Genomic DNA, 56,019 nt, shown 5'->3' with positions numbered 1-56,019 from the left:
CAGCACCGCTGGATCAATGCCAAAACCCTCGGATCCTTGCAGGGCTTCACCACTCAACTTCAGAAGAACACGTCTGTATGCAGGCTTGGGATTGGTACTCATGTCACTGATTCCTGGTCATATAAAGACCGCGACATAAGTCGCGGTCTGGGGAAACGGAAAAACCGGTTCGATTAGGCCTTCTGAGCGGCCGCGATCTGGGCTGCAACTTCAGCCGCGAAATCGGTCTCTTGCTTCTCGATGCCTTCGCCCACTTCGAAACGGGTGAAGGAGACAACGTCAGCACCTTCTTTCTTCAGCAGCTCGGCCACGGTGATGGACGGGTCCTTCACGAAGGGTTGACCAGTCAGGGAAACCTCACCGGTGAACTTCTTCATGCGGCCTTCAACCATCTTCTCGGCGATCTCTTTCGGCTTGCCGGAGTTGATGGCGATGTCGATCTGGATTTCGCGCTCTTTGGCAACGACTTCAGCAGACACATCTTCAGGCTTGACGAACTGCGGGCTGTTGGCAGCGACGTGCATGGCCAGATCTTTGGCCAGGTCGGCAGTACCACCGGTCAGCTTGGTGATAACACCGATACGGGAACCGTGTACGTAGGTACCCAGGTTGTCACCTTCAACCAGCATCACGCGACGCAGGTTCATGTTCTCACCGATCTTGGCGATCAGGTTGGTGATGGTCAGCTCAACGGACTCACCGTTACCGAAATCGGCGGCCTTCAGGGCGTCGATGTCGGCAATTTTCTGGGTCGCGGCGATGTCGGCGATCTTCTGGCCCATGGCCATGAAGCTGGCGTCTTTGGCGACGAAGTCGGTTTCGCTGTTCAGCTCGATCATGACGGCAACGTTGCCTTCGGTGCGAGCGAAGATCACGCCTTCAGCGGCGATACGGCCCGCTTTCTTGGCGGCCTTGGCCTGACCGGATTTGCGCATGTTCTCAATTGCCAGCTCGATGTCGCCAGCGGCTTCTTCCAGTGCTTTTTTGCAATCCATCATGCCAGCGGCGGTGCGCTCGCGCAGTTCTTTTACCAGGGCGGCAGTAACGTTAGCCATGTCCAGTATCCTCGGTCTTGAATTGACAAGAAACAGGGGCCACAAGGGCCCCTGCTAACCAATTACATCAGCTTGGTTAATAAGGGCTTTACAGTCCTTATCAATTACTCAGCTTCAACGAAGCCATCTTGTTCGGCTTGAACAACGATGTCCTGAGCGCGAGCTTCCAGTACGGTGTCAGCAGCAGCATTCAGGTACAGCTGTACGGCACGGATAGCGTCGTCGTTACCCGGGATGACATAGTCAACGCCGTCCGGGTTGGAGTTGGTATCAACGATGGAAACTACCGGGATACCCAGGTTATTGGCTTCTTTGATAGCGATGTGCTCGTGGTCGGCATCGACAACGAACAGAACGTCAGGCAGGCCGCCCATGTTCTTGATACCACCCAGGCTCTTCTCCAGCTTGTCCATTTCGCGAGTACGCATCAGCGCCTCTTTCTTGGTCAGCTTGTCGAAGGTACCGTCTTGGCTCTGGGTTTCCAGATCTTTCAGGCGCTTGATGGACTGACGAACGGTTTTCCAGTTGGTCAGCATGCCGCCCAGCCAGCGGTGGTTAACATAGAACTGGTCGCAACGCTCAGCGGCTTCTTTTACGGCTTCAGACGCGGCACGCTTGGTACCTACAAACAGGACCTTGCCCTTCTTGGCAGCTACGGAGCTGATGAAGTTCATGGCATCGTCAAACATCGGAACGGTTTTTTCCAGGTTGATGATGTGAACCTTGCTGCGGGCGCCGAAGATGTAGGACTTCATTTTCGGGTTCCAGTAACGAGTCTGGTGACCGAAGTGAACGCCGGCTTGCAGCATGTCGCGCATAGAAACTTTAGCCATTTTATACCTCTGTATTGGGGTTAGGCCTCCACACATCCCATGTAACCGACCCCAAAGGGGCACCCCGGTACAGGTGTCGATGTGTGTGTGTTATTGAGTAAGGGTGATGGAAGGGGGCACAAGTTCCCCATTCCGGCGCGCTTTATACCATAACTTTGGTCAGGACACCACCAGCTGGGCCGCTAAAAATGGATCCCGGCGAGGGCTGCGACCGCTGGATGACGTTGCGATGACGATCACACTGGAAGTAAACGGGGGTTGGGGATAAAATTTTGCCCTGATTGCAAACGCATCTATTTTTCATTACCTGATTGTTGGGCATCGGCAGGATGCGCAGTCAGGCCCCAAGAGAGATCCCATGTCCATTAAAATCAAGACACCGGAAGAGATTGAAAAGATGCGCATTGCCGGCCAGCTGGCCGCCGATGTGCTGGTCATGATCGCCCCCCATGTCAAGGCTGGCGTCACCACTGACGAGCTGAACACCCTGTGCCACAACCATATCATCGAGGTACAGCAGGCCATCCCCGCGCCGCTCAACTATCACGGCTTCCCCAAATCCATCTGCACCTCGGTCAATGATGTGATCTGCCACGGCATCCCCAATCACAAGAAGCTGCGGGAAGGGGACATCATCAACCTGGACATCACCGTCATCAAGGATGGCTACCACGGCGACACCTCCGCCATGTTCATCGTAGGCCAGACCACCCCCCTGCGTCGCCAGCTGTGCAAGGTGGCGCAAGAGAGCCTGTACGCCGCCATCAAGCGGGTGCGTCCCGGCATGTGCATCACCGAGATCGGCGCCGTGATCCAGCCCATCGTCGAGCAGGCCGGCTTCTCCGTGGTACGTGACTACTGCGGCCACGGCATCGGCAGCGAGTTCCACGAGGAGCCGCAGATCCTCCACTACCGCAATGGCGGCAAGCTGGAGCTCAAACCGGGCATGTGCTTCACCATAGAGCCCATGGTCAACAGCAAGAAGTACCACTGCCGCATCAACCCCAAGGATGGCTGGACTGTCACCACCAAGGATGGCGGCGACTCCGCCCAGTGGGAACACACCCTGCTGGTCACCGAGGATGGCTGCGAGGTGCTCACCCTGCGCCCCGACGACACTATCGACCGCGTCATCAAACACAGCTAACATCGAACCCCGGCCCTGACCTCAAAAGCGCCGGGGTTTTTACTGCCCGTTCCAGCCGTTTGCCTGCCACTTGTGTGTGAGATGCCATGGATGCCAGTCTGCTTTCCCCCCACCTGTTACCCGACGACCAGCTCACCCGTGACAACTGCAAGGAGTATCTGAGCCGCTTCCTTGTCTGGCTGCACGAGCGCTTCGATGCCGGTGACAACATCATCGAACTGGTGGCCACCCGCTCCGAGTACATGGACGCGCTGCTGACCAGGCTCTGGCACAAGTTCGGCTTCGACAAGACCAGCCTGACCCTGATCGCGGTGGGGGGCTATGGCCGGGGCGAACTGCACCCCCACTCCGACATCGACCTGCTCATCCTCTATGAAGGGGACGAGCTGGACGAGGTGCTGGGGCTGCGCATCGGCGAGTTCATCACCCTGCTGTGGGATCTCAAGCTGGAGGTCGGGCAATCGGTGCGCAACGTGAGCGAGTGCATCGAGCAGGGCCGCAGCGACATCACTGTCGCCACCAACCTCATCGAGGCGCGCTACATCACCGGACGCCAGGCGGGGTTCGAACAGTTGCAGGCCGCCACCCAGCCCCAGCACTTCTGGCCGAGCGAGGCCTTCTTTCGCGCCAAGCGCGAGGAGCAGAGCCTGCGCCACCAACAGTTTCTCGGCACCGCCTACAAGCTGGAGCCGGATCTCAAGAACAATCCCGGGGGCCTTCGCGACATCCAGACCCTGGCCTGGGTCGCCCGCCGCCACTTCGGCGCCACTACCCTGTTCGAGATGACCAGCCACGGTTTCCTCAACCGGGCCGAGTACCGCGAGCTGCTCGACTGCCAGAACTTCCTGTGGAAGGTGCGCTTCGCCCTGCACATGGCCATCAACAAGGGGGACAACCGCCTCTTGTTCGACCGCCAGCGCACCGTGGCCCAGATGCTGGGGTTCGAGGGGGAAGGCAACGGCCCGGTCGAGCAGATGATGAAACGCTTCTATCAGACGGTCAGACGGGTGGCCGAGCTCAACGAGATGCTGTTGCAGCTGTTTGACGAGGCCATCCTCGGCAACACCGCCATGGATGTGCGCCGCATCAGCGACGAGTTCCAGCTCCGTGGCCGCCTCATCGATGCGGTGGATTCCGAGCTGTTTGGTCGCGACCCCGCCGCCATACTGCGGCTCTTCTACCAGATAGCCCAGCACCCGGACATCGCCGGCATCCACTCCGCCACCCTGCGCCAGCTGCGGGAGGCCAGACGCACCCTCAGCTGCTGGCTGCAGGACCTGCCCGAATGCCGTCGCCTCTTCATGGCGTTGCTGCGCCACCCCAACGGCATCGGCCAGCCCCTCACTCTTATGCATAAGTACGGGATCCTCGCGGCCTATCTGCCCCAGTGGAACCTCATCGTCGGCCAGATGCAGTTCGACATGTTCCACGCCTACACGGTGGATGAGCATACCCATCGCCTGCTCCAGAACATCCATCGCTTCCCGAACCCGGCCAGCCGCCAGACCCACCCGCTCTGCCACGAGGTGTTCGCCCAGCTGCGCAAGCCGGAGTTGCTCAGCATCGCCGCCCTGTTCCACGACATCGCCAAGGGACGGCGGGGAGATCACTCCGAACTCGGCGCCGTCGATGCGCTGGAGTTCTGCCAGTTGCACGGGCTGGATCTCTACGAGAGCCGCCTGGTGGCCTGGCTGGTGCGCCACCATCTGCTGATGTCGGTCACCGCCCAGCGCCGCGACATCTACGATCCCGAAGTGGTCACCGACTTCGCCCACAAGGTGCGCGACGAACTGCACCTGGATCTGCTCTATTGCCTGACCGTGGCCGATATCTGCGCCACCAACGACACCCTGTGGAACGACTGGAAGGGCACCCTGCTGCGCGAACTCTACTTCGCCACCCAGAAGGCATTGCGCCAGGGGCTGGAAAACCCGCCGGACATGCGGCTCAAGATCCGCGAGAACCAGCGTCAGGCCAGGCAGATCCTGGCCCAGCGCGAGGTGCCGGAGGAGGCCGTCAGCGCCCTCTGGAACGACTTCAAGGCCGACTACTTCCTGCGCCACAGCCCGGAGCAGATCGCCTGGCATTGCCGCAAGATCATCGCGCACGGCGACAATCCGGCCCCCCTGGTGCTCATCGGCAAGCACCCCATCCGGGGCGGCAGCGAGGTGTTCATCTATTGCCGCGACACCCCGAATCTGTTCGCCACCGTGGCCTCGGCGCTGGATCAGAAGAACCTCAACATCCACGACGCCCAGATCATGAATTCGCGCAACGACTACGTGCTGGACACCTTCATCGTGCTCGAACCCAATGGCGAACCCATCAGCCCCAACCGCACCGCCACCATCAAGAAGGCGCTGGAGAAGGCGTTGCAGGAGCCGGGCAAGCTGGTGCTGCGCAACAAGCCCCTGTCCAGGCGCCACCGCCAGTTCAGCGTGCCGACCCGGGTGGTCTTCTTGCCCCGCTCTTCACCCACGAAGGGGGAGAGCCGCCACACCCTGCTGGAGCTGACCGCCCTGGATACCCCGGGCCTGCTGGCCCGCATCGGTGCCGTCTTCCAGCAGTGCGGCATCGAATTGCATGCCGCCAAGATCACCACCATTGGCGAGCGGGTGGAAGACTTCTTCAGCCTCACCACCCTGGCCGGCGAGCCGCTGAACCAGGCCGAACAGCAGGCGCTGGAGGAGCGGCTGGTCAATCAGCTCAACCCGCAGGAGCAGGGAGACGAAGAGGGGCGATAAGGCCCGGGCAAGGCTTCACAAGACACCGTTTATCGTTCTGATTTATCAATCAGAACAAGTGGTTGGGCCACTCAAGTACAATAAATCGCCTTTCTTTTGAAGAAATCGGCCAGAGCCCTTAAAAACGATTGGAAAAGTGTGATACAACAAACAGAATTTTTTAAAGGAAACCTGTCATGACCCAGTTGCAACAGACCATCGAAGCGGCCTTCGAGCGCCGTGATTCCATCACCCCCGGCTCCGTCGATGCCGCCACCAAGGCCGCCATCCTGGAGGCCATCGATCTGCTGGACTCCGGCAAGGCCCGGGTCGCCGAGAAGATTGCCGGTGAGTGGGTCGTCCACCAGTGGCTGAAAAAGGCCGTGCTGCTCTACTTCCGCATCAATGACAACGGCATCATCAAGGGCGACGACGCCCAGTACTACGACAAGGTTCCCCTCAAGTTCTCCGACTACACCGCCGAGCAGTTCAAGGCGGCGGGCGTGCGCGTGGTGCCGCCGGCCACCGCTCGCAAGGGCTCCTTCATCGCCCCCAATACCGTGCTGATGCCCTCCTATGTCAACATCGGCGCCTTCGTCGATGAAGGCACCATGGTCGATACCTGGGCCACCGTGGGCTCCTGCGCCCAGATCGGCAAGAACGTGCATCTCTCTGGCGGCGTCGGCATCGGCGGCGTACTGGAGCCGCTGCAGGCCAACCCGACCATCATCGAGGACAACTGCTTCATCGGTGCCCGCTCCGAAGTGGTTGAAGGGGTGATCGTCGAGGAGGGCTCCGTCATCTCCATGGGCGTCTTCATCGGCCAGTCCACCCGCATCTATGACCGCGAAACCGGCGAGATCCACTATGGTCGCGTGCCGGCCGGTTCGGTGGTGGTCTCCGGCTCCCTGCCCTCCAAGTGCGGCAAGTACAGCCTGTATGCCGCCGTCATCGTCAAGAAGGTGGATGCCAAGACCCGTGCCAAGGTCGGTATCAACGCCCTGCTGCGTTCCATCGACGAGTAATCCGCGTTGCCGTGCATAAAAGGGCGCCTGATGGCGCCCTTTTTGATGGTGGTGAGCCAGCCACACTATTTTGGGTGGCCCTCATGCACGACCGAGCAGCGAAAAAAGGGATCTTTTGGGGCCCTGGTGATTTTGGCGCTCCTGTCACAGGCAAGCCACCGTGACTCGGTTAAGATAGATGGGTCAGGATCGTTTCAAACCGAGGAAGCCCGATGTACGAGAATCTGAAGAGCCTGGGGATCCAGGAGCCCACCTCAGTGGACAGCTATACCCTGCGCCAGGAGGCCAACCACGACATCCTCAAGATCTATTTCAAGAAGCAGAAGGGGGAGTTTTTCGCCAAGAGCGTCAAGTTCAAGTATCCCCGTCAGCGCAAGACCATGCTGATAGACTCGGGCACCCATGAGTACAAGGATGTCACCGAGATCAACGCCAACCTCAAGTACGTGGTGGATGAGCTGGATAACCTGACCCAGGGCGTACAGGTCGAGATCGATCAGGACATCAAGCAGAAAATCCTGCGCGACCTGCGCCACCTGGAAAAAGTGGTGCAGAACAAGATAAGCGAGATAGAGCGGGATCTGGAAAAGCTCTAGGCAGTCCCATCCTGCACAAGGCGCCATCAGGCGCCTTTTTTAATGCCGATCCACAGGGAAGCTGCCAACCCCCTCCCTCGGATCTGCTCAGCCCCGTCCAGCGGGCTGACAAGCGCCCAGCAAAAAGGGAGGCTTTCGCCTCCCTTTTCGGAACTCTCGATGTCAGGCAACCATTAGTTGCTCTTCATCCAGATGTCCATCTCGGTTTTCAGGTTGTCGGACTTGGTACCGAAGATAGCCTGTACGCCGGAGCCAGCAACCACCACACCGGCGGCGCCCAGCTTCTTCAGACCAGCCTGGTCAACCTTGGCCACATCCTTCACGCCGACACGCAGACGGGTGATGCAGGCATCCAGGGAGGCGATGTTCTCTTTACCACCGAAGGCAGACACCAGGGCAGCAGACATCTCGTCTTTGCTTTGACCAACGGTCTCTTCGGCAGCTTCGTCTTCGCGACCCGGGGTTTTCAGGTTCATGGCACGGATCACCACGGTGAAGACCACGTAGTAGATGACGGCGTAGACCAGACCCAGACCGACCAGCAGCAGCATGTTGTCGGCTCGGGGCGATTGCACCACGAAGTCGATGAAGCCGTTGGAGAAGGTGTGACCGTGTACGACACCCAGGGAGTTGGTCAGCACATAGGCCAGACCAGCCAGCAGGGCGTGAATCGCATACAGCACAGGCGCGACGAACAGGAAGGAGAACTCGATAGGCTCGGTGATACCGGTCAGGAAGGAGGTCAGGGCAGCGGAGGCCATGATACCAACAATCTTGGCACGGTTTTCCGGCTTGGCAGCGTGAGCGATGGCAAACGCAGCAGCAGGCAGACCGAACATCTTGAACAGGTAACCACCGGCCAGTTGACCGAAGCCGTTACCGGCAGCACGGGAAGCGTCATCAGCAGTCAGGAAGCAGGTCATGATGCCGTGTACGGTTTCGCCAGCGGCGTTGACACAGGTACCCGCCTGATAGAAGAAGGGAACGTTCCAGATGTGGTGCAGACCGAACGGGATCAGGGAGCGCTCAACCACGCCGTAGATACCGAAGGCCAGTACCGGGTTCTGGTTGGCAGCCCAGTCGGAGAAGGCACCGATGGCACCACCGATCGGCGGCCAGATGAAGGAGAGCACAACACCCAGGCCGATGGAGACGAAGCCGGTGATGATGGGCACGGCACGCTTACCGGCGAAGAAGCCAAGGTACTCGGGCAACTGGATCTTGTAGAAACGGTTGAACGCCCAGGCAGCGACACCACCGGCGAGGATACCCCCCAGCACACCGGTATCTATGCTCTCGACGCCCATCACAGGTGCCATGACCTTCAGGGTCGCGACCATGATGCCGTAGCCGACGATGGCGGACAGACCGGATACACCGTCGTTATTGGTAAAGCCAAGTGCCACGCCGACGGCGAACAGCAGGGCCATCTGACCAAACACTGAACCACCGGCCTGCTCCATCAGCTGGGAGACAATTTCCGGCAACCAGCTGAAGTGAGCAGCGCCCACCCCCAGCAGAATACCTGCAACGGGCAAGACCGATACGGGCAGCATCAGCGCCTTACCGACCTTTTGCAGATTAGAGAAAGCATTTTTTAACATGTGTGCGCTCCTGAATGGATTTTTTTCCGTCAACGACTCAGTGCAGCTATAGATGACGACCTTCTTCATCTGACGTTGTACTGGATGCGTTTCCCGGGTTGCTTATTTTGACCAACAGAATATAACCCAGCAGCTTTTAAAATGCCTGCGCCGCACCCAAGGGAATAATAAATTTGGAGGAGAGATCACAAGATAATCAAATAAGGGGAAGGGAGGGAATCTTGAATATTATTTCGTATTGTTATAGTCGCGCGGCAAAAAGAAATGAATCACTTCAAAATAAATCACCGAGAAACGATATAATACCCAAGGAAACTCATTGTAACTTAACGTAACGCATTGATGTTTTATATTATCCAGTCTACCGATTAAAAAGGCCTCCAACAAGGGAGGCCTGAAATAAATATAAGTCTACATAAATTCAGTCATTCAGTTTTTTTGTGAACGTTTCACCGCATCAATAAAGACGGATTTCGCCTTGGTTGAACCGGCCCGCTCGGCTTCACTCACCAGCTGCATCGCCTTGTCGATATCCCCGGCCTTGACCGCCTTCTCGATCTGGCTGTTGTAGAAGGTCTCGGTCTCGCTCAGCATGGCGGGAGCCGGTGTGCTGGGAGTTGCGGCAACAACGGCAGTGGTCGCCGCCGTCGCAGCCACGGCCGTCGTGGCGGGCTTGGCCTGACTCATCGCAACCTTGTCTGAATACTCGGGCTTGAACACGGCTTCCAGGCCCTGCCCTTTGGCCATGTCGACGACCTCGAGTTGCAGCAGACCCCAGGGGGAATGGGGGATGACGGGATCCTTGATATCCGGCTCGACTGTGCCATTGGCACGGGCGAACGCCTTGGCAGGATGCAATATGGTGGTGCTGCCGGCCAGCTCGTCGGCCGGGGCGTAGATCACCATGTAGGTTTCGGTCGCGGGGTTGCCCGGCATGCTGCGGTCCACGAACACCTTGCCTTCGATCCTGTCATTGTCGAGCAGGTGGGCTGGCTGATACGTGAAGACAGACTCACCCAGCACGCGGGTCACCTTGAACTGGGCATCCAGCATGATCACCTTGGGCACGAGTACCGTCTTGCTCACCTGGGAGGCCAGGGTGATGGCCAGGTTGCCGGTATTGGCCGGCAGACGATAGGCGGCAAAGTAGCTCATCCCCTCGTCAAACTGATAACTGGGTTGCTTGCCATCCAGGGTCAACAGCGTGTCCCCCTCCGGCAGAGCCACATAATTGAATTCGTTGAATGCCTTGCAGCAGCTCGTCGTCTGAGCGAGTGCCTGCTTGGCCTGATCGGCATTACTCAGGATGGAGGCGTGCTCCTGTACGGGCACCACCATGCTACCGGAACAACCGGCCAACAGCGCGGTAACCACGGCCGCGATAGACATCTTTACCAGTTTCATTCTTCTTATCTCCATAACCCGGTTGCCAAATCCTGCTAAACAAAACTGCCCCCATCAGGGGGCAGTGACTAACTTAACCGAAGATATTGCTTACCACCAGGCTTCTGCCTGGACGCCAACTTGCCAGGTGTCATCAGAGGTGCCACTTTCGAAGCTGTTCTTGCTACCGGAGCCATCGGCTTCGGTATCAGCCAGATAGGAAGCGAACACACGGATTTCCGGACGGGCCCAGAAGCTGGAGCCGGCAGACCAGGCCTGCGCCAGGGTCAGCTTGTAACCGCCATCCTTGTCGCTGCCACCACTGGTGTAGCTGGTCTTGTCCTTGAAGATACCGCCTTCGAAGATGGTCTTGTTGAAGTCATCCCACTTGTACATCGGACGGACAACGGCGGAGAAGGTTTGAGTCTCGTCGTGACCACTCCACATCTCGTTGCCTACACCGTAGACCAGCTGGTGACCCATCTCCCAGGAGTTGCCCATCGGGATGACGCCCCAGTTGATGATACGGTAGCCGTCGGCACCGCCCTTGGCTTCGGCACCGTACCAGGAGCCGTCACCGTAGTAGGCCATGGTCTTGGAGTAACCTTCGGTGCCGTACTGCAGCACTGTCTTGTTGAAGCCGCCAAAGATGCCCTGGGTCAGTTCGGCGGTCAGCATGACGCCGTCTTTCATGTTGTCGTTTTTCAGATCTTTCTGGGCTTCGGTCTCGTTGACGATGGCATAGTCAACGCCCAGTTCCAGAGAGCCGTCTTGCCACAGCGGGATACCGGCATAACGCAGGTCCAGAGTGTTGACGTTCAGATCTTCGTTCTTCTGATAAGTCGGATCACCGTTGGCATCTACACCGGTCTGGGTGTACTGACCGAACACATCGGCCGCGCTGCGGTCGTTGCGAACCCAGGCGAAGGAGACCTTGCCAGGACCAGCCTGGATGCCTTCGATACCGGCGCCGGCACCGGAGATGTTCCAGTAGTAGAAGTCGGAGATGTGGATGTCGTGACGTTGGTAGTAACGCTTACCGGCCCAGAGGGTGGCTTCAGGTGCAAAGCCCAGCAGGCCCTTGGCTTGTACGTTGAACTGACGCAGTGCGAAATCGGAGTCGCCGTTGCACTGTTTGGCGTCGAAGTTACAGACGGTACCGGTGCCTTCCCAGTCATTGGAACCGTTGGATGCCATGGCAAACATGGAATCTACATAGAAAGTCTTGCCATCTTTGTTGAAGACTTCCTGACCCAGTTGCACTTCGCCGTAGGTATCATTTTCGTTACCCAGACGGCCAACCTTGTTGACGTTGTATTTAACCATGTCCCCGTCACCGGAAACACCGACACCTGAACGGAAGTAGCCGTGGAAATCAACGGCGAAGGCGGCTTGGGAAGCCAGGGCAGCGGTTACTGCTGCTGCAATCGGGAGCCACTTTGCTTTCATTTTCATTTTCCTTATTCCCGCTGGGAGTGTGATCCTGATATTCAAGTTCTTATCACTGAAAAACGTTTCAGCGATAACCGGGGTCGATTATATGTAGCCAATTTCGCGACAAACATGAGCTGATTCACAAAACGGTGACAAATCGCGCGCCCCCACCCCGGAGGACGTATATCAAGGTAAAAAAGGCAAAAACCAGCAATAATAGACCAACAAAAAACCCAGAAAAGCAAAAACACACCAAAGAAAGCGCTTTCAAGTATTAATTTGCGATGAAGATTAAGTGATTAACCCGTCGCGCCGTGACGAAAACATGATTGAAATCGCTTTCAGTGCGGAACTTTTAATTTTCTGATGTGTCGCCGTTCTGATGAATATGGGTCTGAGGAATCCGATCTGGCGGGGGAAAATAACCCGATAAAGTGCGGGATATATTCCAAGGAAGATTAGGTGAATCCCAAAATAACACGCCCCCGTGAGCATGCTCACGGGGGCGAAATTTAAAATACGAAGGCAATCCGGCTACAGCCTATTTTCCCAGCTTTTCAACCAGGCCAGCGCCGCAACCTCAGGCTCATCTTCCAGTGTCGCGTCTATCTCCAGACGCGGCACCAGGGCGTCGGCAGCCAGCTCCTGCAGCAGCTCATCGAGCCTGCGTCCGGCACCGCAGAAATGCTCATAGCTGCTGTCCCCCATGGCGATGAGGGCATAACGCCATCCCTTCATATAAGGAGCGCGATCGGCCAGGGCCGTGGCGAAGGGTTGCAGATTGGGAGGAATATCCCCCTGCCCCGTGGTGGCGCTGACGATCAGCAAGAAGCGGGACGCGTCTATGTCAGTCAGCTCGGCTTCGTCGAAGAGCTGGCAGACATGCCCCTGGGCCTGCAGGTGATCCCGCAGTGTCTCGGCCACCAGCATGGCCGAGCCGTAGACGGTGCCGACCAGGATATCGATCTCGGCCATCAGCGGCTCCTCGAGCGAAGGAGAGGGCCCGACTCTGGCACTGCGCCCGGAGTCTTGGCCCCGGACAGGGTCTGGGTGCGCGGGGTTGCTAGCGGGGTATCTCGTTGAGCCATAAGTGGTTCCTCTGACAGACGTGGCCTACAGCATGCCACAGCCCGGTCAGAGGCCACAAATGATGACGGGCATCAGGCGCCGTAGTCGCTCTCGCTGGCGGGCCACCCCAGCCTGGCGAACAGGCCCAGCACTTCAGGGCCGAGTGGCGCCTGGATCCGCATCGGCACCTTGAGCACAGGATGCTCGAAGCTCAAGCGGTGGGCGACCAGCAGCAGCCGCTCGCAACCATAGTGCTCGCGAAAGAAGCGATTATGGCGGCCATCACCATGGGTGGTGTCACCGACTATGGGGTGGAACAGGTGATCCAGATGACGACGCAGCTGATGCTTGCGACCCGTCTTGGGGAAGAGCCGAACCAGGCTGTAGCGACTGGTGGGATGCTTCTTGGAGACGGCGTGGGGCAGCTCGACCCGATGCAGACGACGAAACGCCGTCACCGCCTCCTGGGCGGGGCGATCGGGGTCGCTCATGGCATCGGCTATCTTGTCCAGCTGCTCCTTGAGGGGGTAGTCGATCAGCCCCTGCTCCGGGGCCCAGCCCCGCACCAGCGCCAGGTACTCCTTGTGCACCCGACGGGCGGCAAACGCCTCGGTCAGAGTCCGGGCCACCGCCGGATCCAGCGCAAACAGCAACACCCCGGAGGTGGGCCTGTCCAGCCGGTGCACGGGGTAGACGTGACGCCCCCCGATGAGATCCCGGGTCATCTGCATGGCGAAACGGGTCTCGGCCTTGTCGAGCCAGCTGCGATGCACCAACAGGCCCGACGGCTTGTTGACCGCCACCAGCCAGTCATCCTGATAGAGCAGGGTCAGTTTCATGCCGCCACCCGGGTATCGCCAATGCAGCGCGCCGCGGCCAGGGCCCGTGGCTGGGCAGGCAGGGTATTGATCATTGATCCACCACTTTTCCGGCCAGCAGCAGATCGAAACGGCCGATGAGGCGCAGCAGGCCGGCCACCTCGGCCAGCTCGTCCTTGTAGGCTTCGCTCGCCATGGGATAGAGGGATACGCTGGTGGGCAGCGGCGCCTGCAGCAGCACCAGCTGCTCCATGCGCGGTATCAGCACGAACTGCAACCATTGATCGAAGCTCAGGGTATCGACGCAAAACGGCAGCTCGCTCGCCAGCGCCTCGGCCCCCGGATGCTCGGCTTGCCAGCGTTCGAGGCGTTGCAACTCGGCGGTGAGTTCACCCAGCAGACCGGCGACCAGCAAATATTGATTCATCTCGTCCTCTTCCTCGTCTCGACGTCCATCCCGTTGCCAGAGGGCAGGGATCCCGTCTTCTTCAAACACGCGTGCCAAAAAGGGGCGTTACTATACACCGCCCCCGGGGTGGCTGCCATGCTGCCATCACTTTCATGGCGCGCACCTGCGCCACTGGCTATCTGATGCAGCCTCCTTATAATCGCCCGCATCACATTTAGCCGGATGCCCTCATGTCTGCCATCAATACCCTGACCGAATTTCTGACCCAGGCCGAGACCCAGTTCCAGCTGTTCGACATGGGCCGCCAGGTGCGCCCGCTGGCGAGCGATCTCTTCGTTCGCATCGAACAGCAGCAGGAGCCCTACCCCTGGCCACTGCAACAGCATGCCTGGCTCGGTGTGCACTTCTTCCAGCCAGCCGAATCCAGGCACTATCTCTGGTTCCTCAAGTTTGCCCTCGACGAGCATGGCCTGCTCATCGCCAGCGGCCCCAAGCACTTCATGGATCAGGTGGTCGAGACCCTGGGCTACAAGCTCACCGGCGATCTGGACGAGGAGAAGGCGCAGCGGCTGGCCGACAACCCCTACACCTTCCGGCCGGCCGAGGCCAAGATGGCCAGCCTGCATGCCAAGCTGGCCCGTCAGCTGGAGCAGGCGCCTTCCGCCTACTACGAGGCCCTCTGCCACTACCTGGCGGCGCCAGGGGAAGAGGGGTGGCAAGCCCTGGGGCTGCAAGGCTTCGCCGATCTGGCGGAGCGGTTGCAGGATGAACGCAATCTGGCCCTGGTGTGCAAGGCGCTGCCCAGGCTGCCTCTGGAACCGCTCTACGCCCTGTGCCAGAGCCTGGAAAACGCCCCCCTGCCGCCGGCACTGCAGGGTGCCCTGCTCGAGCGCATCGGCAAGGAGCAGGAGTGCGCCGATCCCAATGCCGAGACCCTGGCCTACCTGTGCCGGGCGCTGGCCTCCTGCTCCGGCAATGCCTTGCGCAGCAACAAGCTGCTGACCCTGCTGCACACCCGGCCAAGCCCGGCCCTGCTGCTCGCCATCGCAGGCCGTCTCTGGTCCGATCTGAAAAACCCCGAGCTGCTCGGACTGTTTCTGGAGCAACTCGCCCTGCAGCCCACCCAGTTCTTCAATCAGGTCTTTGCCGAGCTGGTGACACTGCCCGCCCTGCGCAATGATATGCTGGCAAGACTGCGTGACCCCGAGCGCAGCGAGGCCCTCGGCCAGGCCATAGGCCGACTGTTCGCCTCGGTATAACCACTCTCGGTGTGGCCGTGCTTTCCCCGTGAAGCACGGCCCAGGCCATACATCACAGAAGGAACCCGCTGATGGGAGAAATGCTTGGAATCTTGCTGCTTGGCGCCGTCGGCTGGGCCTTCTGGCAACAACGCCGCCAGGCGGAGCTGGCCTGGCAATATATGCGGCGCTACTGCCAGCACCACGATCTGCAACTGCTGTCGCTGGCCCGCACCCATCGCGCCCTTGGGCACAAGCCCCTGCGCCTGCTGACCTATTACCAGTTCGAGTTCTCCAGCGACGGGGAGAGCCATTACCAGGGCCAGCTCTGCATGCAGGGCCTGCATGTCGCCGGGGTCGAGCTGCCGCCCCATCGCCTCCCCTCCTAGCCCATGGGGCAAGGCCGTGGCGGCTGGCTATAATTCTCGACAATCGCCCTTCAAGGAGACTCGAGATGGAATTGCTGACCCATGACATGCCTGCCCTCTTCGCCCAGCTGGGCCTGGCCAATGACGAGATAAGCCTGCACCGCTTCATCCGCGAGCACCATCTGGACAACCAGACCCTGCTGCCGGAGGCCAGCTTCTGGAGCCCCTCCCAGGCCGTGTTCCTGCGTGACGCGCTCTGGAACGACTCCGACTGGTCCGAAGCCATCGATCAACTGGACGTGATGCTGCGCCAGGCAAACTGAGCCGGCCCGCGTCCCCCGCTTTCCCGAGGGCCGGGGTTTGAGCGCTGTGCCACCCATCACATCTCAATTCCCCTGGCTTCTCCACCTCAACAATCTGGGCCTCCCCCCTTGGCGCCGCTTTCCTGATGGGCAGGCTTTGATTAAGCTCTGTGCCACCATCCGCAAGCAGCAAGAGCGCCGCGCAGGAGCCAAGATGTCAGCCCAAGAGATCATCCAGATAGCCAACGAACTGAGTGCCAGGGGGATCACCCCCTCCACCGCCATGGTCAAGGCCCGCCTCAGTCACCCCGTGCCCATGGCCGAGCTGCTCAAGGTGTTGAGCCAGGTGGAAGCAACAGCCCCAGTCGGCAGACCCTTGCCCCGGCCAGCTCCCCGCCGTTGCCGCCCCCGCTCCAGGCCGTCGATTTGCAACAGCTGGGCGAGCAGCTCAATCGCCTCGAGCAGAAGGTCGATCGCCTGACCGCCCTGCTGCTCAAACAGCAGCAGGATTGATGGCTCCCCATGTACATCCTCGAACTCAATTTTGAATGCTACCGTGACACCTCCCTCGGCGAGGCCGAGCCGGCCATCGTCAACTACCTCGACATGCTGCGCTACCAGGGGCAGATCCTGGGGCGGGAGTTTCCCACCAGCATGCAGGATGGTTGCTTCGTCAGCCGGGTGGTCTGCCCGGAGCGGGACAGCCTGCACCCGGACAACCAGAGCGAGCAGGTCGCGCTGGCCGAACAGGGCCTGCACCAGGCGGGGCTGCTGGCCCCCAAGCCCCAGCTGCTCGGCATGGATCTGCTCTCCGACAGCACGGATCCTTGCGGCGAGCAGGGTGAGCGGCCGAGCTGGATGCTGCTCTACACCAGCTTTGTGCACACTTGCTCCCCCCTGCGCTGCGGCGATCATTTCGCCCCCATTCCGCTCTACCGCCTGCCTGCCATCGCCAACGGCGACCACAAGCAGATCATCAAGTGGCAGGAGGATTGGGAGGCCTGCGATCAGTTGCAGATGAATGGCTCCATCGCCGAGCACGCCGTGCTGCACGAAATCGGCGAGGTGGGCAGCCGCCTGCAGCGCCGGGGCAGCGATCTGGCCAGACGGCTGGAGGGGCTCTGCGGGATCCCGACCTACTACTACCTCTACAGGGTCGGTGGCCTGAGCAAGGCGGCGGAGTTGGCACGCCCCTGCCCGGGCTGTGGCAACGACTGGGCACTGGCAGCGCCATTGCACGAGATCTTCGACTTCAAGTGCGATCCCTGCCGGCTGGTCTCCAACCTCTCCTGGGACTTCAAGGACTAGCTCCGCCTGCGCCGTTTCCCCCATGAAAGAAGGGCCTTGCCAGATGGCAAGGCCCTTCTCTGTAATACTGGGCGAGTGAAAACGGGTCGCTTACTGCGGCAAGGTTTCCAACCGTGCGAGGAAGGCCGGCAGGGAGGGAGCCAGCACCAGACGGCGACCGGAATCCAGCCACTCCAGCCACACCTGGCCACTCTCGTTGTCGAGCGACACCAGCGTCATCTCGTTGCGGGTGGTGGCGATGAAGAGCGACGGCGTGCGTTTGAGTTTGCGCAGCATCAGCAGGTGGCCGATGAGGTTCTCCTTGAGCAGATCCAGATCGGCCTCGTTCCATGGCAGTATGAGTTCGATGCGCAGCCCCTTGTAGGAGCAGGGAAGCGGGCGGCTGAACCAGTGGCCAAACAGGGCAAGGGCGCTCGGGTGCAGGGTCAGCTCGAGGGCATCTGCCATGGCCGCAAAGTCGGCGGGCACAGGGCGCCGGTGCGGACGCCAGGCCACCCGCCCCTCTCTGGGCTCATCCAGCTCGCAAGGGGAGCGCCAGTCGGCCTCCCACTCGCACAGAGGCAGCCCCCGCCTCGCCTCGCCATCGCGCTGCCAGCGTAAAAAGAACTGCTCCAGGGCAGACAGGACTTGATCCGACATCGATATTCCCCACAATAGCGGCCTCTGATCGCCGCAAGAACCTGACCGAAAAATCCGGGCATTGCACCATCAAACCCTTTATCAGACAAGCGTGAGCAAACAAGCATGAGCAAACAAGAGAGATACGCAGGCGCCAGCGCGTTGCAGGGCCTGAGCCTGGGGCAGCAGTCTGCCTACATCAGCCAGTACACCCCGTCCCTGCTGCAACCCGTGCCACGCAGTCTGAATCGCGACGATCTCGGCCTTGGCGAGACGCTGCCCTTCCAGGGTTGCGACGTCTGGACCCTGTACGAACTCTCCTGGCTCAATGCCAAGGGCAAGCCCGTGGTTGCGCTCGGCGAAGTGGCCGTGCCCGCCACCAGCCCTAACCTCATCGAATCCAAGTCGTTCAAGCTCTACCTCAACTCCTTCAACCAGACCCGCTGCGACTCTCTGGCGGCGGTGCAGGCACTGCTGGCCAAAGACCTGAGCGCCTGTGCCGGGGCAGAGGTGAGCGTCACCCTGTTCCCCCTCGATCAGGCCCCTCACCAGATAGTGCAGTTGCCGGGTGAGTGCATCGACGAGCAGGACATCGAGATCGATAGCTACGAGTTTGACCAGACCCTGCTGCAAGGGGCCGCAGAGGCGGACATAGTGGAAGAGACACTGCACAGCCATCTGCTCAAGTCCAACTGCCTGGTCACCAGCCAGCCGGACTGGGGATCCCTGGTGATCCACTATCGCGGCCCACGCCTCAATCGGGAGAAGCTGCTGCGCTATCTTATCTCCTTCCGCCAGCACAACGAGTTCCACGAGCAGTGCATAGAGCGCATCTTCATCGATCTCAAGCACTTCTGCGCCCCGCAGCAGCTGACCGTCTATGCCCGCTATACCCGCCGCGGGGGCCTGGACATCAACCCCTTCCGCAGTGACTGGGAGCCGGTGCCCGCCAACCTGCGCCTCATCCGCCAGTAAACCCGGCGCCACAAGCCGGGGGATCAGGCCCATCACCCATGTCAGCAATGAACTCTGGACGGGCGGGGGTGGGCTTGGATAACATGCCTGCACCTCCGTGCCGTTCTTAATCCAATGAATCAACTGTTTTTTCTGGCAATGATGATGTCCTCCCTGTCGGCTCCGGATCTGGATCTGGCCAAGGAGCAGTTGTCTATCGATCTGCAGCAGGCACAGACCCTGGTGCTGACCGATCCCGCCAGATGTGTCCAGATTGCCACCTCCTTCCTCGAACGCACGGCCAAGAACCCCAAGCAAATCATCAGCAATCGCCAGGAATACGGCTATCGTGAGCCGATCCTGAGCTATGGCACTGCGACCCAGACCACGGGAGCCTACCTGCTCCAGGGCGAGTGCCTGCAACAGCTGGGACAGAGCCAGCCGGCCCAGGACGCCTTCGACAAGGGCATCGCCATGGCCGAGAAGGAGCAGCAGTTCGAGCTGCAGGCCCATGGCCTCTATCTCAAGATCCGCAGCCGGGAGATGCAGGAGCATGCCCCTGGCGCCAGCACGATGGCGCTCGAACAGCTGGACAAGCTGCTGACCAACCCCGGCCTCAAAGAGAGTCAGCTGCAGGTCTACAGCCGCCTGCTGCACGTCAATGCCAGCATGGCGGGGCGGCAGTTCGATCTGGCCAAACGCCAGCTGACCGAGGCGCGTCAATGGGCAGAGCAGGCCAAGAACCCCCTGGCCAGGGCCTGGGTCAGCGCCGTGGGAGGGGATCTCTATCAGGCGCTCGGGCAGCCCCAGCTCGCCCTCGGGGAGTATATCGACGCCCAGCAGCAGGCCAGGAATCTGCAGGATCCCCTCTTCCTCGGCCTGCTGTCGAACCAGATGATCAGCCTCTATCAGGCGGAGCAGGAGCCGCAAAAAGCGCTGCAGTATGCCAACGAGGCGGCCAACTACTTCCATGCCCTCGGCAACCCCTCCCTGCTCAGCGACGCCCTGATAGTGCTCGCCCGGCTCAACCGGGATCAGGGAGAGATGAACATGGCGCTGGTCTACTTCTTCAACGCCCTGGATCTGCTGGACGAGAGCAAGAACCGCACCCGCATCGCCCACCTCAAGTTCGAGATAGGCAAGACCTACCTGCAGACCGGCAACCTGACCCTGGCCCGCAACTACCTCAATGCGGCGCGCCAGTCCCACGAGCTGGGGGACGACAAGGAGTCGCTGATCGATACCCTGTTGCTGCTGGGGGAGCTGCACCTCAAGCAGCAGGAGGCGGGCATTGCCATCCTGCAGCTGGAGAATGCCCTGACCCTGGCCAACCGGATTGGCGACATCCGCCGCCAGTTTGAAATCTTCCGGCTGCTCGCCATCGCCTACGAGCAGAAGGGCTACCTCCAGCAGGCCCTCGAGAGCTACAAGAACTATCACCAGCGCAGCGAGCTGGTCCGCCAGCAGCAGCTCGATCTGGAGCAGGAGGCGGTCCGCGACAACTACGCCCAGGTGGAGCGCGCCCAGCAGGTCAAGGAGCTGGAGCAGCGCCTCGACCAGAGCCAGCATCAGCAGGAGCGCTATCTCTGGACCAGCGTCAGCACGGGCCTGCTGCTGGTCCTGTTCATCTACCTCTTCTTCACCCTCTGGCTCAAGCTGCGGGTCGCCCGCCTCAATGCCAGACAACTGGGGGAGGCCCTGCTCATCGAGCCGCGCAGCGGCCTGGCCAACTGGCAGCGACTGATGAGCCGCTGGCCGCGCGAGATGGCCAAGCGCCAGCAAAAATCCGATCGCTGGTACCTGAGCGAGCGCCCCACCAGCGAGTTTGACGACAAGCTCCACTACCTGCTGTTCCGGGTGCCCTTCCTGGTCAACAGCCTGGAGCAGCATGGATATCAGGTCAGCCGCGAGATTGAGCAGGCCTTCGGCCACTACATCAATCAGCTGACCCCCCAGGATGGCCGCATCTACGATCTGCGCGAGGGACACCTGCTCTATGTGGTGCCCCAACGCCACGTGGCCCATCTGCACCAGCTGGCACAGGAGCTGCTGGACACCCTGGCCGCCTTCCCCTGCGAATACCCGCTGGACAGGCACATCAGCCTCGGCATCGTCAGCCATCCCTTCCTGCCCAAGGCGGCCATGGCCCTCGATCATCACGGCCTGTTCGACCTCTGTTATCTGGCGCTCTCGGGGGCCATGCAACTCAGTGAAAAATACCAGCAGAGCGTCTGGCTGGAGCTGGCAGCCATCGATTGCCAACAGGCCGCATTTTTTAATGGCGATGTGTGGCAATGCTGCTTGATGGCAATTGACAAGGGACTGGTAAAAGTAAATTCTTCTCATGAAAAGCAATGGGTTAATTGGCTTTTGCTTTCACGGACGAAAGTGCCGGATAACCCATAACAAAAAGGTACTCAACGGGGTCTTTCATTGGCTTACTGTTGCTGGACGACACAAAAACGATAATGACAACAGGGCGACCTGAACAATGAATGATATCGCTGCCGTAACAGGACAACTGGCAAGACTCAGGGAATCCCTTCAGCAAAAACAGCAGGAGCTCGATGGCATGGCCACGTTCTCCGATGCCGAACGCACCCGCAGCATCCAGTTCATCGGCAAGCTGATGCAGGCCTGCCGTGGTCACGATCGTGAACTGGACAGCCGGCTCGCCAAGCTCAAGCAGAAGCTCGATGGCAACCCTCCCCTCTCCTCGCTCGACGCCGATCTCGCCGTCATCGAGAGGCTGTTGCAGCAACATGGCCACGCCATGGAGGAGTCCATCAGTCTGACCCGGGCCGCCATCGATCTCGGCAGCAAGCAGCTCAAGTCCTTGAAGGGCTTTCCGGAAGATACCCGTCGCTCCCTCAAGGAGTTTCTCGCGAGCCCCGAGGGCTATGGCATAGGCGATCACCAGAGGAAGGTGATCCGCTTGCTGGAGTTCTACCAGCAGGCCATCAAGATCCAGCTGCTGCCACGCCAGCCCCTGCTTGCCCCCGAGATGGCCACCGAGCTCTCCAACCCGGTGCCCACCGACTCCTTCGATATCAAGGCCCACGCCCAGATCTCCGATGAGCTGCAGCGGCTCATCACAGAGCTCGACTTTGCCGGCGCCGTGGGGGAAAGCCTGGCGGACATCCGTCGCCAGCTGCTGGGGGGGATCACCCCGCCCCTGCTGGCGGAGATCTGCCTGCAGATCATCGAGCTCATCATAGAGGGGACCCGGGAGGAGCGTAAATCTTCCCAGGCCTTCCTCAGCTCCCTCAACGAGAGCCTCTCGGCGGTGCACTTCAACTTCACCGAGTCCCTGGACGAGGGGCGGGCTCTGCAAAATGCCGCCCACCTCAGCGGCCAGGCGCTGGAGCGGGAGCTCGCCGCCATCGATCGCACCATGGCGACCCACAACTCCCCGCTGTCCCTCAAGGGAGCCATCTCCAGCCATCTGGACACCATACGCCGCCTGCAGCAGGAGCGGGAGGCCATGGCCAGCCGCGAGCGTCACCTGCTCACCCACCTCTCCAACATGGAAGCCAAGCTGCGACTGATGAAGGAGGAGACGGCCGAGTACAAGAAGCGGCTCACCATCCAGAAGCACAAGCTGTTCCTCGACAGCCTGACCCAGGTGCACAACCGGGCGGCCCTCGACGAGCGGCTCGAGCTCGAGTACAAGCGTTGGCTGCGGTACGGCACCCCGCTGTGTCTGGCCATCATCGACATAGACCACTTCAAGAACATCAACGACAACTACGGCCACATGGCCGGGGACAAGGCGCTGAAGGTGGTCGCCAAGGCCCTGCAGAACGCCTTGCGCGACACCGACTTCATCGCCCGCTTCGGTGGGGAGGAGTTCGTGGTATTGCTGCCGAACATCAATCCGGACAAGTACCAGAAACCCCTGGAGAACCTGCGCCAGACGGTCAAGAGCATTCCGTTCAGGTTCAGAGACGCCAGGGTCGAGATCACCATCTCCATCGGCGCCACCCTGTTTCGCGAAGGGGACCACACTACGGACGCATTCGAGCGCGCCGACAAGGCACTCTACAGCTCCAAGAATCTGGGCCGGGATCAGGTCAATCTGGCCTGATCCCGGGTTGAACTGCGGCTAAAAAACAGGCAAACGCACCGACCCCCTATTCCCCTGCCCCACCCCTTGCCTCTACTATCGAACTCGAGGGATGCCATGGCATCCCGTTTTCTCCCCAGGGAAAGCACAACGATAACAAGCGAGTGAAAGGGGAAATTATGATTACACACATCAATCCCGTGGGCAGCATGGACCTGCTGTCCCAACTTGAGGTGGACCGCCTCAAGCAGACCGCCTCCAGCGATATCTATCAACTGTTTCGCAACTGCTCGCTGGCGGTGCTCAACTCCGGCAGCCACACCGACAGCTCCAAAGAGATACTGGAGCGCTTCAAGTCCTTCGACATTCATGTGATCCGGCGCGAGCGCGGGGTCAAACTCGAACTGTTCAATGCTCCCGAGCACGCCTTCGTCGATGGCGAGATCATCCGCGGCATCCAGGAGCACCTGTTCTCCGTGCTGCGCGACATCCTCTATGTCTCGACCCAGCTGGAGTCCAATCGCCTGGTCAACCTGACCAACTCCACCCACATCTCCAACGTGGTGTTCGCCATACTGCGCAACGCCAAGGCGATCCTGCCGGGGGCGGATCCCAACCTGGTGGTCTGCTGGGGGGGTCACTCCATCAACGAGGTGGAGTACCAGTACACCCGCGCCGTGGGCAGCGAGCTGGGCCTGCGGGAGCTCAACATCTGCACCGGCTGCGGCCCGGGTGCCATGGAAGGCCCCATGAAGGGGGCCGCCGTCGGCCACGCCAAGCAGCGGGTGCGCAACGGCCGCTATATCGGCCTCACCGAGCCCTCCATCATCGCCGCCGAGCCGCCGAACCCCATCGTCAACGAGCTGGTGATACTGCCGGACATCGAGAAGCGACTGGAGGCCTTCGTGCGTCTGGGCCACGGCATCATCATCTTCCCGGGCGGGGTCGGTACCGCCGAGGAGCTGCTCTATCTGCTCGGCATCATGATGCACCCGGCCAACGAGCGGCAGCCCATGCCCATCATACTGACCGGTCCCAAGGAGAGCGCCGACTACTTCCGCGCCATCGACGACTTCGTCAAGGCCACCCTGGGTGAGCCGGCCACCAGCCTCTACCGCATCATCGTCGGGGATGCCCCGGAAGTGGCGCGGGTGATGAAGGAGGCGATGCCGAAGATCCGCGAGTACCGCAAATCCGTGGGGGATGCCTACTCCTTCAACTGGTCCCTGCGCATAGAGCCGGAGTTCCAGCTGCCGTTCGAGCCGGATCACGCCAGCATGGCGAGCCTGGATCTGCACCGCAACCAGCCGCCCCAGCTGCTGGCGGCGAACCTGAGGCGCGCCTTCTCCGGCATCGTCGCCGGCAACGTCAAGGAAGGGGGCATTCGCGCCATCGAGAAGAAGGGCCCCTTCAAGCTGCACGGCGACAAGGAGCTGATGCACCTGATGGACAGGCTGCTGGAGAGCTTCGTCAGGCAGCAGCGGATGAAGCTGCCTGGCAGCCAGTACATTCCCTGCTACGAAATCGTGAAATAAGGGCGCTGCGCCCGTGATGACAGGAGGGGCCCCAGGCCCCTCTTTCACTTCCCGGCCCTGGCGTCCGGGGTTAGCATGACGCCCATCCCTTGTTACAATGGGCCGTCCCGACCGCCAAGAGTGCTCCCTGCCATGCAACACCTCAGGCCACACCTGCTCATCATCGATGCCCTCAACCTCATCCGCCGCCTGCACGCGGTGCAGGCCCAGCAGGCGCTGACCCCGGCCCAGGCCCTGCTCGCCACCCGCGCCAACCTCATCAATACCTGCAAGAAACTGCTGGCCGGCAGCGAGCCGACCCACGTCATCGCCGTGTTTGACGGCGAGGTGCACAGCTGGCGCAAGGAGATCTATCCGGCCTACAAGGAGGGGCGCACCCCCATGCCACAGGAGCTGAGGGAGGGGCTGGCCGACTTGCAGGACGCCTTCTGGGAGTGCGGTGTGGATGCCCTGCTCTCCCAGACCGACGAGGCGGACGATCTTATCGCCACGTTAGCCAGTGGAATTGCCCAGCACGGGGCCAGGGCCACCATCATCTCCACCGACAAGGGCTTCTGTCAGCTCATCTGCCCGCAGATCCGGGTGCGGGATTACTTCAACAAGCGCTGGCTGGATGAGGCCTTCGTCCGGCAGCAATATGGCGTCGCCCCGGCGCAGCTGGTGGACTTCTGGGCCCTGACCGGCATCGGCGGCTCCAACATCAAGGGAGTGCCGGGCATAGGGCCAAAGACGGCGACCCAGCTGCTGCAACAATATGGCGATCTGGCCGCCATGCTGGATGCCTGCTTGCAAGAAGACGCGGGCAAGCCTCTGCTCAAGCTGCGCCAGCACAAGGATGAAGCCCTGCTGGCCCAGCGGCTGGTGCGGCTGCAGCGGGACATCCCCCTCGGTTTCAACCTGAGGGAGATCCGCTACCCGCCCGAGCCCGACCCGGGGGCGTGATCCCCGGCACACTATTCCCCGAAACAGGCCGTACCTGTTGACATAAATGGGAAAAATGTAAAGAAACATGGAGGAAGTGGTGCAAAAATGGTATAAAACCGCCGAATCCTCCCCCTCTGTTCCCTAGAAGTGGATACGTCTCATGTCAAAAAGAAAAATTACCGTCATTCCGGGCGACGGCATAGGCCCCAGCATCATCGAATCCGCCATCCAGATCCTGACCCACGCCGGCTGTGATTTTGACTATGACTACGCCGATGCCGGCCTGGTCGCGCTGGAGAAGCACGGCGAGCTGCTGCCCCAGTCCACCCTCGATTTGATTGAGAAGAACAAGGTCAGCCTCAAGGGCCCCCTCACCACGCCGGTCGGCGGCGGCTTCACCTCCATCAACGTCTCCCTGCGCAAGAAGTTTAACCTCTACGCCAACGTGCGCCCGGTGATCTCCTTCAAGGGCACCAGGAGCCGTTACGACAACATCGACATCATCACGGTGCGTGAAAACACCGAGGGCATGTACTCGGGTGCCGGCCAGAAGCGCAGCGATGACAACCAGAGCGCCGAGGCGATGAGCATCATCACCCGCGACGGGGCCGAACGCATCGTCACCTTCGCCTTCGAGCTGGCGCGCCAGGAAGGGCGCAAGAAGGTCACCATCATCCACAAGGCCAACATCCTCAAGTCCACTTCGGGCCTGTTCCTGGAAGTGGCGCGCGAGGTGGCTGCCCGCTATCCGGATATCCAGAACGAAGAGATGATCGTCGACGCCGCCTGCATGAATCTGGTGATGTACCCGGAGCGGTTCGATGTCATGGTCACCACCAACCTGTTCGGCGACATCCTCTCGGATCTCTGCGCCGGTCTGGTGGGTGGCCTAGGGATGGCCCCAGGTGCCAACATAGGTGAGGGCGCCGCCATCTTCGAAGCGGTGCACGGTTCGGCGCCGGACATCGCCGGCAAGAACATCGCCAACCCGACCTCGGTGATCCTCGCCTCCATCCAGATGCTGGAGTACCTGGGCATGCAGGACAAGGCCGAGCGCATTCGCGAGGCAGTGCGGGCGACCATCGAGTCTGGTGATCGGGTGACCCGGGATCTGGGGGGCACGGCCTCCACCAGCGAATTCACACAGGCCATCATAGACCGTCTATAAATCATATCTAACTGATTGATTTAAAAAGGGAGCTTCGGCTCCCTTCGTTTTATACCGGATCCCCCTATCTCCCTTGTCAGATGAATACTATGTTCATATGAAGGATAAGGAGATCCATCATGCGTGCTACTTTCATCTTGCTGATCTTCAGCAGCAGTACCATGGCATTAGACAGGCCCATCGACAACGCCTGGTTGACACCGCCCCCTCAGCACGAGCCGCCGGCCAAGCAGACCTGGCAGTCCACCATAGACACCAACGACCTGCTCAAGAGCCCCAAGCCGCTCTCCCTCGGGGTGGACATCATGACCGACAGCAACGGCACCCAGCGGGTCACGCCCTACCAGAAACTCAATCTGACGGCCGAGAAGAGCGTGAGCCTCTCCTTCGAAAAGCACAAACCCAGGATCAAGTTCAACGCCGGTGGCCTCAATACCTCGGTCAAGCTCCGGGGGGACGGCGTCAAGATGCAGTTCAACCCCACCGACAAGACCATTCCGCTTCAGATCGAGCTCAAGATCACCGATGACGAGTCCATGATGCGTTTCGACTACCGCTTCTGATGGCACCAGAAAACAAAAAACCGGACGGGGTCAGCCGTCCGGTTTTTATTTGGCGTCATTCCAGGTGACGCGGGTGCCCTGCTCAGGACTTGGGTTCGAGCTTGGAGACCCAGAACTTGTTGTAGACGTGCACGGTGATCTCTTCCCGATCGTGGTAGAGCTGCTTGGCCTGGATCACGAACGCATTGTCGATCTCCTTGAGCATCTCCCGCAGCACCTCTATGTTGTGCACCGCCTCGGCATAGCGCTTCTTCATCGGCAGCTTGAGGTTGAACATGGCCTCCTGGCAGTCGTTCTCGCGGAACCAGTCGGCGATCATGTGAACCACCCGCGCCGGCTTGTCCACCATGTCACACACCAGCCAGTAGGTGTTCTTCTTGCCTGGCCGCCAGACGAAGCCGTCGTCGCGAATGTGCTTGACCTGGCCGGTATCCATCAGGGACTGGGCCATGGAACCGTTGTCCACCGCGGTCACCATCATGCCACGGCGCACCAGCTGATAGGTCCAGCCGCCCGGGCAGGCACCCAGATCGACGGCCTTCATGCCGGAGGTGAGGCGCAGCTCCCACTCTTCCCGCGGCACGAACACATAGAAGGCCTCTTCCAGCTTGAGGCTGGAGCGGCTCGGGGCGTCCGGCGGGCAGCGCAGGCGCGGAATGCCCATGTGGAATTCGGAGTTGTTGAAGGAGTAGGAGTACCCCAGCAACAGGTGATCATTGGCCATGAAGAAGGCGTGGAACACCGGACGGTGCGGCGTCTCCTTCTTGGTCAGGATCTCGTTGCCACGCAGCGCCTGGCGCAGTGGCACAGTAAACTTGCGGCAGAAGGCAGAGAGCTCCTTCGCCTCGTTGGTGTCGGCCGTTTCCACCCGCAGATCGCCACAGATGGCATAGTCACGGGTCGCCTCTATGATGGGGGAAACCCGATCGGAGAGGTCCAGATCCTTCAGCTCGTGGGTCACCACCAGCATCTGGCGGATGAAGATGAGCTCACGGAACGGCAGCTTGCGCGCCAGCAGATCCGCCTGCTCCTCGTCATACAACTCGAAAATCACGTAACCGCTGTCGTCCTTGACCCGGGCGAAGCCGTAGCACTGCATGTTGCTGGCTCGTTCGGTGATCTCTGCCGCCGCCTCTTTCTCAAAACCCGGGCGGCAATAAAGCAGCAGATTATTCATTTTTTCCTCCAAGACGACAGCCGGCCCATATCAGAGCCGCCCATCCCAACATAAAACAGAGGCCACCGGCCGGGGTGATGAGCCCCAGCCCCTTGCTGCCAAGCAGCACCATGGCGTAAATACTGCCGGAGAATCCCAGGATCCCCAGCACAAAGGCCGTGCCCGCAAAGGTAATCACCTTGCTGCGCACGCCGCACCACCCCAGCACCAGCAGGGCCAGGGCGTGAAAAAACTGATACTGCACCGCGGTGTTGAACGCCGCCAGCAGTGAAGGGGCTATGCCGGTCGCCGCCAGCCCGTGAGCCCCATAGGCTCCCAGTATGGTGGCCGTCAGGCCGAAGCAACCCGCCAGCACCAGCCAATGTCGATGGACTTGCATCCTCTCTCCTCGTTCTCTGCGCGCGGCCATCCCTTCAGACGCACCGGGACGGGGTCGCCGCGATAAACTCCTTGATCCGCTCCGCAGCCTCGCGCAGGTTCTCCTGCTCGCTCACGCCGCTGGCCTTCCTCGGCTTGAAGCCATGATCCCCATCGGTCAGCCAGTGGACCGATACGGCGGGGGAGAAGGGGAAATCGGCCAGCTCGGCGCGAGAGCCAAAGGTGTCGCGCTCCCCCTGCAGCAGCAGGGTCGGCGTCGTGATCTGCTTGAGCACCTCACCCCGCCAGCGGTCGGGGCTGGCCGGGGGGTGGAAAGGATACCCGAGAATGAGCAATCCTGCAGCATTCATCTCGTCGCCCCCTTCGTGATAGAGCTCGGCCGCCATCCGCCCCCCCATGGACTTGCCCGCCAGAAACAACCTGGGGTGGGCAAACGCACGCACCATTTCGCGCCAGTGGGCGAGCAGCACGGGCTGCCGGTCCGGCGGCCTGCGCTTGCCGTCCAGGGCCCGCTTGCTCATGTAGGGAAAGTTGAAGCGCACCACCTCGATATCCGGCCCCGCCAGCAGTCGCGACAGCTCGGCGAGAAAGGCATGATCCATGCCGGCGCCCGCGCCGTGGGCCAGCAGAATGCGAACGGGGGCGTCGCTCGCCCCCTCTCTTGTCACATCCATCCCCTCAGGCATCGGCGAGACGGGCCCGGCGACGGGCCTCCTCCTGCTCCACCAGCTCCAGCATCCAGTCGCGGAAGGCCACTATCTTGCCCTGATCGGACTGCTGCTCCTGGCACACCAGGTAGAAGGCATTCTTGCTCACCAGCACCTGCTCGAACGGGCAGATGAGGCGGCCCGCCTCGATCTCGGGCTGGGCCAGCACGCTGTGACCGAGCGCCACCCCCTGACCGTGGATCGCCGCCTGGATCACCATGGTGGAGTGGCTGAAGATGGGTCCCTGGTTGACGTTCGGGGCATCGATGTCGAGCTGGCGGAACCAGGCCTTCCAGTCGCGTCGGGAGGTGTCGTGCAGCAGGGTGTGCCTGGTCAGGTCCTCCGGGGTGCGCAGGGGCTTGGGGCCGGTCAGCAGCAGGGGGGAGCAGACCGGGATCAGGTACTCGGTGTGCAGCTTGTCAGAGCGCAGCCCGGGCCAGTTGCCACGGCCGTAGTAGATGGCCACGTCCACGTCGTCGGTCAGGGAGCCCTCGTCCATGTCCACCGCCTTGATGCGCACATCGATGTCGGGGTGGCGCTCGCTGAACTTCACCAGCCTGGGCACCAGCCACTGGATGGCGAAACTCGGCTGCAGGGAGACGGTGAGCGCCCCCTTGGCGCTGCGGGCCAGCAGCTTGTCGGTGGCCTCTGAGATGGAGGCGAAGATGTCCTTGATGTCGAGGAAGTAGCTCTGTCCCTCCTCGGTCAGCAGCAGGGAGCGGTTCTTGCGACGGAACAGCTTGATGCCGAGGTACTCCTCCAGCGCCTTGATCTGGTGACTGATGGCGGCCTGAGTCACAAACAACTCTTCTGCTGCGCGGGTAAAGCTTAAGTGGCGAGCCGCTGCTTCGAATGCTTTGAGGGCATTGAGCGGGGGTAAACGACGAGACATGACACCAGCCGACGATGAGTTTTTCTAATGGGGCGCATTATAAATTGTCGGTTGCGGGTCGACCAGTGAATAAACATAATTCGCCACGCAATTCGTTGCCATATGGCTCACACCTTCTCTTCCATGTTGGTTTACATGTGGTTTTTGTGAGTGGGCCGACAGCGATTGTGGTGTTGTGTTTCTTCCTCTGCGGGAAGAAGGGCTAAATCGATGCGATTTAACCCAGTCTGTCATCTGAATGTGTTTGGCGCCTCCGGTTGGATGGCGCCTTTTTTCTTATCTCTATACCCTGAACTGCCCCACCAGTTGCTGCTGCTTGTCCGCCAGTTGCGACAACTCGCGCCCGTTGTCGGCCGAGGTGGCCGCCTCGGCCCTGATGGTGTGGCTCACGTCGCGGATGTTGCTGACGTTGCGGTTGATCTCGTCCGCCACCCCGCTCTGCTCCTGGGCCGCCCTGGCAATCTGCTCGTTCATCTGATGGATGGTGGCCACCGCATGGATGATCTGCTCCAGCACGCTGACCGACAGCTCCACCTTGCCGAGGGTCACATCCGCCTGGCTGTGGCCCGTCATGATCGCCTTCACCACAGCCTCCGTGCCCGACTGCAGCTCGGTGATCAGCGTCTGGATCTCGACGATGGCATTCTGGGTACGACCCGCCAAGTTGCGGACCTCGTCGGCCACCACGGCGAAGCCGCGGCCCTGTTCACCGGCCCGCGCCGCCTCGATGGCGGCATTGAGCGCCAGCAGGTTGGTCTGTTCGGCTATTCCCTGGATGACGATGAGGATGTCGTTGATGTTGTCGCTGTTGGCGGCCAGCCGCTCCACCACGGGCTTGGCATCGCTGATCACCGCCATCAGCCTGGACATGGCCTGCTGGGTATCGGCGACCACGGACTTGCCCTCCTGGGCCGCCATGTCCGCCTGGTTGGCCGCGCTCACCGCCGAGCTGGCATTGCCCGCGACCTGCAGGGCGGTGGCGCTCAGCTCCTCGAACGCCGTGGCCACCAGATCCACCTCCTGATACTGGGACTGCATGCCGGCACTGGTGCGCTCGGCCCCGTGCGCCGCCAGCGCCGCGCTGGCCCGGGTGCCGGCCACGGTATCGATCACCTGGCTGATGGTGGACTGCAGCTTGTCCAGGAAGTTGTTGAACCACTTCGCCAGCTCGCCTATCTCGTCATCGCGACGCAGGTCGATGCGCTGGGTCAGATCCCCCTCGCCGCTGGCGATGTCCTTGAGGCGGGCCACCACGGTGCGGATGGGGGCGACGATGCGCTGGGCCATCAGCCAGATGCAGAGCAGGGCAAGGGCTGAGATGGCCCCGCCGATCAGCAGCTGGGTGGCGACGCTGCGCTGGGACTGGCCCTCCAGCTCATCCTGCAGTTGCAGGGCGGAGGCGAGCACCACGGCGCGGGGCAGTTCGATGTAGATGCCCCACTTGCGATCCGTCCCGCGCATGCTGACCGGCACGAAGGTCTGCAGCAAGGCGCCGTCCGGGCTCCAGCGCGTGACTACCTCCCCCTTGGCGAGCCAGCCGTTGAGATCCGCCGACAGCCCCTGCTGATCCAGGGTATCCCCAAGGGCGACCTTGAACCCTTCGACCCCGGCCACCCGCCCCTCGTGACTGAGCAGCAGCACCTTGCCCTGCCCGTCATAGAGCGTCTTGTCCATCTCCTCCACCAGGCTCTGCAAGGTGGCCAGCGAGATGTCGACCCCCACCATGCCGAGCAGATTGCCCTCTTCCAGCAGGGGTGCCGTCACCGAGGTCATCAGCACCTGCCGGGTACCTACCTCGTCCACATAGGGATCGAGCAGACAGAGGGCCTTGCTGCGAATGCTGCAGCTGTACCAGTCATTCTCTAGGCCGCCGTGCCCGGAGGGCTTGTCGTCGGCCAGCAGCGCCTCGTCCATCACCTCCAGGGTCACCTTGCCATCGACTCTGGCCCAGTAGCTGGAGAAGCGCCCCTTGTCGTTGGCCCCGAGCGCGGTCGAGCCCTGATAGTTGTCGTCTTCACCGTCGAGCTGGTTGGGTTCGAATACCGCATAGACCCCGAGCAGATTGGCCGACGACTCCGCCGCGTCCTGCAACTGCTGGTTCACGGCATTGCGCAGCGCCTCGGAGTGAACGAAGTTGTCCGCTGCGTTCTTGCGCTGGAACAGTATGCCCTCCGCCAGCAGGGTGGCCCTGAAATAGGCCTCGTCGAGGTAGCTGGTCACTCTGGCCGCCTGGGTGGACCCCATGGCCTTCATCCAGTTTTCTGCCGCGTGCTGCCCCTCCAGGGTGGTGGAGGTGAGCACCTGCTCCTGCATGCGGGCCGCGTTGAAGAGGGAAGAGGCGACCAGTGCGGCGGCACTGGCCAACAGACAGCAACCGGCGATCAGGGTGATCCGTCCCTGAACAGAAAGAGAACTCATGCCACATTTCCTAACGTCTACAGATGTGAACACTGTATCGGTTTTGGACACAAAAACTTAACTAAATCAGCTGAGATCCAGGCTCAATTGGTTGATCTCCCCCGCCCCAGGCAGACCGACCACCAGACCGAGCAGACGAATGGGTTTTCCTTGAGACCGTTGCAGCCCCTCGTGCAGCAGATCGTGGAAACGGCTCGCCTGGTAGCTCCCCTTGCGATAGACGGTGGTCTGGTGGAAATCGGCAAACTTCAGCTTGATCCCCTGCCCCATCAGCGCCTCCGCAGGGCAAGCCCTGGCAAAGCGCAGCTCCAGCTCGGGAATGAGCCGGCCGAGCACCTCCCGGCAGGCGGCTTCATCCAGCACGTCGCTGGCGAGGGTCGTCTCCACCCCTATGCTCTTGCGTATCCGCCGGGCCTGTACCGGCTGATCGTCATGTCCCCAGATGCGACCGGCCAGCATCTCTCCGAGCTTGCCGAAACGGCTCACCAGCTCCTCGTTGCCGAGCTGGCGGGCATCCTCGCAGGAGTAGAGCCCGAGGGACTCCAGCCGCTCCGCCGTCTTGCGGCCTATGCCGGGCAGCTTGCCGAGGGGCAGCTGGCGCACGAACTCGTCCACCTCCTGGGGGCGGATGACGAACAGGCCGTCCGGCTTGCGCTGCTCGGAGGCGAGCTTGGCCAGAAACTTGTTCGGCGCCACCCCGGCCGAGGCGGTCAACCCCAGTTCGAGGACGATGGCGGCGCGGATCTCGGCCGCCATCAGGGTGGCGCTGCCGCCGCAGTGGGGGCTGTCGGTGACATCCAGGTAGGCTTCATCGAGGGAGAGCGGCTCCACCTGCTCCGTGTAGCGCAGGAAGATGGCCTGCAACTGGCGGGAGGTCTCCTTGTAGACGGCCATCCGCCCGGGGATCAGCACCAGCGGCGGGCAGAGCTTCCTGGCCAGGGCGCTCGGCATGGCGGAGCGCACCCCGAAGCGGCGCGCCACATAGTTGCAGGTGGAGATGACGCCGCGCCTCTCGGCCGAGCCGCCGATGGCCAGCGGCACCTCCCGCAGGGCCGGGTTGTCCCGCATCTCCACCGCGGCGAAGAAGCAGTCCATGTCGATGTGAATGATCTTGCGCATGCCAGAGTCTGTTGAGCCGTCGGCGCCTGCCGCATGGTTGGGTGCACCGCCGCTGTCGTGACGAGGCGGCGACACCACTGTATGGATAACCAGTCAAGACCCCATGCTACCCCAGCCCTGTCATTTCTGCCAGCGCACGGGAGGAGAGGGACGGATAGACTCTCAAGGCACCATCCACATCAGACTCAAGGAGGAGATAGATGAGAGCAATCTGGCCGGGACTCTGCCTGCTGCTGTTGCCGCTGACAGGCATGACCAAGGACCATCCGACCGCCGAGTGCAGCTGGCTGTTTGAGCGCATAGAGATACTGGAGAAGGCCATCAAGCAGGGGGACGAGCTGGGCACAAGGGAGGAGCTGGCAAAACGAAAGGCGGAGTTTCACAACAAGGCCTGCAGCCAGTACGACTACTGAGCGCCATGAAGACGCGAGCCGACCCAGGGTCGGCTCGCGTGCATTCGATGCACCCGCACGCGGGTGCTCGCCCTCAGAGGATGCGGTTGTCCACCAGCATCTTGCGACGGGCCTCTTCCTTGGCCATCTTCTTCTTGCGGTTGTCGCAGGGCTCCGGGCAGTCACACTCCTTCTCGATCCCTATGGTGCCAAGGCCGCCACAGGAGCCGGAGATGGTCTTCTTCTGGAAGATGTAGCCGATGGCCATGGCCACCACCACCACCAGAAACACCCCGAAGGTGATCAGAAAGATCTGCATGGTATTACCCCTTTACTGTTTAACCAGATACGGCTCGACGGCATCCGGCGACAAGATTCCCAGGCGCCGCCAAGTGATGGCGGCGCCTTCACGGTTAACCGGGCTGCTTGGCCAGGTAGGGCTTGAAGGCATCCGAGTAAGCCTCCTCGAAGCCCTCGTCCGTCTTGGTGATGACGAAGATGGCCAGACCCCGCTCCTTGGCATAGGCCAGGCTCTTCTGCGTTCCCATGACCGTCAGCGCCGTGGCCAGCCCGTCTGCCGTCATGCAGGAGGGGTGGATCACGGTGACCGACACCATGCGATGGGTGATGGGCTTGCCCGTCAGCGGATCCATGGTGTGGGAGAAGCGCTTGCCATCCAGCTCGTAGTAGTTGCGATAGTCCCCCGAGGTGGCGACGCCGTTATCCCCTGGCACTATCACCTCCTGCACCGAGCCGGCATTGGCGGTCGGCTTCTCGATGGCGACGCGCCAGGGGTGACCCTTGCCGTTGACGCCATTGATCCGCAGCTCGCCGCCGATCTCCACCAGGTAGTTGCGCGCCCCCAGGGATTCCAGGTACTCGGCCACCTTGTCCACCCCGAAGCCCTTGGCGATGGCGGAGAGATCCACGTAGAGATCCGGGATGTCCTTTTGCAGGGTGTCGGCGTCGACCGAGGTTACCACATGCAGATTGCCGAGGCCCGTCTTCTGCCGGGTCTGGGCGATCAGCTCGTCGGATGGCACCTTGGTCGGTTTGGCATCCGGCCCAAAGCCCCACAGATTGACCAGGGGGCCCACGGTGACGTCCAGCGCCCCGCGGCTCTCGCGGCCAATGTGAATGGCCTCGGTCACCACCCGGGCAGTGTCACGGGAGACCACCACAGGGGTATTGTCCTTGTGCTGGTTGAAGCGCGACAGCTCGGAATCCGGGCGGTAGGTGGACATCTGATCGTTGACCCGCTCCAGCAGGACATCGACCTCGGCCTGCAGCTTGGCGGCATCCGTGACGGCGGCATCCGCCACCTTGATGGAGTAGTAGGTGCCCATGGTGCTGCCGGTGATGTGGATCTCCGGCTTGGATTGGACCGCTTTCTGACCGCACCCAGTCAAGAAAAAGGCTAGCCCGAAGGCTAGCCAGGTCTTTACAACACTGTGCATGGATTAACCACCAAAGTCATCCAGGAGGATGTTTTCGTCTTCAACGCCGAGGTTTTTCAGCATGTTGATGACGGCAGCGTTCATCACGGGAGGTCCACACATGTAGAACTCGCAATCTTCCGGCGCCTCGTGGTTCTTGAGGTAGTTCTCGAACAAGACGTTGTGGATGAAGCCGGTGTAGCCATCCCAGTTGTCTTCCGGTTGCGGATCCGACAGGGCGACGTGCCACTGGAAGTTGTCGTTCTCGGCGGCCAGCATGTCGAAGTCCTCGACATAGAACATCTCGCGCTTGGAACGGGCACCGTACCAGAAGCTCATCTTGCGCTTGGACTTCAGGCGACGCAGCTGGTCGAAGATGTGGGAACGCATCGGTGCCATGCCGGCACCACCACCGATGAACACCATTTCGGCGTCGGTGTCCTTGGCGAAGAACTCGCCGAACGGACCCGAGATGGTCACCTTGTCCCCAGCCTTCAGGCTGAAGATGTAGGAGGACATCTGGCCGGGAGGCGCAGTCCAGTTGCTCGGCGGCGGGGTCGCGATCCGCACGTTCAGCATGATGATGCCGAACTCTTCCGGATAGTTGGCCATGGAGTAGGCACGGATAATAGGCTCGTTGACCTTGGACTCCAGCTCGAAGATCTTGAAGCGATCCCAGTCCCCGCGATACTCCTCGGGAATGTCGAAGTTCTTGTACTGCACGTGGTGGGCAGGGGCTTCGATCTGGATATAACCACCGGCGCGGAACGGGACGCTCTCGCCATCGGGGATCTGCAGCTTGAGCTCCTTGATGAAGGTGGCCTTGTTGTCATTGGAGATGACGGTACAGTCCCACTTCTTCACGCCGAAGATCTCTTCCGGCAGCTCGATGTCCATGTCGGAACGCACGGTGACCTGACAGGCCAGACGCTCGCCATGACGGGCTTCGCCCTTGCTGATGTGATCCAGCTCGGTCGGCAGTATGTCGCCGCCGCCGGCTTTCACCCGCACCTTGCACTGACCACAGGAGCCGCCGCCGCCACAGGCGGAGGAGACGAAGATACCACTGCCGGCGAGCACGCCAAGCAGCTTGCCACCCGCCGGGCTGGTCACAGCCTTGGCCGGGTCGCCGTTGATGCTGATTGTCACGTCACCGGCGGTCACCAGCTTGGACTTGGCGAACAGAATGACTGCCACCAAGGCCAGCAGGATCACGGTGAACATGACCACACCCAGAATAATTTCCATCTATATTTCCTTTCCGATTACAGGGAAATACCAGAGAAGGACATGAAGCCCAGCGCCATCAGACCCGCGGTGATGAAGGTGATGCCGAGGCCACGCAGGCCTTCCGGAACATCGGAATACTTCATCTTCTCGCGGATCCCCGCCATCGCGACTATGGCCAGCATCCAGCCTGCACCCGACCCCACGCCATAGACCACGGACTCCACGAAGTTGTAGTCACGCTGCACCATGAAGGAGACGCCACCGAAGATGGCGCAGTTCACCGTGATGAGCGGCAGGAAGATGCCGAGGGCGTTGTAGAGCGCCGGGAAATACTTGTCCAGCGCCATCTCCAGGATCTGCACCAGGGCCGCAATCACCCCGATGAAGGTGATGAAGCTCAGGAAGCTGAGATCCAGGCCGGAGACCAGGGCACCGTCTTTGAGCACGTAGTTGTAGATCAGGTTGTTGGCCGGAACGGCAACGGTCTGAACCACGATAACGGCAATGCCCAGGCCCATGGCGGTCTTGACCTTCTTGGACACCGCCAGGAAGGTACACATCCCCAGGAAGAAGGAGAGCGCCAGGTTTTCGATGAAGATCGAACGAATCAACAGACTCAGATAGTGTTCCATACCTTAATCCTTTGCCTCCACCTGCTTGGGATCCTTGGTGCGTACGCCCCAGATGATCAGACCAATGATGAAGAATGCACTCGGCGGCAGCAGCAGCAGGCCGTTCGGCACATACCAGCCACCATTGTTCACCAGCGGCAGCAGTTCGATGCCGAACCAGGTGCCTGACCCCAGGATCTCGCGCACTGTGGCCACGGTCAACAGCACGGCGCCATAGCCCAGACCGTTGCCGATGCCGTCCAGGAAGGAGGGCAGCGGGGCGCTCTTCATGGCATAGGCTTCGGCACGACCCATCACGATACAGTTAGTGATGATGAGGCCGACGAACACCGACAGTTGCTTGGAGATGTCATAGGCATAGGCCTTGAGCACCTGGTCAACCACGATAACCAGCGAGGCAATCACCGCCATCTGGGCGATGATCCGCACGCTGTTCGGGATCTGGTTGCGGATCAGGGAGATGAACAGGTTGGAGAAGGCGGTGACCGCGGTAACGGCCAGCGTCATCACGAACGCCGTCTTCATCTGGCTGGTAACGGCCAGCGCGGAACAGACACCCAGCACCTGCAGTGCGATGGGGTTGTTGCCGAGCACAGGCGTCAACAGCAATTTTTTCATTTCGCTCTTGTCAGCCATTGTTGATTTCTCCTGCACGTACCTTGGCCAGGAAGGGACCGAAGCCCTTGGGGCCCATCCAGAAGTCGAAGGTGTGCTGTACGCCATTACCGGTCAGGGTTGCGCCAGACAGGCCGTCGATTTCATGCTCGGAACCAGCCGGAGCATGGCCCTTGATCACCCGCAGCGCAGGCTGACCGTCCTGATCGAACAGCTTCTTGCCGACGAACAGTTCGCGCCAGGCCGGGTTCTCGATCTCGCCGCCCAGACCCGGGGTCTCACCGTGGTCATAGTAGGTGATGCCCTTGATGGTCTGGCCATCGGCCGCGACCGCCACGAAGGCATACATGGTGGACCACAGACCCTGGCCGTAGATCGGCAGTATGATGTTGTCGACCTTGCCTTGCGCATCTTTCGCGAAGAACACCGGGATCAGCTTGGAGATCTGACGCAGGCCGGCCTTGTCGTCGGCAGGTGCCAGACGAACACTCTTGGCCGGATCCTTGGCTGCCAGCTTGGTGTCGAAGTTGTCGGCATCGCCGTCAACGAACTCACCGGTGGCCAGATCCACCAGACGCGCTTCAATCTTGTCGCCGTACAGCTGGGCCAGGTCACGCTTGGCCACCGAGCTGACATCGACACCGGCAACGGACAGGATGTTGCTTTGCTTGTCCAGCGCCTTGTTTTCCAGCTGGGCCGGACGCAGACCCACGGCGGCCACGGAGACCACGATGGAGCAGACCAGACACAGACCGGTGACTACGGCGAGAGTGCCGGTAGTAGAGTCTTTATTAAACGCCACGTGCGATCCTCCGCTTGATGTTCGCCTGCGCCACGAAATGGTCAAACAAGGGGGCAAACAGGTTGGCAAACAGAATGGCCAGCATCATGCCTTCCGGGAACGCGGGGTTCACGACACGGATCAGCACGACCATGACGCCGATGAGGGCGCCGTACCACCACTTGCCCTTGTTGGTAAAGGCGGCGGAGACAGGATCGGTCGCCATGAAGGCCATGCCGAACGCGAAGCCACCCAGCACCAGATGCCAGTGCCACGGCATGCTGAACATGGGGTTGGTATCGGAACCGATGACGTTGAACAGCAGGGAGGTCGCCACCATGCCGATCATGACGCCGGCGATGATGCGCCAGGAGGCGATCCGCATGTAGACGATCATGGCCGCACCGATGAGGATCATCAGGGTGGAGACTTCACCGATGGAGCCCGGCAGGTTGCCGAGGAAGGCATCCATCCAGCTGATGGCTTCGCCGGTGGCACCGTTGATCAGCGCCATCTGGCCTCCCTGGGCCCACTGGCTCAGGGCAGTCGCGCCTGAATAGCCGTCAACGGCCACCCAGACTGCATCGCCGGAGATCTGGCCCGGATAGGCGAAGAACAGGAACGCACGACCCGCCAGGGCCGGGTTCAGGAAGTTCTTGCCGGTACCGCCGAACACTTCCTTGGCCAGCACCACGCCGAAGGTGATGCCGAGCGCGGCTTGCCACAGGGGCAGCTCGGGCGGCACTATCAGGGCGAACAGGATGGAGGTCACGAAGAAGCCTTCGTTGATCTCGTGCTTGCGCACCATGGCGAACAGCACTTCCCAGAAACCGCCGACGATGAAGACGGTGATGTAGATCGGGAAGAAGTGCGCCGCACCGATCAGCATCTTGCTGCCGATGCCGGCCACGGCCGGATCCAGCGAGGCACCCAGCAGGGTCGCTATGGTGTATTGCCAGGTATCGGCACCGGCCGCACTGCCCAGATGGGCGATGGCGGCGATGGACTGGTTGCCGACGTTGTACATGCCCCAGAACATGGCCGGGAACACGGCCAGCCACACCATGATCATCATGCGCTTCAGATCGATCGCATCACGGACGTGGGCGGCATTGCGGGTCACGGAACCCGGGGTATAAAACAGGGTGTACGCCGCCTCGAACAGGGCATAGTACTTGGCGTACTTGCCACCCGGCTCGAAGTGATGTTCCATATTTTCAAGAAGTTGCTTGAAACTCATCGCTTAACCTTCCAGTTCTATCTTGGTCAGGCACTCACGCAAGACTGGGCCGTACTCTGTCTTGCCGGGGCAGACGAAGGTACAGAGCGCCAGATCTTCCTCATCCAGCTCCAGGCAGCCGAGCGCCTGCGCGCTGTCGGTGTCGCCGGAGATCAGATCCCGCAGCAGCAGGGTCGGCAGGATGTCGAGCGGCATCACGCGCTCATAGTTGCCGATAGGCACCATGGAGCGATCACTACCGTTGGTGGTGGTAGTGAAGTTGATGAGTTTGCCCTTCATCAGATGAGAGAGGGTGGTACGGGTGATGGAGAACTTGTCGGCACTGGGATTAACCCAGCCCAGGAACTCTTTCTCACGACCTTCGCCCAGTACGCTCACCTGATTGTGGTAGCGACCCAGGTAGTCATGAACCCCTTCGGCCTTGGCACCGCTCAGCAGGGAACCGGAGATGATGCGATTCTCGTCCGCACGCAGCTCGTTGTTGGTCAGCTGGCTGATGCAGGCGCCCAGACGAGTGCGCAGCAGGCGCGGCTTGATCACGTTCGGGCCGGCCAGGGCGATCACCTTGTCGGTGAAGATCTGACCTGTGGTGAACAGCTTGCCGTAGGCGATCACATCCTGATAGTTGATGTGCCACTGCACTTTCTTGGCACCGACCGGGTCCAGGAAGTGGATGTGGGTACCGGGCAGGCCGGCAGGGTGCGGGCCGACGAACACGGCTTCCTTGACCTGGGCCAGGGAGGCGTGCGGCAGGCTGGCTTCGCCCTTGCAGACGTGGACAGTGCCATCAGTCAGGCGGCTCAGCACGGCCAGACCGTCGAGGAAGGCCTGGGCCTGTTCCTTGATGATGATCTCGGCGTTGGCGGCCAGCGGGTTGGTGTCCATGGCGGTGACGAAGATGGCACGCGGGGCAGAGCCCACTGCCGGCACCTTGCTGAATGGACGGGTACGCAATGCGGTCCATTGGCCTGATGCGACCAGGATCTCCTGCACCTTGCTACGCTCGAGCTGTGCCAGCTCGGCAGACGCAAAGTGTTCAAAGGTCACCTGTTCGTCAGAACCATCGATGTCGATGACAACGGATTGCAGAACACGCTTGGCACCACGGTTGATCTCAGAAACCACACCGGTGGCAGGGGCCGTGAATTTAACGCCGGGATTCTTCTTATCTTCGAAGAGCTCCTGACCTTTAATGACGCGATCACCTACTTTGACGAACATAGTAGGACGCATCCCCACGAACTCTTCGCCGAGTGTAGCAACACGGGTGATGGCCGGGCCATCGTAGATTACTTGCTCCGGAGCACCCAGCACGGGGATGTCCAGTCCTCTTTTAATTGTAATCATACTCACTTGCACTACCGTTAAGGGAAGACAGGTTGGTTAGCGCCGAGAAATACATCACGACGAGTTGTTGAATGAGCCCGTCAACATCACGGAAAACTGTCGAAGAAACAAACAAATCAGCAACATACAGGATCATTCAAAAGCGCCTGAGTTTACCACCTTAGACAAGTCAGTCGCCACGCCAAATGGGGAAAATCCCCGTCCTATCACAAAATTAACCTCCAATGAATATTTCCCTTCCATCCCTGCAACCCGTGGTTTTAAAGGATTTTTTGTTTTACTACCCACATTGAGGTAATTTCACTCGTCCCAGAGGTTGATTAGAAAAAGTAATCATTACCCTGATCCAACGCACTCGGGGCCGGCGGCTGACGCCCCGGCCCTGTCGTGATGGTTTTGTTAATTGGTCGACAATCGGGTAATGAAAAGGTCAAAGGCTCAGGCAAAGGGGGACTTGCTGACACAGCCCGGGGTCTTGGGGGCCTGCTCCCGGGCCTGCCACTCCGCCTCGGTATAGGTATGCAGTGCCAGCGCATGGATAGCCCCTGCCAGCTCCTCTGCCAGCACGCCGTTGACCTGACGATGGCGCCCCAGCAGGCGTTGCCCCTCGAAGGCCTGGCTCACCACTATGACCTTGAAGTGGCTCTCGGATCCCGGCTCCACCCTGTGCATGTAGCTCTCGTTGATCACTTCCAGATGACTGGGGGACAAGGCGGCGGCCAGTTTGGCCTCTATCTGTTGTTGCATGCTCACGGGCAAGACTCCCTCGTTGGATATCCGGCCATTGTAGCCAGGGTTGCCTGCCGGATGCATCAGGCCCGCTGTAAATAGAAGGAGGCCGGGCGCCTCCTCGCTGCGGGCTGGTGAAATTCTCCGTCGCCGCTAGAATAGCGCCACTTTCCCTGCCTGCCGGGCAACACGGTGCGGGCGGGCGTCATCTATCAGCAACACGTTGGACTCATTCTTATGCAAACCCTGCTCGACACTGCCCATTGTCGTCTGACCCTGTATCGCTACCCACGGCAGAGCCAGGATCCCCTGCAGGCCTGGGATGCGGCGGACGAGTACCTGATCAACACCCTGGCCGAGGAGCCGCTCGAGCAGGATGGCCCCGTCATCATCATGAACGACGGCTTCGGCGCCCTGGCCGCCTATCTGCACGGCCATGGCCCGGTCTGCGTGAGCGACTCCCATATCAGCGAGCGGGCCACCCTGGCCAATCTGGCGGAGAACGGGCTGGATCCCGCACAGATCACCCTGCAGGACGCCCTGGCCCCGCTGCCCGATGCCCCTGCGCTGGTGGTGATCAAGGTCTCCAAGTATCAGGCGCTGCTGGAGCAGCAACTGCTGGCCCTGCGCGAGGTGGTCACCCCGGCCACCCGCATCCTGGCCGCCGGCAAGGCCAAGGACATCCACAGCTCCACCCTCAAGCTGTTCGAGAAGTATCTGGGGGAGACCCGCACCTCGCTCGCCTGGAAGAAGGCGCGCCTCATTCACTGCAAGCCGCAGGCCGAGCGCCCTGCCCTGACCAACCCCTTCCCGACCGTCTGGCCGCTGGAGGGCACCGACATGCTCATCCACAACCATGCCAACGTGTTTTCGCGCACCAGCTTGGATATAGGCGCCCGCTTCATGCTGGACAATTTGCCGATCCACAGCGCGCGCAAGGTGATAGACCTTGGCTGCGGCAACGGGGTGCTGGGTCTCTCGCTGCTGGCAAAAGACAGCGAGGTGGAGGTGACCTTCATCGACGAATCCCACATGGCGGTCGCCTCGGCGCGCCTCAACGTCGAGCACAACCTGCCAGCTGCCCTGCCGCGGGCCCACTTCATGGTCAACAACTGTCTCGACGGCGTGGCGGTCGGAGCGGCGGACAGGATCCTCTGCAATCCCCCCTTCCATCAGCTGCAGGCGATCACCGATCACATCGCCTGGCAGATGTTCACCGACGCACACCGGGTGTTGCCTCAGGGGGGTGAACTCTGGATAGTAGGCAACCGTCATCTGGACTATCACAACAAACTCAAGCGCTTGTTTGCCAACGCACAAGTCGTTGCGTCGAACAGCAAATTCGTTATTTTGAAAGCCATCAAACGCTGAAAGCCATCAAACGCCAAAGGAAAACCATGATGAAAAAGTCACTCTTGCTGCTGGCCGCCCTGATACTGGGTGGTTGTGCCACCCACTGGCCGGAGACGGCGCTGCTCAATCCGCAAGTCATCCCCTCCAACCAGCAGTACTACTCTGGCAACCGCATCACCATGGAAGGAGTCGACAAGCGCGAGGCCGCCTATGTCTTCTCCATCAAGAAGAAAGAGAAGGCTCCCGTGCTGGTCAACAGCAGCCAGCCCCTCAACAACCTGCTGGCGGAAAAACTGGCGGAAGGGTTGCGCAGCCAGGGCCTCGAAGTGGGCAACAGCGGCACCACCAACCTGACCCTGGCCATCTCCACCGCAGCCGTCACCGTGGAAGAGAAGACTTTCACCTACGTCACCAAGTCCAAGGTCAGCCTGCAGGTGATAGCTGACTTCCAGGGCAACAGGCTGACCAAGCAGTTCAACATGTCTTCCAGCAAGGAAGAGCCGGGTGAGCCGACCATGGCCGATCTGGAGTCCACCCTGAACCAGCAGCTGGGCAGCGTGCTGCAACAGATCATGGCCGACGAGGCGTTGCGCGGTTATCTCAAAGGCCAGCCGAGCTGAGCAAGGAGCATATAAATGAAGAAACTCTGGTTACTGGCCACCCTGATCGCCCCCCTGGCGTTCGCCGGACAAAAAGTCCAGATGGAGACCAACCACGGCAACATAGTGGTGGAGCTGGCCCCCAAGCAGGCGCCGCAGACGGTGAAGAACTTCCTGCGCTACGTGGCGGATGGCAGCTATGACGGCAGCCTGTTCCACCGGGTGATCCAGAACTTCGTGGTGCAGGGCGGGGGCTACAATCAGCAGTTCCAGCCGCTGCCGACCTTCGACCCCGTGGTCAACGAGTCCAGGGGCGGCCTGCCCAACAAGCGTGGCAGCATCGCCATGGCCCGCACCCAGGCGGTCGACAGCGCCACCCGTCAGTTCTACTTCAACCTGGTGGACAACGACAACCTCAACGCCAATGCCGGCGCCGGTTATACGGTGTTCGGCCAGGTAGTGCAGGGCATGGAGGTGCTGGACAAGCTGGCTCAGGTCCAGACCGGCTACAGCTCCATACTGCGTGCCAATGACGTGCCGACCAGCCCCATCATCCTGAAAAAAGTGGTGCTGCTGGCGGACAAATAACGGGGGGCGGATCACATTCCGTCACCACCTGGCCCGGGTCACCGGCGCCCCTTTTCTATACTCTGGCCTTGTCCTGTGTGCGGGACATGGCCAGGCAGAGAGAGGAGGTTCCGGTGACTTGTCACGACTACATTGCCCAACACGCCATTGAGCTGGCTCAGGCGGTTCGTCACTTCCTGGCACGGGAAATGCCCTATCGGCAGCTCGAGGATCTGAGCTGGCAACTCCTCTCCCGCTGGCAGGCACTGCCCGCCATCCCGATTGACAAAGAACCCGCCACCGAGCAGGAGGGGGTGTTCTGGCACCTGCTCCACAGCCTGCACCTGTGGGACGAGCATCAGCTCGTCACCGACACCTGGCTGCGTCAGCAACTGATGGCCTGCGCCACCTTCCTCGTGGCCGAGGGGCCCTGTCCGCGCCACTGCATCGGCTCAAGACCCTGAATCCCGGGCCGCCCCGTTCAGCTTGCCTTGGCTATCCCCCTCGAACCTGACAAAATGACCCCCTTTTCTCTGAGGAGTCAGGCAGTTGAACAATCTCCGCCCGCCCAGCCATACCCCGGACCGCGCCACAAGCTGGCGAGACGCCCTCGCCGTCTATCTGGAAGCGCGGGTACTCACTCTGTTTGCCATGGGCTTCTCCTCCGGCCTGCCCTTGCTGCTGGTCTTCGGCACCCTCTCCTTCTGGCTGCGCGAAGCCGATGTCAGCCTGACCGACATCGGCTACATGAGCTGGGTGGCGCTGGCCTATGGCTTCAAGTGGCTGTGGTCCCCCCTGGTGGATCGACTGCCGCTGCCACTGCTCTCCCGGCTGCTGGGACGGCGGCGCAGCTGGATGCTGCTCTCCCAGGTGCTGATCGCCCTCTCCCTGGTGGGCATGGCCTATTGCGATCCCAAGACCCAGCTCGCCCAGCTCGCCCTGTTCGCCCTGCTGGTGGCGTTTTGCTCCGCGACCCAGGATATCGTCATCGACGCCTACCGCATCGAGTCGGCCCCCGAGCGCCTGCAGGCGGCCATGGCGGCCTCCTACATGACGGGTTACCGGCTCGCCATGATCATGGCGGGGGCGGGGGCGCTGGCACTGGCGGCCTGGCTTGGCAGCAACGACAGCTACGACTACCGCGGCTGGCAGCTCACCTACCTGCTGATGGCGGGGCTGATGTCCCTCGGCATCCTCACCACACTGCTCAGCCACGAGCCGGATATCGACCTCCATCGCCAGAACGAGCAACAGATGGAGCGCAAGGCGCTGCTGCTCGAGCGGGGCTGGCCCAGGACCCTGGCCGGGCTGGGCGCCTGGACCTATGAAGCCATCTGGTGTCCCTTTGCCGATTTCTTCCGCCGCTACGGCGGCTCGGCCCTGTTGATCCTGGGGCTCATCGCCTGCTATCGCATCTCGGATGTGGTGATGGGGGTGATGTCCAACAGCTTCTATGTGGATCTGCAGTTCAGCAAGACGGAGGTGGCCACCATCACCAAGGTGTATGGCGTCATCATGACGCTGGTGGGGGCGGCCCTGGGGGGCGTGCTGGTGATGCGCTTCGGCACCCTGCGCATCCTGTTTCTCGGCGCCCTGCTCACCGCCAGCACCAATCTGCTGTTCGCCCTGCTCAACGAGGTGGGTCACGATCTGGAGCTGCTGACCCTGATCATCTCCCTGGACAACCTCAGCGCCGGCATTGCGACGGCGGCCTTCGTGACCTATCTGTCGAGCCTGACCAACGTCGCCTTCTCGGCGACCCAGTACGCCCTGTTCAGCTCCATCATGTTGCTGATGCCCAAGCTGCTGGCGGGTTTTTCCGGTCAGGTGGTCGAACAGATCGGCTACAGCAGCTTCTTCGTCGGCACCAGTCTGCTCGGCATCCCGGTGATGATACTGATCATCATGGTTGCCAAACGAGGCGATGCTTTGTTACCACAAGCGGACAAATAGCAAGCGTTTGCGCCATTTTGGGGGTGATTAGATTCACAAAACCGGACAAAGTTCCCTGGCTCTTGTTTATCCGATGAATTTATTTGGCTAGAATCCCTTCCGCTCCTTGTGGGCAGGCTACGGAAAACCTCAACTAACGCACAAGAGACCAATAAAATGGCCAAATTTACCAAGACTCTGATCGCTGCCGGTCTGCTGGCTGCATCCGCCACTCCGGCCTTTGCTGCCGATTACAGCGGCGACATCCACAAGAACGACTACAAGTGGTTCCAGTTCAACGTGATGCACACCATCGATCAGCTGCCCTACAGCGAATCTGAAGGTGGTTACAACGATACCTACTTCGAAATGGAGTTTGGTGGCCGCTCTGGTATCTTCGATCTGTACGGTTACGTCGACGTGTTCGACATCTTCCAGAACCGTCACGACGACAAGCACAACCAAGACAACCTGTTCATCAAGTTCGCACCGCGTATCTCCATCGATGCCATGACCGGCAAAGATCTCTCCTTCGGCCCGGTGCAGGAAGTCTACATCGCCAACCTGATCAACGTGGGTGGTCCGGATGGTCTGTTTGAAGCCATGACCGGTCTGGGTGCAGACGTACAAGTGCCCTGGTTCGGCAAGGTTGGCATGAACCTGTATGCCCGTCACGTCAACGAAGGCGGCGGCGAGCAGGGCTGGAACGGCTATCAGTTCTCCATGAACTGGTTCAAGCCTTTCTACACCTTCTCCAACGGCAGCTTCGTAGCCTATCAGGGCTACCTGGATCACCTGTTTGATGCCAAGGACACTTCCACCGACGGTACCGCCATGTTCAACGGCCTGTACTGGCACTCCGACCGCTACGCCGTCGGTTACGGTCTGAAGTACTTCAACGACATCTATGGCATCCAGAACGGTTCCTACGGTCTGAAGACCACTGGTTTCGGCCACTACTTCTCCGTGACCTACAAGTTCTAATCGAACTCGTCACACGGACACAAAAAACCGGAGCAGCTGCTCCGGTTTTTTTATGGCGCTTCGTCGATGAGGGGAGTGGCCAAGGCCCTCCCCCCCTTCATCATCAATCGCGGAAGTTCTGGAACTGCATCGGCTGACCCAGCTCGGCGCCACGCACCAGTGCCATGGTCTCCTGCAGATCATCACGCTTCTTGCCGGTGACACGCACCTCGTCACCCTGGATGGCAACCTGCACCTTGATCTTGGAATCCTTGATCAGCTTCACCAGCTTCTTGGCGATCTCTTTCTCGATCCCCTGCTTGAACTTCACCGTCAGGTGGAAACGCTTGCCGGAGTGAACGCTGTCGCCCACTTCCATGGAGCTGTTCTCGATCTGGCGCTTGAGCAGGGCACCGCGCAGGATCTCGACCATCTGCTTGAGCTGGAAATCCGCATCGGCTTCCAGCTTCACCTCTTCCTTGTTCAATTCGAAGCTGGCTTCCACACCACGAAAATCGAAACGGGTCGCCAGTTCACGATTGGCGTTATCGACGGCGTTCAACACCTCGTTCATTTTGACTTCAGAGACAATATCGAATGACGGCATAGCCGGGCTCCTCATGCTGTACTTCAGGTTGTGCTGACAAAGGGGCAAATCTACCAGAAAACCGGCAAATTTGCTGATTTCAATGGGATTGCTCTGCTAGAATCCCCTGCGCACAGGAATGGCGAGACCCGTTAGTGTCCGCCTAGCGACATCTTCACTTATCCCCGGTAGCGGGTTGTTCGGAACGCAGCCACTACCCTGATTGAGCCTCTCCATGCCAAGCGGATTACGCGACAACAACCTGAAAAACAGCCGACCCCCCTCCTCCCCTCACTGGTCCTTGCTGGGCTGTGGTGCCCTGGGCGGCGTCTTCGCCTCCTTGCTGACCCAAAGTGGCCAGCCGACCCGTGTGCTGCTGAGCGAGCGGCACCGCGCCACCCTGCACCCCGGCATCGATTTCACCTCCCTCGAGGGCCACACCCAGCTGCTCGCCATCGAGCGGGGTTTCATCGACAAGCCCGGCCCCATCCAGCGACTGCTGGTGATGACCAAGGCGGGTCAGGTGGTGTCGGCCCTGACGCCCCTGGCAGGCAAGCTGGCGGCAGGGGTTCCCATAGTGCTGCTGCACAATGGCATGGGCATAGCCGAACAGGTGGTGCAGCTGTTTCCGCACAACCCGGTCATTGCCGGTGTCACCAGCCACGGCGCCATGCAAAATGGCCACTTCGTGTTCCGCCATACCGGCAAAGGCGAGACCTGGCTGGGCCCGGTCAACGACGCGGCCAAAGCCCATGCCCACCTGGCGGATGAACTCGCTCGCGCCCTCGGCCAAGCTGGCTGGGATGAGCAGATCCTGACCCGCCAGTGGCAGAAACTCGCCATCAACTGCGCCATCAATCCGCTCACGGCGCTTTACAAGCTCAAGAATGGCGAGCTGGCCGGCCCCCGTTTTGCCGATGTGCTGCAACAGATCTGCGTGGAAGTCGCCGACGTGATGCAGGCCGAAGGCCAGCCGACCGGCAGCGACGAGCTGCTGCGCCGGGTGATGACTGTGGTGGAACTCACCGCCGACAATTACTCTTCCATGTATCAGGACATGGAGCAGGGGCGTGAGACCGAGATCGAGGCCATCACCGGCTTCCTGCTTGGCAAGGCCGCCGCCCACGGCATCGCGGTGCCGGTCAATCAGGGCCTCTATCAGGCCGTCAAAGAGAAGCGCTGAGCCCGGAATCGCGGGCGATGGAGGAGTGCAGGATGAGCGTACTGGTACTGGTGGCCCCTGGGTCGGAGGAGATAGAGACGGTCGCCATCGTCGACACCCTGGTGCGCGGCGGCATAGAGGTGGTGCTGGCCTCCTGCTGCCCGGCGGGGCAGCGCCAGATCCGCGCCTCCCGCGGGGTGCAGCTGGTCGCCGATTGCCATCTCGACGAGCTGACCAGCCGCGACTTCGAAGCCATGGTCGTGCCGGGTGGCCTGCCCGGCAGCGAAGCTATCCGCGATACCCCCCTCGCCATCGACCTGCTGAGGGAGCAGGCCGCACTCGGCCGCTGGCGTGCGGCCATCTGCGCCGCCCCTGCCGTGGTGCTGCACCATCACGGCTTGCTGGGGGATGCCAACGCCACCTGCCATCCCGGCTTTCAGGCCCGCCTGCCCGCCGCGCAACTGAGCAAGGCGCGGGTGGTGCGGGATGATGCCCATCGTCTCATCACCAGCCAGGGCCCCGGCACCGCCATCGAGTTTGCCCTCGAGATAGTACGGGTGCTGCGCGGTGACGAAGCCGCCCGCGCGGTCGCAGGCCCCATGGTGCTGCCATAAGCCTTCTTGTTTTCCGGTGTAGATACACGGAAAAAACCTTGCACTTTCCTGCCGCCCCCCTGACTGCCAGCATGCGCCCCTACGCCTGATTTGCGCTCTGGCCTGACCCTGGCGCCGTCCTGACCCCCTGTTCTTATCGGCCCGCGCGTTGCCCTGACCCATACAGGCAATGAGAGCCCCAGAGCCTCGCGGCTCGGCTGTATTTCCAGACAGTGAATGACGGCGGCCTCACACCCGGAGTTGCGGATCGGCGCCAGCGAGTTGCGCCAAGTGCCGCACGCCGGGTTGTGGCAGATGGTGCCCAAGGGGCCGCCATACATGCTCAAACCTCGGCGTTGCCATAGTTGCGCTTCATGCGCAGGGCCACATTGACCAGGGCGATCAGCACGGGCACTTCCACCAGCGGGCCTATGACGCCGGCGAAGGCCTGATCCGAACTCAAGCCAAACACGGCGATGGAGACCGCGATGGCCAGCTCGAAGTTGTTGCCGGTGGCGGTAAAGGCGATGGAGGCGTTCTTGTCATAGGGAATGCCCAACTTCTTGCCCACCAGGAAGCTGGTGAAGAACATGAGCACGAAATAGACCACCAGGGGCACGGCGACCCGCAACACATCCATGGGCAGCTCGACAATCATCTCCCCCTTGAGACTGAACATCAGCACGATTGTGGCCAGCAGGGCGATCAGCGTGATGGGAGAAATAGCCGGAATGAAGCGCTCGGTGTACCACTTCTCCCCTTTTGCCTTGACCAGATAGTGACGGCTCAAGAAGCCTGCCAGGAAGGGAATGCCGAGATAGATCAGCACGCTCTGCGCGATATCCAGCATGGTGATGTCCACTGCGAAGCCCTGCAAACCGAACAGCGGCGGCAGCACTGTGATGAACAGCCAGGCCAGGAAGCTGTAGGTGAGGATCTGAAACGCGCTGTTGAGGGCCACCAGGCCAGCACCGTACTCCTTGCTGCCACCGCCGAGATCGTTCCACACCAGCACCATGGCGATGCAGCGCGCCAGGCCGATCAGGATGAGACCCACCATGTAACCCGGTTGATCATGCAAAAACACCAGGGCAATCACGAACATCAATATGGGGCCAACCAACCAGTTCATCACCAGGGAGAGGGTGATGGCTCGGCGGTCGCGAGTCATGGTGCCCATGGTGGCGTAATTCACCTTGGCGAGCGGCGGATACATCATCAGGATGAGGCCGATGGCGAGCGGCACGTTGGTGGTGCCAACCGACATCGCCTCATTCCACTGGGCCACCTGGGGGAACAGATAGCCAATGCCCACCCCGATGCCCATGGCGACGAAGATCCAGAGGGTGAGGTTGCGATCGAGAAAACGCATTTTTTTGCTGACGGGCAGATCGCAGCAGGCATTGGTACTCATCACGAGGCTCCCTGAGAGGATGAAACGGGTGGCTGCTGGCGGGGCAAGCCGATTGAAATCAACGCCGCCAACAGGACAAAGAGGGTGGAGATCCAGAGGCAGGCCTCAAGACCATAGAGCTGGAATACCAGCCCGGAGAGCAGGGTGCCGAGCAGGCGCCCCAGGGCATTGGCCATGTAGTAGAAGCCCACATCGAGCGAGACTCCGTCAGAGCCGGCGTAGCTGACGATGAGGTAGCTGTGCAAGGAGGAGTTGATGGCAAACAGGGCGCCGAACACCATCAAGCCACCTACCAGGCTGATGGCCGGATGCACCTCATAGTGGAGCGACAGGGCGATCAGGGCCGGGATCAGGGCCAGCACCAGAGCCCAGCACATGGCAGCTTTGCCATCGGGTACCCGACCCTCTCGCTTGCCGGTAAAGCGGGGGGCCAGGGTCTGAACCACGCCGTAGGCGATGATCCAGAGCGCCAGGAAGCCCCCCACATACCAGTGATCCCAGCCAAAGCTGGAGGCGAGGTAGACAGGCAGCGCCACCACAAACCAGACATCGCGGGCACCGAACAAGAACAGGCGGGCGGCGGAGAGGTAATTGATGGCCCGGCTCTTGGAGAATATCTCCCTGAACCTGGGCTTGTTTTTGGCTTTGCCCAGATCCCGTTTCAGGGTCAGCATGCTGACGCCCCACACCAGTGCCAACGCCAGTGCCATGACCAGCACGGCCCCCTGAAACCCGAGCAGGGTCAGCAGGGCGCCACCGAGGAAGAAGCCCATCCCTTTCAGGGCATTCTTCGAGCCGGTAAGCAGTGCTACCCACTGGTAGAGCTGACCCTGCGCCTCCCCCGGCACCAGCAACTTGATGGCGCTCTTGGCGCTCATCTTGTTGAGATCCTTGGCAATCCCGGAGAGCGCCTGGGCACCCATCACCCAGGGCACCGTCAGCCAGAGCGACGGTGCCAGCAACATGCCGAGCGCCAGCACCTGGAGAGCGAGGCCGATGTTCATGGTGCGGTTGAGCCCGAGGCGAGCCCCGAGCCAACCCCCCACCAGATTGGTCACCACCCCGAAGATCTCGTAGAAGAGGAACAGGGAGGCGATGGCCAGCGGGCTGTAACCCAGCCCATGGAAGTAGAGCACCACCAGCATGCGCAGGGCGCCATCGGTCAGGGTAAAGGCCCAGTAGTTGCCGGTCACCAGCAGATACTGGCGGATCTCTGGGGAGAGGCGGGTCAGTGCCATAGCCGGGTTATCCTTGCGCCTTGTCCATTTGACCGACCATGCGCATCAGCTCGGCGGTGCGGTTGGCATAGCCCCACTCGTTGTCATACCAGGCGTAGATCTTCACCTGGGTGCCGCCCACCACCATGGTGGAGAGCGCATCTATGGTGCAGGAGCGCGGATCCGTCTTGTAATCCACCGACACCAGCGGACGCTCCTCATAGCCCATGATCCCCTTGAGCTCATTCTCGGACGCGGCCTTGAGCAAGCCATTGACCTCGGCTTCGGTGGTGGGACGGTTCACCTCGAACACGCAGTCGGTGAGGGAGGCGTTGGCCAGCGGCACCCGCACCGCATGACCGTTCAGCTTGCCCTTGAGCTCGGGGAAGATGTGGGTGATGGCGGTGGCAGACCCCGTGGTGGTGGGGATCAGGCTCAGGCCGCAGGCGCGGGCGCGGCGCAGATCAGCATGGGGCGCATCCAGAATGGTCTGGGTGTTGGTGATGTCATGAATGGTGGTCATGGAGCCGTGCTTGATGCCGAGCTGCTCGTGGATCACCTTCACCACGGGCGCCAGGCAGTTGGTGGTACAGGAGGCCGCTGTCACTATGGGGTGCTGTACCTTGTCGTAGAGGTGGTGGTTGACCCCCATGACCACGTTCAGGACCCCCTCTTCCTTGACCGGCGCGGTGACCACGACGCGCTTCACCCCTTGCTCCAGATAAGCATTGAGCAGGGCCTTGGTTTTCATCTTGCCGGAGGCCTCGATCACCACATCACAACCAGACCAGTCGGTCTGAGCTATCTCCTTGTTGCGAGTGCAGAGGATGCGATGGTTACCGATCACCATCTGGTCTCCCTCTGCGCTGGCTTCATGATGCCAGCGGCCATGGACCGAATCGAAGGTGATGAGGTGTGCCAGAGTGGCGGCATCCCCAGCCGGGTCATTGATGCGCACAAACTCCACATCCGCCCAGTCGAAGGAGGCGCGAAACGAGAGGCGGCCCATGCGGCCAAAGCCGTTGATGCCCACTTTGATGGTCATGTTGTTTTCCTTAACTGGCGAATGCATGGTGGTTGTTGAGGTAATTGAGGTGCGCAGCCAATGTCAGCGCCTTGGGGCGCAGCCCTTGCACCATCGACTTGACCTGAGTGGGGGCGTAGCCTGCCTCCAGCAGCAGGATGGCCGCCATCAGCCCAGTACGCCCCGAGCCGCCACGGCAATGAATGGCCAGGGTCTGACCTGCCGCCAGACGCGCCAGCAGATCCGCCTTGTGGTTGGCAAAGGCTTCGGCAAACGGTGCTTCGGGGGCGCAATCGTCCTCAACCGGCAGCTGGCACCAGGCCAGCCTCAAGGCCTCACACTCGGCGGGCAAGGCATCGGCCTTGAACCGCACCAGCTCGGCCCCCGGCATCAGGGTGATCACGGCATCCGCTCCGGCGGCTTGCAGGGTCTTGAGGGAGTCCAGCAAGGAAGCCTCCTTGGTGCCAGGACAGGGGGTGAAGATAAGGCGGGCGCCATTATCCAGATTCAGGATGTCAAAGGGATGCATGATAAACAGCAGCTCCATGTCTCGTCAGGATGAGAGGGGGAATGGGGGGTCGGCATGCGGCGATGCCGGGTGGGCGTCAGCACGACTCGTCGCAACAGGGCGAACGCGGCTGACCATTGGCGCCCAGGGGATGGATCTCCGCCAAACCGCAGGCCTCCGGATGACCAGCGCAGCACTCTTCGGTGAGATAACCGATCAAGTCGAGCATCAGGGGAATGTTGGCGCGATAGCGCAAGAAACGTCCCTCCTGTTCCACCGAGACAAGGCCTGCATGCAGCATGGCTTTCAGATGGAATGAAAGAGTGTTCGGAGCGATATCCAGTTCACTGGCAAGCTGGCCGGCAACCTGACCCTCCAGCCCGGCCTTGACCAGCAGACGCCATACATCGAGACGAATGCCTGATGCGAGGGACTCGAATACCTTGGTGGCGATCTCTTTGTTCATGGGACTTCCCCTTAATTCATTTCACAGCTTCAACTATACAAGAAACATTGAAATAATCAATGCAACCAGTCACTTCAACGCCCCTCATGATCTGCCGCTCGCAGGGGACGGACGAGTGCGATACCAAGCTTCCATCCAGATTGAGCGCGCGCTCTTCCGGCTCTGCCGCCCATCGATGCCTATCGACAGTAGGGAGCCAGCCCGACCCAAGCGATCCGCTCGGGTCATGTGCAATGCACCGACACGATGGTGCTTCTGACGGGGATCTTGATGGGTGGCCTGAGATCGGCCGCGCCGACGCGGTGAAATGTAAGAAGAGAATAGGGTGGACGAAGGGATGGGAAATGAAAACTCGCAGATACGAAAAAGCCCACCTCAATCAATGAGATGGGCCGTATAGATGGCGGAGGAGGTGGGATTTGAACCCACGGATGGTCGCCCATCGCCGGTTTTCAAGACCGGTGCATTCAGCCGCTCTGCCACCCCTCCGCAGCAGTGCGACGCATATTACCCATGACGATCCCCCTTGTAAATCCCCGCTCTGTTCGTTTGCCGATTTATTGGGCTAAATGGCCAACAAACCCCGCAAACGCCACCCCAACCGTGCTTTTTCCACCGGATGGCTTGACTTGAAAACAGACTCACCCACTATAGTGACCACTACGGTATTCCCAGCAAGATGGACTTATGAGAATCAAACATGCCCTGTTCGCCGCCCTGACCGGCGCGACCCTGCTTGCGGCGCCTGTGCAGGCGAGCGAGCTGACCAAGAGCGATGTCGAGCAGATAGTGCGCGACTATCTGGTCAAGAATCCGGAAATATTGGTCGAGATGTCCAATGCCCTTCGCGCCAAACAGGAGAGCCAGCAGGCCGAGAATGACAAGACGCTGATCGAGGCCCATGCCAAGCAGCTCTTCGCCAACAAGGATCCCGAGAGTGGCAACCCCAAGGGCAGCCTGACTGTGGTCGAGTTCTTCGACTACAACTGCGGCTACTGCAAGCGGGCTCATCCTCTCGTCCAACAGTTGCTCGATGAAGACAAGGACATCCGCTACATCTACAAGCAGTTCCCCATCCTGAGCGAGACCTCCTACTACGCCGCCCGCGCGGCGTTGGCGGTGCAGCTCGGCCAGCCCGACAAGTTCCAGGCCTTCCACGACAAGCTGTACGCCCATCAAGGGTCGCTGGCCGACGAGGCCCAGGTGCAAGCCATCGCCAAGGCCGCCGGGGTGGACTGGAGCAAGGTCGAGGCCAAGATCAAGGATGGCAGCATAGATCAGAACCTGGGTACCAACCGGGCGCTGGCCGAAGCCATGAGCATCTCGGGGACCCCGGGGTTCATCATCGGCGACCAGATCCTGCGCGGTGCGCCACGGGATCTGGCGAGCCTGAAGGCCATCGT

56 protein-coding genes and 1 tRNA gene (2 of these 57 only partly in view) are annotated in these 56,019 nt (G+C 60.9%); 25 read left to right on the top strand and 32 right to left on the bottom strand.

The window, feature by feature from the left end:
• The 3 genes from pyrH to rpsB form a co-directional block, all read right to left on the bottom strand.
• Positions 1–102, bottom strand: partial view of a UMP kinase gene (gene pyrH / locus ACWPWQ_RS00800; RefSeq protein WP_025327915.1) — the beginning only. 633 nt of this gene lie to the left of the window's left edge; only the first 102 of its 735 coding nucleotides appear in the window; its start codon is at positions 100–102; its stop codon lies beyond the left edge, outside the window.
• 71 nt (positions 103–173) lie between these two features.
• Entirely contained in the window at positions 174–1,055 is an 882-nt protein-coding gene (tsf, locus tag ACWPWQ_RS00795) for a translation elongation factor Ts (RefSeq protein WP_139436558.1), read from the bottom strand.
• A 104-nt stretch (positions 1,056–1,159) separates the two neighbouring features.
• Positions 1,160–1,888 carry a 30S ribosomal protein S2 gene (gene rpsB, locus ACWPWQ_RS00790; protein ID WP_025327917.1) on the bottom strand — a complete coding sequence of 243 codons (729 nt, stop codon included), beginning with the start codon at positions 1,886–1,888 and terminating at the stop codon, positions 1,160–1,162.
• 358 nt (positions 1,889–2,246) lie between these two features.
• Between rpsB and map the strand changes: the two genes are divergently transcribed.
• The 4 genes from map (at position 2,247) to ACWPWQ_RS00770 (ending at position 7,379) form a co-directional block, all read left to right on the top strand.
• The gene (gene map, locus ACWPWQ_RS00785) at positions 2,247–3,035 is read left to right on the top strand and encodes a type I methionyl aminopeptidase (RefSeq protein ID WP_454008774.1); all 789 of its coding nucleotides are present in this window, start codon (positions 2,247–2,249) and stop codon (positions 3,033–3,035) included.
• An 86-nt stretch (positions 3,036–3,121) separates the two neighbouring features.
• Positions 3,122–5,779 (top strand): bifunctional uridylyltransferase/uridylyl-removing protein GlnD, encoded by a 2,658-nt coding sequence (glnD, locus tag ACWPWQ_RS00780; protein ID WP_454008773.1) that lies wholly within the window; start codon positions 3,122–3,124, stop codon positions 5,777–5,779.
• A 176-nt stretch (positions 5,780–5,955) separates the two neighbouring features.
• Positions 5,956–6,783 carry a 2,3,4,5-tetrahydropyridine-2,6-dicarboxylate N-succinyltransferase gene (gene dapD / locus ACWPWQ_RS00775; protein ID WP_005330795.1) on the top strand — a complete coding sequence of 276 codons (828 nt, stop codon included), beginning with the start codon at positions 5,956–5,958 and terminating at the stop codon, positions 6,781–6,783.
• Positions 6,784–6,995: 212 nt separating this feature from the next.
• On the top strand, positions 6,996–7,379 hold the full coding sequence (locus ACWPWQ_RS00770) for a DUF3461 family protein (RefSeq protein WP_202046941.1): 384 nt from the start codon (positions 6,996–6,998) through the stop codon (positions 7,377–7,379).
• Between the two features lie 173 nt (positions 7,380–7,552).
• Here the strand turns inward: ACWPWQ_RS00770 and ptsG are convergent, their stop codons facing one another.
• From ptsG to ACWPWQ_RS00740, 6 genes are all read right to left on the bottom strand, one after another.
• Complete coding sequence (ptsG, locus tag ACWPWQ_RS00765) at positions 7,553–8,983, bottom strand: PTS glucose transporter subunit IIBC (RefSeq protein WP_202046942.1); 1,431 nt, start codon at positions 8,981–8,983, stop codon at positions 7,553–7,555.
• Positions 8,984–9,412: 429 nt separating this feature from the next.
• Complete coding sequence (locus tag ACWPWQ_RS00760; RefSeq protein WP_202046943.1) at positions 9,413–10,387, bottom strand: MalM family protein; 975 nt, start codon at positions 10,385–10,387, stop codon at positions 9,413–9,415.
• 90 nt (positions 10,388–10,477) lie between these two features.
• On the bottom strand, positions 10,478–11,815 hold the full coding sequence (locus ACWPWQ_RS00755; RefSeq protein WP_025327924.1) for a maltoporin: 1,338 nt from the start codon (positions 11,813–11,815) through the stop codon (positions 10,478–10,480).
• A gap of 519 nt (positions 11,816–12,334) precedes the next feature.
• Positions 12,335–12,775 (bottom strand): flavodoxin, encoded by a 441-nt coding sequence (locus tag ACWPWQ_RS00750; RefSeq protein ID WP_139436573.1) that lies wholly within the window; start codon positions 12,773–12,775, stop codon positions 12,335–12,337.
• 185 nt (positions 12,776–12,960) lie between these two features.
• Positions 12,961–13,707 (bottom strand): tRNA pseudouridine(65) synthase TruC, encoded by a 747-nt coding sequence (truC, locus tag ACWPWQ_RS00745; protein WP_139436575.1) that lies wholly within the window; start codon positions 13,705–13,707, stop codon positions 12,961–12,963.
• Positions 13,708–13,777: 70 nt separating this feature from the next.
• Complete coding sequence (locus tag ACWPWQ_RS00740) at positions 13,778–14,113, bottom strand: YqcC family protein (RefSeq protein ID WP_454008772.1); 336 nt, start codon at positions 14,111–14,113, stop codon at positions 13,778–13,780.
• 212 nt (positions 14,114–14,325) lie between these two features.
• On the opposite strand from ACWPWQ_RS00740, the gene ACWPWQ_RS00735 reads away from it, so the two are divergent.
• The 4 genes from ACWPWQ_RS00735 to ACWPWQ_RS00720 all read left to right on the top strand — a co-directional run bounded on the left by ACWPWQ_RS00735 (position 14,326) and on the right by ACWPWQ_RS00720 (position 17,311).
• Positions 14,326–15,354, top strand: coding sequence for a DUF3549 family protein (locus tag ACWPWQ_RS00735; RefSeq protein WP_454008771.1), 1,029 nt, complete (start codon positions 14,326–14,328; stop codon positions 15,352–15,354).
• Positions 15,355–15,425: 71 nt separating this feature from the next.
• On the top strand, positions 15,426–15,722 hold the full coding sequence (locus ACWPWQ_RS00730) for a DUF3301 domain-containing protein (RefSeq protein ID WP_163147690.1): 297 nt from the start codon (positions 15,426–15,428) through the stop codon (positions 15,720–15,722).
• 65 nt (positions 15,723–15,787) lie between these two features.
• The gene (locus ACWPWQ_RS00725; RefSeq protein WP_025327930.1) at positions 15,788–16,024 is read left to right on the top strand and encodes a DUF2789 domain-containing protein; all 237 of its coding nucleotides are present in this window, start codon (positions 15,788–15,790) and stop codon (positions 16,022–16,024) included.
• Positions 16,025–16,525: 501 nt separating this feature from the next.
• On the top strand, positions 16,526–17,311 hold the full coding sequence (locus tag ACWPWQ_RS00720) for a Zn-ribbon-containing protein (protein ID WP_342058074.1): 786 nt from the start codon (positions 16,526–16,528) through the stop codon (positions 17,309–17,311).
• A gap of 90 nt (positions 17,312–17,401) precedes the next feature.
• Here the strand turns inward: ACWPWQ_RS00720 and syd are convergent, their stop codons facing one another.
• Positions 17,402–17,950 carry a SecY-interacting protein gene (gene syd, locus ACWPWQ_RS00715; RefSeq protein ID WP_202046948.1) on the bottom strand — a complete coding sequence of 183 codons (549 nt, stop codon included), beginning with the start codon at positions 17,948–17,950 and terminating at the stop codon, positions 17,402–17,404.
• A gap of 105 nt (positions 17,951–18,055) precedes the next feature.
• Here syd and queF point away from each other — a divergent pair, with 105 nt between their 5' ends.
• From queF to ACWPWQ_RS00680, 7 genes are all read left to right on the top strand, one after another.
• Positions 18,056–18,904 (top strand): NADPH-dependent 7-cyano-7-deazaguanine reductase QueF, encoded by an 849-nt coding sequence (gene queF, locus ACWPWQ_RS00710; protein WP_265436251.1) that lies wholly within the window; start codon positions 18,056–18,058, stop codon positions 18,902–18,904.
• 114 nt (positions 18,905–19,018) lie between these two features.
• Positions 19,019–21,289 (top strand): hypothetical protein, encoded by a 2,271-nt coding sequence (locus ACWPWQ_RS00705; protein WP_454008770.1) that lies wholly within the window; start codon positions 19,019–19,021, stop codon positions 21,287–21,289.
• Between the two features lie 85 nt (positions 21,290–21,374).
• Positions 21,375–22,970 carry a GGDEF domain-containing protein gene (locus ACWPWQ_RS00700; protein WP_429107274.1) on the top strand — a complete coding sequence of 532 codons (1,596 nt, stop codon included), beginning with the start codon at positions 21,375–21,377 and terminating at the stop codon, positions 22,968–22,970.
• 158 nt (positions 22,971–23,128) lie between these two features.
• The gene (gene ppnN / locus ACWPWQ_RS00695; RefSeq protein ID WP_041206266.1) at positions 23,129–24,484 is read left to right on the top strand and encodes a nucleotide 5'-monophosphate nucleosidase PpnN; all 1,356 of its coding nucleotides are present in this window, start codon (positions 23,129–23,131) and stop codon (positions 24,482–24,484) included.
• Between the two features lie 132 nt (positions 24,485–24,616).
• Entirely contained in the window at positions 24,617–25,426 is an 810-nt protein-coding gene (gene xni / locus ACWPWQ_RS00690) for a flap endonuclease Xni (protein ID WP_454008769.1), read from the top strand.
• Between the two features lie 142 nt (positions 25,427–25,568).
• Positions 25,569–26,576 (top strand): isocitrate dehydrogenase, encoded by a 1,008-nt coding sequence (locus ACWPWQ_RS00685; RefSeq protein ID WP_025327939.1) that lies wholly within the window; start codon positions 25,569–25,571, stop codon positions 26,574–26,576.
• Between the two features lie 119 nt (positions 26,577–26,695).
• A complete protein-coding gene (locus tag ACWPWQ_RS00680; RefSeq protein ID WP_202046953.1) occupies positions 26,696–27,139 on the top strand; it encodes a hypothetical protein in 444 nt (147 codons plus the stop codon).
• Positions 27,140–27,221: 82 nt separating this feature from the next.
• On the opposite strand, the gene rlmM is transcribed toward ACWPWQ_RS00680, so the two are convergent.
• The 6 genes from rlmM to dinB form a co-directional block, all read right to left on the bottom strand.
• Positions 27,222–28,316: a 23S rRNA (cytidine(2498)-2'-O)-methyltransferase RlmM gene (gene rlmM / locus ACWPWQ_RS00675; protein ID WP_025327941.1), complete on the bottom strand. Its 1,095-nt coding sequence runs from the start codon at positions 28,314–28,316 to the stop codon at positions 27,222–27,224.
• Entirely contained in the window at positions 28,309–28,695 is a 387-nt protein-coding gene (locus ACWPWQ_RS00670; protein WP_454008768.1) for a DUF423 domain-containing protein, read from the bottom strand. The genes rlmM and ACWPWQ_RS00670 overlap by 8 nt, the downstream gene beginning before the upstream one ends.
• Positions 28,696–28,729: 34 nt before the next feature.
• On the bottom strand, positions 28,730–29,368 hold the full coding sequence (locus ACWPWQ_RS00665) for an alpha/beta family hydrolase (RefSeq protein WP_226169965.1): 639 nt from the start codon (positions 29,366–29,368) through the stop codon (positions 28,730–28,732).
• A 4-nt stretch (positions 29,369–29,372) separates the two neighbouring features.
• On the bottom strand, positions 29,373–30,293 hold the full coding sequence (locus ACWPWQ_RS00660) for a transcriptional regulator GcvA (protein WP_042649544.1): 921 nt from the start codon (positions 30,291–30,293) through the stop codon (positions 29,373–29,375).
• Positions 30,294–30,575: 282 nt separating this feature from the next.
• On the bottom strand, positions 30,576–32,711 hold the full coding sequence (locus tag ACWPWQ_RS00655; protein ID WP_454008767.1) for a methyl-accepting chemotaxis protein: 2,136 nt from the start codon (positions 32,709–32,711) through the stop codon (positions 30,576–30,578).
• 66 nt (positions 32,712–32,777) lie between these two features.
• Positions 32,778–33,830: a DNA polymerase IV gene (gene dinB / locus ACWPWQ_RS00650; protein ID WP_247627079.1), complete on the bottom strand. Its 1,053-nt coding sequence runs from the start codon at positions 33,828–33,830 to the stop codon at positions 32,778–32,780.
• 200 nt (positions 33,831–34,030) lie between these two features.
• Between dinB and ACWPWQ_RS00645 the strand changes: the two genes are divergently transcribed.
• A complete protein-coding gene (locus ACWPWQ_RS00645) occupies positions 34,031–34,243 on the top strand; it encodes a hypothetical protein (protein WP_139436605.1) in 213 nt (70 codons plus the stop codon).
• Positions 34,244–34,316: 73 nt separating this feature from the next.
• Here ACWPWQ_RS00645 and nqrM read toward each other — a convergent pair whose 3' ends face one another.
• The 9 genes from nqrM to ACWPWQ_RS00600 form a co-directional block, all read right to left on the bottom strand.
• Complete coding sequence (gene nqrM, locus ACWPWQ_RS00640; protein ID WP_005330718.1) at positions 34,317–34,541, bottom strand: (Na+)-NQR maturation NqrM; 225 nt, start codon at positions 34,539–34,541, stop codon at positions 34,317–34,319.
• Positions 34,542–34,635: 94 nt separating this feature from the next.
• Entirely contained in the window at positions 34,636–35,679 is a 1,044-nt protein-coding gene (locus ACWPWQ_RS00635; RefSeq protein ID WP_454008766.1) for an FAD:protein FMN transferase, read from the bottom strand.
• Between the two features lie 3 nt (positions 35,680–35,682).
• On the bottom strand, positions 35,683–36,906 hold the full coding sequence (gene nqrF / locus ACWPWQ_RS00630) for an NADH:ubiquinone reductase (Na(+)-transporting) subunit F (RefSeq protein WP_025327948.1): 1,224 nt from the start codon (positions 36,904–36,906) through the stop codon (positions 35,683–35,685).
• A gap of 17 nt (positions 36,907–36,923) precedes the next feature.
• On the bottom strand, positions 36,924–37,520 hold the full coding sequence (gene nqrE, locus ACWPWQ_RS00625) for an NADH:ubiquinone reductase (Na(+)-transporting) subunit E (RefSeq protein ID WP_005330713.1): 597 nt from the start codon (positions 37,518–37,520) through the stop codon (positions 36,924–36,926).
• Positions 37,521–37,523: 3 nt separating this feature from the next.
• A complete protein-coding gene (locus ACWPWQ_RS00620) occupies positions 37,524–38,156 on the bottom strand; it encodes an NADH:ubiquinone reductase (Na(+)-transporting) subunit D (RefSeq protein ID WP_005303545.1) in 633 nt (210 codons plus the stop codon).
• Positions 38,149–38,937, bottom strand: coding sequence for a Na(+)-translocating NADH-quinone reductase subunit C (locus ACWPWQ_RS00615; protein WP_202046957.1), 789 nt, complete (start codon positions 38,935–38,937; stop codon positions 38,149–38,151). Before ACWPWQ_RS00615 ends, ACWPWQ_RS00620 begins: the two co-directional genes overlap by 8 nt.
• Positions 38,927–40,156 carry an NADH:ubiquinone reductase (Na(+)-transporting) subunit B gene (locus tag ACWPWQ_RS00610; protein ID WP_454008765.1) on the bottom strand — a complete coding sequence of 410 codons (1,230 nt, stop codon included), beginning with the start codon at positions 40,154–40,156 and terminating at the stop codon, positions 38,927–38,929. The genes ACWPWQ_RS00615 and ACWPWQ_RS00610 overlap by 11 nt, the downstream gene beginning before the upstream one ends.
• A gap of 3 nt (positions 40,157–40,159) precedes the next feature.
• Complete coding sequence (locus ACWPWQ_RS00605) at positions 40,160–41,503, bottom strand: Na(+)-translocating NADH-quinone reductase subunit A (RefSeq protein WP_139436612.1); 1,344 nt, start codon at positions 41,501–41,503, stop codon at positions 40,160–40,162.
• A gap of 438 nt (positions 41,504–41,941) precedes the next feature.
• Positions 41,942–42,250: a BolA family protein gene (locus ACWPWQ_RS00600; RefSeq protein ID WP_041204526.1), complete on the bottom strand. Its 309-nt coding sequence runs from the start codon at positions 42,248–42,250 to the stop codon at positions 41,942–41,944.
• Between the two features lie 219 nt (positions 42,251–42,469).
• Here ACWPWQ_RS00600 and ACWPWQ_RS00595 point away from each other — a divergent pair, with 219 nt between their 5' ends.
• The 6 genes from ACWPWQ_RS00595 (at position 42,470) to ACWPWQ_RS00570 (ending at position 47,667) form a co-directional block, all read left to right on the top strand.
• A complete protein-coding gene (locus ACWPWQ_RS00595; protein WP_454008764.1) occupies positions 42,470–43,603 on the top strand; it encodes a methyltransferase in 1,134 nt (377 codons plus the stop codon).
• A 29-nt stretch (positions 43,604–43,632) separates the two neighbouring features.
• Positions 43,633–44,205: a YajG family lipoprotein gene (locus ACWPWQ_RS00590; RefSeq protein ID WP_139436616.1), complete on the top strand. Its 573-nt coding sequence runs from the start codon at positions 43,633–43,635 to the stop codon at positions 44,203–44,205.
• Between the two features lie 15 nt (positions 44,206–44,220).
• The gene (locus ACWPWQ_RS00585) at positions 44,221–44,772 is read left to right on the top strand and encodes a peptidylprolyl isomerase (RefSeq protein WP_106886050.1); all 552 of its coding nucleotides are present in this window, start codon (positions 44,221–44,223) and stop codon (positions 44,770–44,772) included.
• A 113-nt stretch (positions 44,773–44,885) separates the two neighbouring features.
• Positions 44,886–45,215: a hypothetical protein gene (locus ACWPWQ_RS00580; RefSeq protein ID WP_319913148.1), complete on the top strand. Its 330-nt coding sequence runs from the start codon at positions 44,886–44,888 to the stop codon at positions 45,213–45,215.
• Positions 45,216–45,300: 85 nt separating this feature from the next.
• Positions 45,301–46,704, top strand: coding sequence for an AmpG family muropeptide MFS transporter (locus ACWPWQ_RS00575; protein ID WP_404836986.1), 1,404 nt, complete (start codon positions 45,301–45,303; stop codon positions 46,702–46,704).
• A 156-nt stretch (positions 46,705–46,860) separates the two neighbouring features.
• Positions 46,861–47,667 (top strand): nucleoside-specific channel-forming Tsx family protein, encoded by an 807-nt coding sequence (locus tag ACWPWQ_RS00570; RefSeq protein ID WP_005330693.1) that lies wholly within the window; start codon positions 46,861–46,863, stop codon positions 47,665–47,667.
• Positions 47,668–47,770: 103 nt separating this feature from the next.
• Here the strand turns inward: ACWPWQ_RS00570 and ACWPWQ_RS00565 are convergent, their stop codons facing one another.
• Complete coding sequence (locus ACWPWQ_RS00565; protein WP_139436622.1) at positions 47,771–48,253, bottom strand: YajQ family cyclic di-GMP-binding protein; 483 nt, start codon at positions 48,251–48,253, stop codon at positions 47,771–47,773.
• Positions 48,254–48,467: 214 nt separating this feature from the next.
• Between ACWPWQ_RS00565 and ACWPWQ_RS00560 the strand changes: the two genes are divergently transcribed.
• Together ACWPWQ_RS00560 and ACWPWQ_RS00555 are read left to right on the top strand one after the other, a co-directional pair.
• The gene (locus ACWPWQ_RS00560; protein ID WP_139436624.1) at positions 48,468–49,415 is read left to right on the top strand and encodes a ketopantoate reductase family protein; all 948 of its coding nucleotides are present in this window, start codon (positions 48,468–48,470) and stop codon (positions 49,413–49,415) included.
• Between the two features lie 32 nt (positions 49,416–49,447).
• Positions 49,448–50,008: a DJ-1 family glyoxalase III gene (locus tag ACWPWQ_RS00555; protein ID WP_454008763.1), complete on the top strand. Its 561-nt coding sequence runs from the start codon at positions 49,448–49,450 to the stop codon at positions 50,006–50,008.
• Positions 50,009–50,330: 322 nt separating this feature from the next.
• Here the strand turns inward: ACWPWQ_RS00555 and arsB are convergent, their stop codons facing one another.
• The 6 genes from arsB to ACWPWQ_RS00525 form a co-directional block, all read right to left on the bottom strand.
• Positions 50,331–51,401: an ACR3 family arsenite efflux transporter gene (gene arsB / locus ACWPWQ_RS00550; protein WP_454008762.1), complete on the bottom strand. Its 1,071-nt coding sequence runs from the start codon at positions 51,399–51,401 to the stop codon at positions 50,331–50,333.
• Complete coding sequence (arsJ, locus tag ACWPWQ_RS00545) at positions 51,401–52,639, bottom strand: organoarsenical effux MFS transporter ArsJ (protein WP_454008761.1); 1,239 nt, start codon at positions 52,637–52,639, stop codon at positions 51,401–51,403. Before arsJ ends, arsB begins: the two co-directional genes overlap by 1 nt.
• A gap of 7 nt (positions 52,640–52,646) precedes the next feature.
• Positions 52,647–53,663: an ArsJ-associated glyceraldehyde-3-phosphate dehydrogenase gene (locus tag ACWPWQ_RS00540; protein WP_202046965.1), complete on the bottom strand. Its 1,017-nt coding sequence runs from the start codon at positions 53,661–53,663 to the stop codon at positions 52,647–52,649.
• A gap of 10 nt (positions 53,664–53,673) precedes the next feature.
• Positions 53,674–54,171 (bottom strand): phosphatase domain-containing protein, encoded by a 498-nt coding sequence (locus ACWPWQ_RS00535; protein WP_454008760.1) that lies wholly within the window; start codon positions 54,169–54,171, stop codon positions 53,674–53,676.
• A gap of 76 nt (positions 54,172–54,247) precedes the next feature.
• Positions 54,248–54,616: an ArsR/SmtB family transcription factor gene (locus tag ACWPWQ_RS00530; RefSeq protein WP_454008759.1), complete on the bottom strand. Its 369-nt coding sequence runs from the start codon at positions 54,614–54,616 to the stop codon at positions 54,248–54,250.
• 401 nt (positions 54,617–55,017) lie between these two features.
• Positions 55,018–55,105: transfer RNA gene (locus tag ACWPWQ_RS00525), tRNA-Ser, on the bottom strand.
• 198 nt (positions 55,106–55,303) lie between these two features.
• On the opposite strand from ACWPWQ_RS00525, the gene ACWPWQ_RS00520 reads away from it, so the two are divergent.
• Positions 55,304–56,019, top strand: the 5' portion of a protein-coding gene (locus ACWPWQ_RS00520) for a DsbA family protein (protein ID WP_202046968.1). 34 nt of this gene lie beyond the right edge of the window; the window shows 716 of its 750 coding nt (coding positions 1–716); it begins with the start codon at positions 55,304–55,306; its stop codon lies beyond the right edge, outside the window.

This window comes from Aeromonas sp. Marseille-Q7275, from assembly GCF_965119515.1.
The sequence above is the reverse complement of the archived record's forward strand: the minus strand, read 5'-3'. Positions and strand labels throughout refer to the sequence as shown.

Bases quoted from the DNA above. Each gene is read 5' to 3' on its own strand.
- nqrM (WP_005330718.1), bottom strand. From the start codon at position 34,541: ATGCAGATCTTTCTGATCACCTTCGGGGTGTTTCTGGTGGTGGTGGTG.
- ACWPWQ_RS00750 (WP_139436573.1), bottom strand. From the start codon at position 12,775: ATGGCCGAGATCGATATCCTGGTCGGCACCGTCTACGGCTCGGCCATG.
- ACWPWQ_RS00755 (WP_025327924.1), bottom strand. From the start codon at position 11,815: ATGAAAGCAAAGTGGCTCCCGATTGCAGCAGCAGTAACCGCTGCCCTG.
- ACWPWQ_RS00760 (WP_202046943.1), bottom strand. From the start codon at position 10,387: ATGAAACTGGTAAAGATGTCTATCGCGGCCGTGGTTACCGCGCTGTTG.
- ACWPWQ_RS00700 (WP_429107274.1), top strand. From the start codon at position 21,375: ATGAATGATATCGCTGCCGTAACAGGACAACTGGCAAGACTCAGGGAA.
- ACWPWQ_RS00735 (WP_454008771.1), top strand. From the start codon at position 14,326: ATGTCTGCCATCAATACCCTGACCGAATTTCTGACCCAGGCCGAGACC.
- ACWPWQ_RS00665 (WP_226169965.1), bottom strand. From the start codon at position 29,368: ATGGATGTGACAAGAGAGGGGGCGAGCGACGCCCCCGTTCGCATTCTG.
- ACWPWQ_RS00570 (WP_005330693.1), top strand. From the start codon at position 46,861: ATGGCCAAATTTACCAAGACTCTGATCGCTGCCGGTCTGCTGGCTGCA.
- ACWPWQ_RS00680 (WP_202046953.1), top strand. From the start codon at position 26,696: ATGCGTGCTACTTTCATCTTGCTGATCTTCAGCAGCAGTACCATGGCA.
- ACWPWQ_RS00670 (WP_454008768.1), bottom strand. From the start codon at position 28,695: ATGCAAGTCCATCGACATTGGCTGGTGCTGGCGGGTTGCTTCGGCCTG.
- ACWPWQ_RS00555 (WP_454008763.1), top strand. From the start codon at position 49,448: ATGAGCGTACTGGTACTGGTGGCCCCTGGGTCGGAGGAGATAGAGACG.
- dapD (WP_005330795.1), top strand. From the start codon at position 5,956: ATGACCCAGTTGCAACAGACCATCGAAGCGGCCTTCGAGCGCCGTGAT.
- arsB (WP_454008762.1), bottom strand. From the start codon at position 51,401: ATGAGTACCAATGCCTGCTGCGATCTGCCCGTCAGCAAAAAAATGCGT.
- ACWPWQ_RS00620 (WP_005303545.1), bottom strand. From the start codon at position 38,156: ATGGCTGACAAGAGCGAAATGAAAAAATTGCTGTTGACGCCTGTGCTC.
- ACWPWQ_RS00530 (WP_454008759.1), bottom strand. From the start codon at position 54,616: ATGAACAAAGAGATCGCCACCAAGGTATTCGAGTCCCTCGCATCAGGC.
- ACWPWQ_RS00590 (WP_139436616.1), top strand. From the start codon at position 43,633: ATGAAAAAGTCACTCTTGCTGCTGGCCGCCCTGATACTGGGTGGTTGT.
- syd (WP_202046948.1), bottom strand. From the start codon at position 17,950: ATGTCGGATCAAGTCCTGTCTGCCCTGGAGCAGTTCTTTTTACGCTGG.
- tsf (WP_139436558.1), bottom strand. From the start codon at position 1,055: ATGGCTAACGTTACTGCCGCCCTGGTAAAAGAACTGCGCGAGCGCACC.
- ACWPWQ_RS00655 (WP_454008767.1), bottom strand. From the start codon at position 32,711: ATGAGTTCTCTTTCTGTTCAGGGACGGATCACCCTGATCGCCGGTTGC.
- ACWPWQ_RS00740 (WP_454008772.1), bottom strand. From the start codon at position 14,113: ATGAATCAATATTTGCTGGTCGCCGGTCTGCTGGGTGAACTCACCGCC.
- ACWPWQ_RS00540 (WP_202046965.1), bottom strand. From the start codon at position 53,663: ATGACCATCAAAGTGGGCATCAACGGCTTTGGCCGCATGGGCCGCCTC.
- ACWPWQ_RS00595 (WP_454008764.1), top strand. From the start codon at position 42,470: ATGCAAACCCTGCTCGACACTGCCCATTGTCGTCTGACCCTGTATCGC.
- xni (WP_454008769.1), top strand. From the start codon at position 24,617: ATGCAACACCTCAGGCCACACCTGCTCATCATCGATGCCCTCAACCTC.
- ACWPWQ_RS00730 (WP_163147690.1), top strand. From the start codon at position 15,426: ATGGGAGAAATGCTTGGAATCTTGCTGCTTGGCGCCGTCGGCTGGGCC.
- glnD (WP_454008773.1), top strand. From the start codon at position 3,122: ATGGATGCCAGTCTGCTTTCCCCCCACCTGTTACCCGACGACCAGCTC.
- arsJ (WP_454008761.1), bottom strand. From the start codon at position 52,639: ATGGCACTGACCCGCCTCTCCCCAGAGATCCGCCAGTATCTGCTGGTG.
- ACWPWQ_RS00600 (WP_041204526.1), bottom strand. From the start codon at position 42,250: ATGCAACAACAGATAGAGGCCAAACTGGCCGCCGCCTTGTCCCCCAGT.
- ACWPWQ_RS00585 (WP_106886050.1), top strand. From the start codon at position 44,221: ATGAAGAAACTCTGGTTACTGGCCACCCTGATCGCCCCCCTGGCGTTC.
- dinB (WP_247627079.1), bottom strand. From the start codon at position 33,830: ATGCGCAAGATCATTCACATCGACATGGACTGCTTCTTCGCCGCGGTG.
- ACWPWQ_RS00560 (WP_139436624.1), top strand. From the start codon at position 48,468: ATGCCAAGCGGATTACGCGACAACAACCTGAAAAACAGCCGACCCCCC.
- ACWPWQ_RS00535 (WP_454008760.1), bottom strand. From the start codon at position 54,171: ATGCATCCCTTTGACATCCTGAATCTGGATAATGGCGCCCGCCTTATC.
- ACWPWQ_RS00685 (WP_025327939.1), top strand. From the start codon at position 25,569: ATGTCAAAAAGAAAAATTACCGTCATTCCGGGCGACGGCATAGGCCCC.
- ppnN (WP_041206266.1), top strand. From the start codon at position 23,129: ATGATTACACACATCAATCCCGTGGGCAGCATGGACCTGCTGTCCCAA.
- ACWPWQ_RS00725 (WP_025327930.1), top strand. From the start codon at position 15,788: ATGGAATTGCTGACCCATGACATGCCTGCCCTCTTCGCCCAGCTGGGC.
- ACWPWQ_RS00720 (WP_342058074.1), top strand. From the start codon at position 16,526: ATGTACATCCTCGAACTCAATTTTGAATGCTACCGTGACACCTCCCTC.
- ACWPWQ_RS00565 (WP_139436622.1), bottom strand. From the start codon at position 48,253: ATGCCGTCATTCGATATTGTCTCTGAAGTCAAAATGAACGAGGTGTTG.
- ACWPWQ_RS00635 (WP_454008766.1), bottom strand. From the start codon at position 35,679: ATGCACAGTGTTGTAAAGACCTGGCTAGCCTTCGGGCTAGCCTTTTTC.
- ACWPWQ_RS00705 (WP_454008770.1), top strand. From the start codon at position 19,019: ATGAATCAACTGTTTTTTCTGGCAATGATGATGTCCTCCCTGTCGGCT.
- rlmM (WP_025327941.1), bottom strand. From the start codon at position 28,316: ATGAATAATCTGCTGCTTTATTGCCGCCCGGGTTTTGAGAAAGAGGCG.
- ACWPWQ_RS00605 (WP_139436612.1), bottom strand. From the start codon at position 41,503: ATGATTACAATTAAAAGAGGACTGGACATCCCCGTGCTGGGTGCTCCG.
- nqrE (WP_005330713.1), bottom strand. From the start codon at position 37,520: ATGGAACACTATCTGAGTCTGTTGATTCGTTCGATCTTCATCGAAAAC.
- ACWPWQ_RS00610 (WP_454008765.1), bottom strand. From the start codon at position 40,156: ATGAGTTTCAAGCAACTTCTTGAAAATATGGAACATCACTTCGAGCCG.
- ACWPWQ_RS00770 (WP_202046941.1), top strand. From the start codon at position 6,996: ATGTACGAGAATCTGAAGAGCCTGGGGATCCAGGAGCCCACCTCAGTG.
- map (WP_454008774.1), top strand. From the start codon at position 2,247: ATGTCCATTAAAATCAAGACACCGGAAGAGATTGAAAAGATGCGCATT.
- ACWPWQ_RS00660 (WP_042649544.1), bottom strand. From the start codon at position 30,293: ATGTCTCGTCGTTTACCCCCGCTCAATGCCCTCAAAGCATTCGAAGCA.
- ptsG (WP_202046942.1), bottom strand. From the start codon at position 8,983: ATGTTAAAAAATGCTTTCTCTAATCTGCAAAAGGTCGGTAAGGCGCTG.
- queF (WP_265436251.1), top strand. From the start codon at position 18,056: ATGAGCAAACAAGAGAGATACGCAGGCGCCAGCGCGTTGCAGGGCCTG.
- ACWPWQ_RS00645 (WP_139436605.1), top strand. From the start codon at position 34,031: ATGAGAGCAATCTGGCCGGGACTCTGCCTGCTGCTGTTGCCGCTGACA.
- nqrF (WP_025327948.1), bottom strand. From the start codon at position 36,906: ATGGAAATTATTCTGGGTGTGGTCATGTTCACCGTGATCCTGCTGGCC.
- rpsB (WP_025327917.1), bottom strand. From the start codon at position 1,888: ATGGCTAAAGTTTCTATGCGCGACATGCTGCAAGCCGGCGTTCACTTC.
- truC (WP_139436575.1), bottom strand. From the start codon at position 13,707: ATGAAACTGACCCTGCTCTATCAGGATGACTGGCTGGTGGCGGTCAAC.